Below are 57,671 nucleotides of genomic sequence, written 5' to 3'. Positions count from 1 at the left end.
GTAAATATTTAATTTCTCCAATACATAGTAAAGAACAGCATTTAACAATAGAAGCGATTCAAAAACTTCAAGTGTTTATTAACACTTATCCTAATTCTGAATATTTAGAGGAGGCAAGCAAAATTGTCCAAGAACTTGATGGGAAATTAGAACAAAAATCATACGATATAGCATATCAGTATTATAAAACAGTAGAATATACTAGAGATTATAATGCTGCAATTAAAGCTTTCGATAATTTTATATTTGATTTTCCAGGATCTAAACTTCGTGAATCAGCATTGTTTTACAGATTAGATGCAGCATATCATTTGGCCTTAAACAGTGTAGAGTATAAAAAGAAAGAGCGCTTAGAAACCGCTAAGACCTATTATCTTTCTTTTGTGAAAAAATATAATGAATCTGAGCATATTGAAGATACAGAAAATATGCTTGAAAATATTGAAGAAGAATTAAAAAAATACAGTACTAAAAGTTAATATACTATGGATTTAAAGAAAATTGACGCACCTGCAACAACAACAACATACAATAGAAATGAAATAGATGAAGCTACAGGAAATATCTATGAATCTATTTCTATTATTGCTAAAAGAGCAGAGCAAATTAATTCTGAAATAAAAAAAGAGTTAATTGAAAAACTTGAAGAATTTGCAACATACAATGATAGCTTAGAAGAAATCTTTGAAAACAAAGAACAAATTGAAGTTTCTAAATTCTATGAAAAGTTACCTAAGCCTCACGCTTTAGCAGTTAAAGAGTGGTTAGATAGTAAAATTTACCATAGAAATACCGAAGAAGACAACAATTTATAAAAAGCATTACATGTCTATACTAAGTGGCAAAAATATACTGTTAGGCATTAGTGCTGGTATTGCTGCTTATAAAACGGCATCTTTAGTAAGGTTATTTATAAAAGCTGGTGCTAACGTGAAAGTAATCATGACGCCTGCTTCTAAAGACTTTATTACACCTTTAACTTTATCTACACTTTCTAAAAACCCTGTACATTCAACGTTTACGAATGAAGACGATGATAATGAGGTATGGAATAATCATGTCGAATTAGGTCTTTGGGCAAACTATTTTATCATTGCTCCTGCCACAGCAAATACCATGTCTAAAATGGCTAATGGAACTTGCGATAACCTCCTTTTAGCGACTTACCTTTCAGCAAAATGCCCTGTTTATTTTGCTCCTGCAATGGATTTAGATATGTATAAACATCCATCAACCTTAGAGTCTTTTAATAAACTTAAATCCTTTGGTAATAAAATCATTCCAGCAACAAGTGGAGAACTCGCTAGTGGATTAGTTGGTGAAGGTCGATTAGCAGAACCGGAAGATATTATTGCCTTTATAGAAAACGATATTATAGATCAACTTCCTCTTCGTGGAAAAAAAGTACTTATCACTGCAGGTCCAACTTATGAAGCCATAGATCCAGTGCGTTTTATTGGTAACCATTCTTCTGGAAAAATGGGTTTTGAAATTGCTAAGGCTTCAGCAAATTTAGGCGCAGAAGTTATACTTGTTTCTGGGCCAACACACCAAAAAGTAAATCATAGTTTAATTCACGTTATTCCTGTTACAAGTGCTCAAGAGATGTATGATGCGACTCATCTACATTTTAAAGACGTAGATATTGCAATACTTTCTGCTGCAGTTGCAGATTATAAACCAAAATATGCTGCATCTCAGAAAATAAAAAAGAAAGAGACTACGTTAACATTAGAGTTAGAAAAAACAAAAGATATCTTAGCCTCATTGGGTGAAATTAAAACGAAACAATACCTTGTTGGATTTGCCTTAGAAACAAATAATGAGTTAGAAAATGCAAAAGCAAAACTAAAAAAGAAGAATTTAAACTTAATTGTCTTAAATTCGTTAAACGATAAAGGTGCAGGTTTTAAAAAAGAAACGAATAAAGTCACACTAATTGATGCTGAAGATAAAGTTACAGAATATGAACTGAAATCTAAGGCAGATGTCGCTAAAGATATTTTAAACGTAATTATAAAAGAAGTACATGCGTAAGATACTATTAGGATTTATAATGTGTATTAGTTTTACAGGATTCTCTCAAGAATTAAACTGTAATGTCGTCGTTAATGCACAATTAACAGGAAATGAAAATTTTCAGATTTTTAAAACCCTCGAAAATCAACTAAACGAGTTTGTAAATGAAACGAAATGGACCAACAAGCCATTTGGAAGACAGGAGCTTATAAACTGTAGTATGGTTATTAATATTACTGAACAAAATAACGAGTCTTTTAATGCTTCAATTCAAGTGCAATCTTCAAGACCAGTATTTGGATCAACATATACAACTCCTGTATATAATGTAAACGACAAAGATTTTTCTTTTCGATATTTAGAATACCAAAATATTATTTTTAATCCTAATCAATACGAATCTAACCTTGTATCTGTTATCGCATATCATGTATATATGATTTTAGGTTTAGATGCAGATTCTTTCGAAAATAAAGGTGGTGAAGCGTATTTTGAACAAGCACAAACAATTGTAAATTATTCTCAGCAAGAAAACTTTAAAGGATGGAAACTTGAAGATGGATTGCAAAGTCGATTTATATTAGTCGATAATATTCTATCTGAAACTTTTAAAGGCTTTAGAGATGTTATGTACAATTATCATAGAAGAGGCTTAGATCTTATGAGTGAGAATAATAAAAATGCTAAAAATGAAATTGCAAATGCTATAAACCAAATGTATGCAGTTCATAGGCAACGACCAAACTCATATTTATCACGTACTTTTTTTGATGCCAAAGCCGATGAAATTGAACAAATATTTTCTGGAGGACCTCAAGTAAATATTAACAACCTTTTAAATACATTAAATAAAGTTGCGCCAATGCACTCTAGTAAATGGCGAAACATTAAATTTTAGTATATTTTTATTTTAACCCTTAGTGAGCAATCACTTTATTTTAGGTAAATACCTTATATTAATATCATATGTTAAGTGCTTTATCCATAAAAAACTATGCATTAATTGACCAACTTCAAGTCAATTTTAATCAAGGGTTTGCCATTATTACTGGAGAAACAGGAGCAGGAAAATCTATTTTACTTGGTGGCTTATCATTAATTTTAGGAAAACGCGCAGATTTAAATAGCTTAAAAAATAAACAAACAAAATGTATTATTGAAGCTGTTTTTGATATCTCAAACTATAAATTAGAGCCTCTTTTTATTTCAGAAGATTTAGACTTTGAAAAGCAAACTATTATCAGAAGAGAGATATTACCTTCTGGAAAATCTAGAGCTTTTGTAAATGACACTCCAGTTAATCTAAATACCTTACAAACTTTAGGAAAACACCTAATCGATATTCATTCACAACATGAAACCATGCAGTTGGTTGATGATGAATTTCAATTTCAAATTATAGATGCATTAGCTAATAATGCGATGCATTTAGAGGAGTATCAAGTTCAACGTAGCCATTATAAAAAGCATCAAAAAGAATTGCAAGAGCTATTTAATATTCAATCAGAAGCTATAAAAGAACACGACTATAACACGTTTTTATTAAATGAATTAGAACAAGCACATTTAAAAGAAGACGAATTAGAAGCGTTAGAAGAAGAATATGAAACTTTAAATAATGTTGAAGATATAAAGGAAAAGCTTTCTGAATCTCATCATCTTTTGCAAGATGAAAATTCAGGGATTTTAGAAAGACTTACTCAATTAAAAAACAACTTGCAAAAACTCTCAAGTTATTCTAATAGTTACCAAGATTTATTTTTAAGAGTAAACAGTAGTCTTATTGAATTGGACGACGCATCATCAGAAATTGAATCATTACAAGAAAATCTTGAGGTTAACCCAAACAGATTGGAAGCTGTAAATACAAAACTGCAAACACTATATAATTTAAAGCAAAAGCATGCTGTCCAAGATATTTCAGAATTAATTGCAATTAAAAATCAGCTTTCAGAAAAAGTTTCAGTTTCAGAAAATATTGAAGAAACTATTCAGAGTAAACAAAAAGAAATAGCTCATATTGTTAATGCATTAGACCTTATATCTAAAACCATTCATCAAAACAGAATAAAAACTATTCCGAAATTAACAAAACAACTTGAAAGTATTTTACTTGATTTAGGAATGCCAAATGCACAATTCAAAATCGAAGTCACTTTAGGAAAAACATACTTAAGTAACGGTAAAGATGAATTAAATTTCTTGTTCTCTGCTAATAAAGGCGGACAGTTTAATATGCTTAAAAAAGCAGCTTCAGGAGGTGAGTTAGCAAGAATTATGTTAGCCATTAAATCTATTTTGGCTAAATATGTTCAGCTTCCAACCATAATGTTTGATGAAATAGACACTGGTGTATCAGGCGAAATTTCTAATAAAATGGCTCAAATCATGCAACAGATGAGTCAAAGCATGCAAGTGTTTGCCATCACTCATTTACCTCAAATTGCGGCCAAAGGACATACGCATTTTAAAGTTTTTAAAGAGGATGTAAATGAAATCACGACTACTAATTTAGTGCAACTGAATCATGATGAGCGCATTGTTGAAATCGCGCAAATGCTTGGAGGTATAAATATTTCAAATTCTGCAATTGCTCATGCAAAACAGTTGCTTAATTAATAGTATATTTGAATAATAATCAACGAAATAAACCAAAATAACATGTCATATAACTTATTAAAAGGGAAAAAAGGAATCATCTTTGGCGCATTAGACGAAAACTCTATTGCATGGAAAACAGCAGAACGTGTTCATGAAGAAGGAGGAAGTTTTGTCTTAACAAATGCACCTGTTGCACTAAGAATGGGACAAATTAATGCCTTAGCAGAAAAGACAGGTTCGCAAATTATTCCAGCTGATGCGACTTCAATAGAAGATCTAGAAAATCTTGTTGAAAAATCGATGGAGATTTTAGGAGGTAAATTAGATTTTGTGCTGCATTCTATAGGAATGTCTATAAATGTTAGAAAAGGAAACGCATATACCAACCAAAATTATGATTGGACTCAAAAAGGCACAGATATATCTGCAATGTCTTTTCATAAAGTGATGCAAACACTCTATAAAAAAGATGCAATGAATACATGGGGAAGTATCGTCGGACTTACTTACATGGCTGCTCAACGTGTATTTCCAGATTATAATGACATGGCAGATAATAAAGCTTATTTAGAAAGTATTGCTCGCAGTTTTGGCTATTTCTTTGGTAAAGATAAAACGGTTCGCGTGAATACCATTTCTCAATCACCAACTCCTACAACTGCTGGATCTGGAGTTAAAGGTTTTGATGGATTTATTGCTTATGCAGATAAAATGTCGCCATTAGGTAATGCCACAGCTTTAGATTGTGCCAATTATACTGTAGCAATGTTTAGCGACCTTACGAGAAAGGTCACGTTGCAAAACTTATTTCATGATGGCGGATTTAGTAATGTAGGTGTGAGTAATGAAGTCATGGAAACGTTTATGAATAATCAATAAATAGACATAATTTTATATAACATACTTAGAAAAGTATTTTAATAAGAATAAAAGCCCGTTAATAATTAACGGGCTTTTTATGATGTGAATATTGCCAGACATCTGATTAAGTGATATTTACTTGTAATTAATCGTGTTTTTTTTATAAATTCCCACTTATAAATAATGTTCTTATGATTAAAAACTACTTGTTTTCATTGTTCATGTTTGTTAGTTATGGAGTGCTTTATTCTCAGATTAATTTTGAAAATCAAGTAGAAGCTCTTGGTATTGGAGTAAATTCTGGCTTGTCCTTCTTTGGGAACGGCGTGTCATTTTACGACTATAATAATGATGGTTGGGATGATATATCTATTGCAACAGAACAAGGCACTAAAATTAGATTTTTTAAAAACGAGAATGGAACATTTGTAGAAGACAATAGTATAGATTTACCTATAAATACAGATGAACAAAAACAAATTAATTGGGTAGATATTGACAATGATGGCGATAAGGATTTATTTGTAACATCTAACAATAATGGTAATAAATTATATTTAAATACTGGAAATCTGGTCTTTCAAGATATCACTATTTCTTCTGGATTACCTTCGACTAATTTACAATCCTACGGAGCTTCTTGGGGCGATTATAATAACGATTCCTTTCTGGATATTTTTGTGTCTAATAGAGCTCAGCTTGATGATCAGCAAAATTTTCTTTTTAAAAATAATGGTGATGGCACATTTACAGATGTTACTCTACTAGCAGGCATAGACGATGGGAGTCATATGTCATTTTGTTCTGCATTTTTTGACTTTAATAATGATGGTTGGCAAGATTTATACATTTCAAGCGATAAATTCACAAATCAAAATTTTTTATATAAAAATAATGGTGATGGTACATTTACAGATATTAGTGCAACGTCTGGAACAGGAATTTTTATCGATGCCATGACAACAACTATTGGCGATTTTAACAATGATGGCTGGTTTGATATTTATGTAACTAATACTTATTCTGGAAATGTCTTTTTTAAAAATAATGGCGATGGAAGCACATTTACAGACATAACTTTGTCCACCGGAACAGGGTTTTATAGTATTGGTTGGGGAGCAGTTTTTTTAGATGCTGAAAATGATACGGATTTAGATTTATATGTCAGTGGTGAGTTTGATGGAAGTTTTAATGACTATTTATCAGCAGCTTTTTATGAAAATATAGGAAGTGAAATGTATAATATTTCTAATGATTCTGGATTTGCTGGTGATACAAGAGCTAGTTTTTCTAATGCAATAGGTGATGTTGATAATGATGGCTATCCAGAAATCGTTGTAAATAACTCGAGTTATGATGATTTGTTTCTGTGGAAAAACCAAAGCCCTCATACGAATAATTGGCTTAAAGTTAAATTAGAAGGTGTTCAGAGCAATAGAGATGGTATAGGAGCAACTATCGAAATATCTGTAGATGGTCATAAACAGTATCGATATACACATTGTGGTGAAGGCTATTTGGCTCAAAACTCCGGAACAGAATTTTTTGGTTTGGGCCTTGAAACAGAAATTGATTATATTAAAGTAACGTGGTTGAGTGGTATTGAAGATGTACTAAGTAATGTTAATAGTAATGAAACCATAACTATTGTTGAAGGTTCAACATTGTCTTTAGAAAATAATTCTTTTGAAAGCTTTAAATACTATCCTAATCCTGTTCAAAATAAATTGACCATAAAGGCACAGAGTAGGGTTGAGCATATTAGTATCTTTAATAGTATTGGTCAAAAAGTGAATAGTCTTTCACCAAACCTTATGATGACAGAAATAAATGTATCTCATCTTGAATCTGGAGTTTATTTAGTTAAAGTGATTATTGATTATAAAATAGAATATTTTAAAATGATTAAAAAATAACCTAATGAGCACTTATAATTTTGTTATTGTTTTTATTTACTAAGTTGAAAAAAATAAAAAATATCTAAGAAACCCCTTACGACTTCATGTGTTTTATCGGTAAAATAATACGTTTTGTCGATTATATCTTAATTATTAATATAAAGAGATGCTATAGATTTGAGTATCCATTAATTATCAATATTTTTATAGCTTAAACTTTAATTAATTTAACTAAAAATTTATTTAATAATGAAAAAAATTACTTTACTTTTTACTGCAATTGCTTTTGCATTTACTAATATTGTAAGTGCTCAAGATACTTGTGGAACTGCTACTCCTGTTTTGGAGGGTACAACAACTGGTACTACAATTACTACAGGAACTGGTAGTGCAGAAATGGCGCCTACTGGAGTTGATTCTGCTTGGTTTGTTTATACAGCTACATCTGACGGTTTATTAACTGTTGATGCTTGTGGAGGGGGTTCTGATACCGATTTAAGTATTGGAGAAGGGACTTGTGGATCTTTAAATATTCTTGGACAAAATGATGATTTTTGTGATTTGGGTACTGGAGATGCATATGCTTCTAGTGTAACAATACCTGTGGTTAATGGAAATGATTATTATATTGAATGGTCTAATGAATGGGAAGAAGGCCCTTTTGATTGGACGATAACGTTAGCGCCACCGTTAGCTAATGATGCATGTGTAGATGCTATTGCTTTAGCATGTGATGATGTTGTTGCTTTTGATACAAATACAGCAACTTTAGATAATGCAGTAACTTGTGGTACAGAATCTTTTTCTCCTAATGTATGGTACACATACCAAGGTAGTGGTAGTGCAGAAATAATTACTTTATCTACATGTAGTGATGCAGATTACGATACTAAATTATATGTGTACACTGGAGCATGTGGAGCTTTAGTTTGTGAAGCTACAAATGATGATTTTACAGGTTGTGCTGGCTTTACGTCTCAAGTAGAGTTTACATCTGATGGTTCTACAGTTTACTATATCGCCGTAAGTGGATATAGTGTTGCTCCAGGTGGAGATGGTAATGTGTCTTTTGGAACAGGAAATTTAACAATTACTTGTGAGCCTGCAGTAACGCCTCCATCAAATAATCTTTGTTCTGGTGCTATAGCATTAACTTATGGTGTTGCTGAAACTGGTGATAATACAAATGCAACTGCTGCAGTTGGAAATCCTTCTTGTGATGAATTTGGAGTGATTTCAGATTTATGGTACTCTTTTGAAGCAACAACTAGTGAAGCTACAATTTTAACAACTCTTGGTACTGCAGATAATGCATGGTTCGCTGTATACGATGCTTGTGGTGGTACTGAAATAGGATGTGCTTCTGGAGCGACCGTTGGTGGTGGAACAGGAAGTGACGGAACTCCTGGAGGAAAAGAGTTACAACTTTCTGGTTTAACAGGTGGAACAACTTACTATGTTCAAGTTTGGAACGATGGTGCCTCTGCTAGACGTGTTGAAGGAACTTTCGATATTACTGTTTTTGAAGGGTTATTATCGACTACAGATTTTGATAATGGATTAGCTTTTTCTTACTATCCAAACCCTGTAAATAATAACTTAGCATTGAACGCTCAAAAAGAGATTCAAAATGTAGTTGTTTATAACATGTTAGGGCAACAAGTTTTAAATTCGAAGCCTAATGCTGTTAATACAGATGTTAATATGTCAGAATTACAATCAGGTGCTTACTTTGTTAAAGTTACAATAGAAGGTATTACTGAAACTGTAAGAATCCTTAAGAACTAATTTAGTTTTTATTATACAATTAAAAAGCCACCTTTTAGGTGGCTTTTTTTATGGGTTTCATTTACATTTGTATTATGCAAATAGCGTTTTCATTCATAGTTCCTGTCTTTAATCGTCCACAAGAAATTGAGGAATTATTGCACAGCTTCACTCAGTTAAAAACTGAAGCCGATTTTGAAATTGTTATTGTGGAAGATGGCTCAACACAACCCTCAAAAGATATTGTAGATGCCTATAGCGACCAACTTAATATAGCCTATTTTTTCAAACCAAATTCTGGGCCAGGAGATTCTAGAAATTATGGTATGGAAAAAGCTAAAGGAAACTACTTTATAATTTTAGATAGTGATTGTATTTTGCCAAACCAGTATTTAAACGAAGTTGTCACTAGTCTTCAAGATGATTATGTTGATTGTTTTGGTGGTCCAGATGCTGCTCATGAATCATTCTCAAACCTTCAAAAAGCCATAAATTTTGCGATGACCTCTTTTATAACGACAGGTGGTATTCGTGGACATAAAAATAGTATTGATAGGTTTCAGCCTAGAAGTTTTAATATGGGAATGTCAAAAAAGGCATTTATTGAAAGTAAAGGTTTTGGTAGAATTCATCCTGGTGAGGACCCAGACTTGTCACTGCGATTATGGCAACTAGGATATAAAACGAAACTTATTCCAAAGGCATTTGTTTACCATAAAAGGCGAATTTCTTGGAGTAAATTTTATACGCAAGTGCATAAGTTTGGTTTAGTAAGACCCATTTTAAATGCATGGCATCCAAAATCTAAAAAAATCACGTATTGGTTTCCAACTTTTTTCTGTTTGGGATTATTAGCAGCCTTAGCACTTTTCTTTTTAAAGATTAAAGTATTTTTATGGTTGTATATTTCATACTTTGTTGTCGCCTTTGTTTTGGCTTTAATCAGTTCCAAAAACATAGTAGTGGCTTTTAGTTCTTTGTTAGCCATTGGTATTCAGTTTATAGCTTATGGTTACGGATTTCTTAAATCTACTATAATTATAAATTTATTAGAAAAAGATCCAGAAGATTATTTTCCTCAATTATTCTTTGATAAAAGATGATAAAAAACATAAAATCTCGAATACAGTCATTAATAAAAACTAGAAAAATAAATGTTTTTCTATTGTTCTTGGCTTTGTCATTTGGTATTTTATTATTAACAAAACTGTCTAAAAACTATACGAATACTTTTATTTTTGAACTTAATAAAATTAATATTCCTGAAGAAGAAGTGGTTATAAATAATGCGAATCATAAACTACAAATTACTATTAAAACGTATGGTTTTGAGTTACTAAAGTATCATTTTACTAAGCCCAAACTCAATATAGATTTTTCTAAGCAGATTGTTAAAACCGATTCGGTTTATATATGGACAAAAAGCAAAGCATTTGCAACCTTAAGCAATCAGTTTAATAAGAATATAGAGATTCTTAATATCGTTCCAGATAGTTTAGAGTTTGCTTACGATGTAAGTGCTGTGAAAATGGTTCCTATTACATTGTTATCTGATTTTAATTATAGTCCAGGATATAACCTTTCTGATCAAATTGATTTAAAGCCAGATTCTATTAAAGTGATAGGAGCACAAGCTTTACTCGATAAATTAACTGTGATTAAAACAGATACGCTAAGCTTAAATGATATTAAACAAGATATTTCAGAGCATGTTGATTTAAAAATCCCTAAAGCTTTTAGCGATTTAAAATTCGCTCAAAAAAAGATACATGTTTCAGCTAAAATTGAAAAACACACAGAAGGGACTTTGTCTATTCCTATTGAAATTATAAACGTTCCAAACCACTTGACCTTAAAATATTTTCCGAAGGCTGTAAATGTTTCATATTATACCAGCTTAGCAAATTTTAATACCATATCAGAAAATCAGTTTAAGGTGATTTGTGATTATAGCAAAATTGAAGAAGGTCAATCTTTTTTAGTACCACAAATTGTAGAAAAACCTACAAAAGTAAAACATGCTAGAATTAAGGAAGAACAAATAGAGTTTATTATAACAAAATGAAAGTAGTAGGGCTTACAGGAGGAATTGGTAGTGGTAAAACGACTGTTGCAAAACAGTTTGAAAAACTTGGCGTGCCAATTTATATAGCAGATGATGAAGCTAAAAAATTGATGAATACTTCTAAGGTTATTAAGCGCAAACTAAAAACATTGTTTGGTGAAGAAGCTTATGTAAATGATGTGCTTAATAGAGCTTATTTAGCTCAAGTGATTTTTAATGACAAAGCTTATTTACAACAAATGAATGCAATAGTGCATCCTAAAGTTGCTAAACATTTTCTTAGGTGGATGGCTAAGCAAAAATCACCTTATGTGATTAAAGAAGTCGCTATTTTATTTGAGAATGGAAGTTATAAGCAATGCGATTATGTAATCACAGTAACTGCTACAATAGAAAAACGAATAGAACGTTTGCTTCTTAGAGACCAAACTACTGTGTCTAAAATAGAGGCGATTATGAATAACCAATGGCCAGATGAGAAAAAAATTGTGCTATCAGATTTTGTTATTCATAATGATGAGATTCAAAACACAATACAACAAGTTCAGGCCACTCATAAGCAATTACTTATAGCTATTGGAGATTCTTGATTTTAACATTTGTGTTAATGTAAGGTTAAATCATACAACTGCTATATGTTAAAATGTTAATTTTGAATAGATGAGCAAGAAGTTATTCATCTTACTGATAATTTTAATGAGTTTATCTCTTATCGGAATTATTTCTGTACAAGCATATTACATTAAAAATTCAGTAGATAATGAAAAGGAACAGTTTACTTATAATGTAAAAAAAGCATTAAGTAATACATCAGAGAATATTGAAGATCGAGAACTAACAAGTTACTTTCGAAAGTATCAGCGTTTAGTCGATCAACAAAAACAAGCAGATTCTGTTGCCATAACAAATTTATTTATTGTTCAGCAAAATAGAGATACCAACGAAACTTTAGTTTATAAAAGTGGTATTCTTGAAGAAAATTACAATATTTCTCCGCTCTTTGACATAAGTTTAGATAGTATTAATATTAAAAGAATTTTAAGTAATTCTGAAACTAGAATCTATAACAATAGCAATACACTAGAAACAGATTTAAAATCAAAACCTGTTTATAGCTTATATAATTCTGGACGACTTACTGAAGCAGAAAAACTAAATTTCGAAGAGGTTTATAAAATAGAAACAAGTAGAATTCCTATTCGTAAAAGAGTTTCAAAGCGAGAAATTCAGCGATTACTTAAAAAAAAGCTGCGTGAAGCTGATATAAATATAGACTTCGAATTTGCAATATACGATCATGATTTAGCCACTAAAGTGCAGAGTGAAGAGTTTGAATTGCAAAAGGCATCTACTTTTGGTGTTCCTATTTTTGACAACGAAATTGGAGCAAACAATTATAGATTACTTGTTAACTTTCCTGAGCATAACAAGTTTATTTGGTCTTCCATAATTGGGATGATTGTTTTGTCGGTTTTATTCACATCAATTATCATTATCGCTTACTCTAGTGCACTATTGCAACTTTTTAGACAGCGTCAAATATCTGAAATTAAAACAGATTTCATCAATAACATGACGCATGAGTTTAAAACACCTATCGCCACAATAAACTTGGCTTTAGATGCTATAAGGAATCCAAAAATCATTGAAGATAAGGAAAAAGTAATTCGTTATCTTAATATGATTAAAGAAGAGAATAAACGCATGCATGCTCAAGTAGAAAATGTGTTAAGAATATCTAAACTTGAAAAAAACGAGTTAAACATTAGTAAGGAAAATGTTGAGTTGCACGACTTAATTGAAGATGCGATTACGCATGTAGAGTTAATAGTTGAAGACAAAAAAGGATTTATTAAAACAGATTTAAATGCCGAGAAATCTTCAGTTTTAGCAAACGACATGCACTTTACAAATGTTATAGTGAATATTCTGGATAATGCGATTAAGTATTCACCAGAAGCACCAGAAATAATAGTTTCAACAGAAAATGTAGGAGAAAATATTCTGTTGAAAATACAAGACCATGGAAGTGGAATGAGCAAGGCTGCTCAAAAACGTGTTTTCGAAAAATTTTATAGAGAACACACAGGAAATATACATAATGTAAAAGGTCATGGACTAGGTTTATCTTATGTAAAAAGAATAGTAGATGACCATCAAGGTTATGTATCTGTAGAAAGTGAAAAAGAAAAAGGAAGTACTTTTACGATTAGACTTCCATTAATATCATAATGCTATGAACGAACAACAAAAGAAAATTTTATTAGTTGAAGACGATCCAAACTTTGGAACAGTTTTAAAAGATTATTTAATGATGAATGATTACGAAGTTACTCATGCTAAAAATGGCATGGAAGGCTTTGAGAAATTCAAAAAAGATGATTTCGATTTATGTATTTTAGATGTCATGATGCCTTATAAAGATGGGTTTACTTTAGCTAAAGAAATACGTGAAAAAAACTCTGATGTTCCAATTATCTTCTTAACAGCTAAAGCAATGAAAGAAGATGTGCTTAAAGGCTATAAAGTTGGAGCTGACGACTATTTAAATAAACCTTTTGATAGTGAAGTGCTTTTAATGAAGATTAAAGCAATTATTCAAAGAAAGGCTACAGATACTGTGGCAGATAGTAAACAATTTGAATTTGAAATTGGTGGTTTCCATTTAAACTCAAAACTTCGTTTTTTAACGTACAATGGTGGAGAGCAAGTCAAATTATCTCCGAAAGAAAACGAATTGTTACGTTTGTTAGCTTTACATGAAAACGATTTAATGCCAAGAGAATTAGCATTAACAAAGATATGGAGAGACGATAATTATTTTACATCTAGAAGTATGGATGTATATATTGCGAAATTAAGAAAGTACTTAAAACTTGATGGCAATGTAGAAATACTCAATATTCATGGTGAAGGCTTTAGGCTAGTTGTAAATGCTGAGGCTTAAAACTTAAGAATTAGAAGTAAGTGTTAATAAAGAATCCAGTGTAAAAGCTGGATTTTTTTTTGTTTTAATATTTCTCAAAATCATCTATTGCATAAGCGTTATTATATGACGCTTCATTAATAGTATTGAATTCACTAGAGTCATAATCCATAATAAGTTTCCAGAGATTATCTTCTCGTTTTATGAGCACATGAAATTTACCATAATAACTTTTTTCGTCAACTGTACCATGATTTACTATCAACTTATAAATGCCACGTTCTGAAGCATATTCGTCGTTAGCTATACGTTCAAAAAATCGGAAAGAAATAGTTTGTTTGCCATTCTTGTTAGACCATCTGTTGTTATAGCCTTCAATATATTCAGAAAAGAGTTTAATGGTTTGGCCATCACCAGAAATTCGGATTAAATTTGGACTATGAATACTAGAAAATAAGGTGTAGTCAAAGGTTTCAAAAGCTTTAGTAAAGGTGTCCCAAACTTGAGTGTTTATTTCTTTTAGGTGCTTGTATTCTTGCGAAAAGCTAAAGTTTAAAGACATAAATAAGAAACCAATGACAAGGATTATTTTTTTCATTTTTAGGTGTATTAAATGTTTTTTAGCATCTCTTTAGTTATTTTCCAACGATTAACTTCTTGTTCAAAATTAATACTTCCTGGAATTGTTGTATGTGTTTTTTCAAACTTAAATCCAATACGCTTTAATGTTTTATTAGGAGCGTCATTAAATGCGTAAGGTTCACAATACAAAGTCTTTAGTTGTAAATTATGAAAGTAGAGTGGAAGTGATTTTTTTATAAATTCTGTTCCTAATCCTTTTTGTCTTTTATGATTATTCCATAAATGAATATGCATAAAAGCAGAATCGCCAACAATAATATTATTTGCATTTGTATGACCAATGGCTTCGTTTTGAAACTCCCAGATTAACGCATAAGATTTTTTAGTAGAAACAGCACTTGTAAGCGCTTCAGTAAGATCATCTTTGTTTGGCATTTTTTTTAAATCTACTCCCATATTTACTAAATGTTGGTCTGAAGACTTAATCCAATAATCTACTATTAATGGAATATCATCAAGAGTGGCTTCTCGTACTTGTATTTCATTTGTACTTAGCACTTATTCATCTGTTGATTTTTCAATAGAACTTGCATGATCTTTAATAATGTACCAAGAGTGATCTATTTTCTGTAATGCATAACTTACATACATTCTATTAAAATAAGGTTTCCCATCACGTTCAGGTTCTCTATAAACAATTTCTGTAATCGCAATACCATAATCTTGACCAATTTCTGTATTTAAAATTTTAGTTTCAAAAGACCATGAATTATCCATTGCAAACCAAGTTTCATGATACTTCATAAACTCTTCAACAGTATTCGTGATTTTTGTTTGAGGCAAAATAAGTTGCATGTTTCCTTTAGGAGAGAGTGTGCTTTTTAAGGTGACCAAATCTTTATTTGTTACAGCATCTAAATGCTTCTGCATGGTTTCTATAAAAAGACTTTCATTTTTTGTATTGTCTATAATTTCCGAAGTTTCATTCTTTTTGGTGTTACAAGAGGTTAAGATTAGAAAAGCCAAAATAGAAATAAGACTAAATTTAAGTGTTTTTAATAGCATCGCTTATTTTTTTAATTATTGTATCAATACGGGTTTGATAGTCAAACCATAACGTATTTTCATTTCTTTTAAACCAAGTGAGTTGGCGTTTCGCAAATCTGCGTGAATTCTTTTTAATTTCACTAATCGCAAAATCTAAAGTAGATTCACCATTAAAATAAGCAAATAATTCTTTATAACCAACAGTATTTAAGGCATTTAAGTCGCTGTAGTTAATCAAGCCTTTGACTTCGTTTAATAAACCATCTTTCATCATGATATCAACGCGCTCATTTATTCGGGAATAAATAACAGGTCGTTCTGCAGTTAAGCCAACGGTTAAAGTATTGAAAAACCGATTGTTTTTTTCTTTATTTAGAAATGAAGAATAGGGTTTGCCAGTGCCAATACAGACTTCTAATGCGCGAATAACTCGTTGAGGGTTGTCTATTGCAATGGTGTTATAAGTGGTTTTGTCTAATAATTTTAATTGCTCTTGTAATGATTCAATACCTTGTTTAAGAAGTTGGTTGTTAAGCTGTTCTCTAATACTTTTATCAACATCTGGAAAATAATCTAAGCCTTTAGTGATAGCATCAACATATAAACCAGAACCTCCAACCATGATCACGACATCATGATTTTCAAAGAGTTCTTCTAGTTTTTTTGTAGCTTCCTTTTCAAAAGTTCCAACACTGTATTCGTCTTCTATCGATTTATGATGAATAAAGTGATGCTTAGCTTGATTTAATTCTTCTAGGGTAGGAGCTGCAGTTCCGATTTGCATCTCTTTAAAAAATTGCCTAGAATCTGCGGAAATAATTTCAGTTTTAAAATGATTTGCAAGTTGGATACTTAACGCTGTTTTACCAATAGCTGTTGGACCAACAATAGAAATTAAAAACTTAGTCATGATGCAGTTGATAACCACATTTATAGCAAAATTCTGCACCATCTTTATGGTTTGAAGCGAGACAATTTGCACAAGATTGTGAGTTGGTATTCACTGTACTAGGATGAGGAGGTAAGGCTGAGGTTGTATGCTTGTCATGAGCACCATCATCTTTAGTATGCTTGGTATATTCAGCAGAAACAATTCCTGTTGGAACTGCAATAATACCATAACCCATAATCATAATCAAAGAAGCTATAATCTGGCCTAAAGGTGTTTGTGGTGTGATATCTCCAAAACCAACAGTTGTTAGTGTTACAATACACCAATACACGCTTTTAGGAATGTTATCAAATCCGTGATCTTTGCCTTCAACTAAATACATCACAGTACCTAAAATAATGGTAATAATTAGTACAGCTAGCATGAATACAGAAATTTTAGCTCGACTAGCTTTTAAAGCAGTTGCTAAATGATTTGATGCTGATAAAAACCGAACCAATTTTAAAATTCTAAAGATTCGTAATAGTCTTATAGCTCTAAATGCCACAAGCGCATGTGTTCCTACAAATATTAACGAAAGGTATTTTGGAATTGTTGAGAGTAAATCTATGATACCATAAAAGCTAGTAACGTATTTAATTGGCTGTTTAACAGAAATAATACGTAAGATATATTCAATAGAAAACAAAATGGTAATAACCCATTCTGAAACATTAAAAAACATATGGTATTTTTCATCTAACGACTCAATACTCTCGAGCATAACTAATAGTATACTAGCCAAAATAGCGACAAGTAGTATAATATCGAATAATTTTCCAGCAGGTGTATCAGCTTCATAAATTATTTCATGAACTTTGGCTCTCCAGTTACTATGTGGTTTTTTTTCAGGCATTTATCAAATGTAAGAAAAGATAACTATTTCTTTTCAATACTATTTCTTTTTTAATACAATGATTGAGTTGATCTGTGTATCGACAATAGAACTCATGAATTTTTTCAAGCTTTCATAGTATTCTGATTCATATAAAGCATTATTGAAACTAATTTTAAGATATAAGGTTAATATATTGCCATTAACTTTTGTGTTAAGCATTCCTACACCAGTATTGTTTGGAAGTCTAATATTGAGGTCTTTTGGGATATCTTCAACGGTATATTTATCACCTAGATCTAATTCAAATGAGTATAAATATGCATCTTTATAACCAAAATCTATTGGATAGGTACGTTCTTGAAGTTTAAAAGGGTTTTTGGTGAAAAATTTAAAAACAAAAGGGTCTAAGTATATATGATCTGCAATTACTTCAGCATCTATAAATTCAATATTAAACTGCTCTAAAAACTCATTGTCATCTTTACCCTTACTTGTGACTTCATGTTCTGATATGGCAATAGATTCGTAGTTGTTTTGTATGCGCTTTACATATTCAACAGGATTAGGATAATAATTTTTCTTTTTATACAAGGCATTAATTCCAGTGTTTTTTAATTTTACTTCACCTTCAATTTTTTCATCTTCAGTAATTTTTAATTTCACTTGATATTGAATAGATGTCATTATATTTGCTTCAATGTCTGTCCATGAACTTCCTGCTTTAAAATCCAGAAGACGACCATATTGATTAAGACATCTAAATGGAAGTTCTCCAAAGCTTAAATAACGATCTGTGGCATCTAATAAATAAGTTTTATTATTTATAGTGGCTTGAACTATTAAATAATTAAAATCGGAAATCACAGGATACACAGTTGTTGGTAGTCCATTATTTCTTGTCGAAATTAAAATTGGTTTGACATTAATATCATTTTCGTCTAAAATGTTATGAAGTAGAATATTAATTTCTGCAGCACTTCCTGATTTGTTTTTTAGAAGGTCTTTTGTTGAAGACTCTCCAAATAAATCATATTTTTCATTCCAAGTATAAGTGTCTTGGACATAATTATATAAAGCTTCAGCTTTTTTTAAGACATCAGTTTCATTAATTATCTCTTGGCCAATTAAGTTTTTAGAGCCTACACTTTTAGATAACTGTCGTCCTATACTTTTATCTAGTTTAAGTTCTTTGTCTGTTGTTTTCCAGGTTTTTGTGATATTATCTGTAGAGCCATCAAAGCCTTTAAATATTTTTAATTCGTATTCAATTCTAGCTAAATAATTATCCTTAGTAGTCATGAAGTCTTCTTCTATAAATGCAGGAACATCTTTCATGATATAAACAGAATCAAAGCAGTCAGCATAAGCACCATTACCTCCAGACAGGCATTTAGGTGTACGCTTAGATTCATTAGTAGCTAGTTTTTTTCCACCAACGAGTTTTATATTATATTCATAATTTGCAGGAATACTAGCCTTGTATTCACTATAAAGTTTAGGAATGTCATCTTGAAAGGCCCAACCTCTATATTTATATTTAAAAGGAGATTCTAAAGTATAGCTATAAGTAATTACCGAGCCTTCCTTCACTTTTGGCATGGTAAACTTTATAAGTGTATAGTTCGCATTATACTTTTCTTCGAAAACAGAATTAGCTTTCAATTTTATATGTTCTACTTCACCATTATCTAAATTATGTGTAGCAGCAATTAAGTTTTTAAACTTTTCTTTGTTTTTACCACTGTTATATAAATACACTGTAATAGTGGCTTTATCAAAACCTTCTCTGTTTAATATTTTAAGTTTGTGCTTATACTCTGTGATAAGATTAAAGCTATTCTTATCGATATAACTGTTCCCAGATTCATAAATCATTAATGCATTAGCTGTAGAGTCTTTCTTGAATTCGTTAATTTCTAAATCGTTTGCAGTAACCGTAAAATTCTCTGCATTGAATTTTGATTGAGAAAAAAGATTTAGTGTGATGCATAAAAATACAAGGGTTAGTGTCTGTTTCATAAGTTGCCTATTTTGTCAAAATGAATCATCTTAAGTTTTTTATTACGCCTAAGATAACTTTTTATAATATGTTGTGTATCTCTATTGTTCTCCATTGGTGTAATAATAGATTCTAAAACTTCTAAATTATTAATTTGATAATTAAGGTTATAAAATCCAATTCCTTTAAAAATACCGTTTTGGATTAGTATTGCAGAGCGTTCATCAATATCTCGACCTTTATCAATAATAACCATAGTTTGGTTCTTAAATGAATTTTTGTCAATTAACTGCTGAACTCTTGAATTATAATCTTCTGGATTTTCTTCTTTGATACATGCACCTTCACAGGTTTTAATCGTATAATTGAAGCAATTGGATTTTGTAGGATATAATCCAGTTAGTTTTTGACATAGCTTGTAATTATCAACACTAGTAAACATAAAACTTTTAGCACTTTGCCGATTACTAAAGGTTGTTATTGGGCTTTTTCTACCATCTACTTTATCAATCTTTAAATTGATATATCCATCTTCATCTATAAAATGATATAAGGCATGAGTAAAAATGGTTCGTCTTAAAGCACGATTAAAAATGGGTTTATTTTGTTTAATCGCTTCACTTTCTTTTAATAAAGCCACAAGTTCGCTACCACAAGATTCGTAAGTAACTGTAGCGACTTGTAATTGTATTTTTTTGGACTTGTGAGTTGTGCTAGTAAAATGTTGATTGACACGCTTTTTTATATTCTTGCTTTTTCCTATATAAATGATTTCACCATCGGCTTTATGCATATAATATACTCCAGTTATTGAAGGTAAACTTTCAATAATATCTAGGTGTTTTGGCTCTAGCTGATACTTAGGTTCTTGTCTTATCGCTTCTTGAATGATGTTCTTTTTCAAATCTTTATCCAAGAGCATTTGAAACAATTTCACTGTAGCAAAGGCATCACCAGAGGCTCTATGTCTGTCTGCAATAGGAATGCCTAAAGCTCTTGTGAGTTTTCCTAAACTATAAGACTCCTGGTCAGGAATAAGGTCTTTTGATAGTTCGACTGTACATAATGTTTTACGTTTAAATTCAAAGCCTAAACGCTTGAATTCTGTGCGTAAAATACGATAGTCAAATTTGGCATTATGTGCAACAAGAATCGTATCTTCAGTAATTTCAACAATACGTTTTGCTACCTCATAAAACTTTGGAGCATTTCGAAGCATATTACTATTTATTCCAGTAAGATTAACTACAAAAGGTTGTATTTCACGTTCAGGATTGACTAAACTTATAAATTGGTCGATGACTTTATGTCCATCATATCTATAAATAGCGATTTCTGTAATACCTTCTTCATTATACTTTCCGCCAGTGGTTTCTATGTCTACTATTGTATAAATAAGCTTTTGTTTAATTTGAGTAATTACGTGTACCAAAGATACGACTTCCAACACGAATCATGGTGCTTCCAGATTCAATAGCGATATTATAATCACCACTCATTCCCATAGATATGGTATGTAAATGAGGGTGTTGTTTTTTAAGTGTATCAAAAGTTGATTTTAATGAGTTGAATTCGTTTTTAATTTGATTCTCATCGTCTGTGAATGTTGACATTCCCATAAGACCAACAATATTGACGTGTTTTAAAAGCGACGTGTCTTCAGAATTTAAAATAGTTGTGGCTTCATTGGGTGACATTCCAAATTTAGAATCTTCTGAAGCAATCTTGATTTGTAATAAGCAATCAATAACACGATTATGTTTTGCAGCTTGTTTATTAATTTCTTTAAGCACTTTAAAATTTTCAACACCATGAATTAGGCTCACAAAAGAAGCCATGTATTTCACTTTATTGCGTTGTACATGACCAATCATATGCCATTTTATATCTTTTGGCATGTGTTCATATTTCTCCACCATATCTTGAATTTTGTTTTCGCCAAAAATGCGCTGACCTGCATTATAGGCTTCCATGATATCAGAGATAGGTTTCGTTTTTGAGACTGCAACTAAAGTGACATGTTGAGGGAGTTGTGATTGAATATGTTCAAGATTAGATTTTATCGACATTTTCAAAATTCGTATATGGTTACACCACTGCGTAACTTTGGTTCTATATAGGTGCTTTTTGGAGGCATTTTTAAGCCATCATCTGCAATTTGTTTCATTTCTTGAATAGTTACAGGAACCATACCAAAGCCTACTGCAAATTCGCCACTATCTACGCTGCTTTTTAAATTTACAGTATCCTTTTTTCCGTTAAGGTACATAATACGATTATCGTTACGTAGATCATTTATACCTAGAATGGGTTGTAAAACAGTTTTATATAATAATTGAGCGTCTAATGCATCTAATGAATTTTCAAAAGTATAGTTGGTTTTCCGTAAGTATAACGAATAAAAATCACCGTCTAAATACATGCTAAAATGATGCTTTTTACTTGGTTTATAAGGGATTTTCCCTCTGTTTTCAATTCGGAAAGCAGCATCTAATTGTATTAAAAACTCTTCTTTAGATAAACCATTTAAATCTTTTATAAGTCTATTAAATTCATGAATACGTAATTCTGATTCTGGAATAAAAAAACTCATAAAATAATTATAAGGCTCAGAACCTTTATGGTTTGGATTGTTTTGCTTTAAATCTTGACTCAATAAACATGATGAAGATGAGCGATGATGACCATCTGCAATATAAATAGTCTTCATTTTTTCAAATTCCTGCTGAATGGTTTTAATAATAGAATCGTCTTCAACTTTCCATAAATAATGTGTATCTCTATAGGTTGTTGTAAATTCAAATTCTGCACGTTCTTTTTCTATGGTTTTAATAATAGACGCTATTGTGTTATTATCAGGATAGGTAAGGAGCACAGGTTCTGCATTAAAACCAACAGTTTTTAAATAAGCTTTAAAAATATTTTCACGATATTCAATTGTATCTTCATGCTTTTTTATGACATCTTTTTCGTAATCTTCTGCACTTGCAGCAGCAACAATACCATGAAAGACTTGTTGTTCTCTATCTACAATTTTATAAATATAAAACGATGGTGTTTCGTCTTGTACAAAAACACAGTCCTCCTTAAATTCTGAGTATCTATTTTTGACTAAGGCATATCGTTCTTCTCCTGTAATTTCACGTGCATATTTATATCCAGGATTCACAATGTGTAAAAACGAAAACGGATTATAATCTAAGCGCGCCTCACGTTCAGCTTGTGTGTAAGTTTGGTAGGAGCGAGAAGCCACTAGACTGACTTTATCTCGTGTTGGACGTACTGCTTTAAATGGAATTATTTTCGCCATAATTAAGTCATAAGGAATTAGTAAAAAGACAATAGTTTTTTTCTCTATTGCCTAAAAACTAATACCTATTTTGAAAACTGCCTAGCTACTTTTTCTGCTTTTCTGCTTTCGGAATAATCATAAAACCCTTCGCCAGATTTCACACCGAGTTTCCCAGCATTTACCATATTTACTAATAAAGGACAAGGTGCGTATTTTGGGTTTTTAAATCCATCATACATCACATTTAAAATGGACAAACAAATATCTAATCCAATAAAGTCTGCCAATTGTAGAGGTCCCATAGGATGCGCCATTCCAAGTTTCATAACGGTATCAATTTCCTCAACTCCAGCGACACCATTATAAAGGGTTTCAATGGCTTCGTTAAGCATAGGCATTAATATGCGATTAGCCACAAATCCAGGATAGTCATTCACTTCGGTAGGAATTTTACCCAGTGTTTTACTCATTTCCATAATGGTTTGAGTCACTTCATCACTCGTGTTATAACCACGAATAATTTCCACTAATTTCATAATAGGTACAGGATTCATAAAGTGCATACCTATTACCATTTCTGGACGAGAAGTAACTGCAGCTATTTGCGTAATAGAGATAGAAGAGGTGTTTGTTGCTAGAATAGTATCGTCTGGACAAGCTTCGTCAAGTTGTTTAAAAATTTTGAGTTTTAAATCTACATTCTCGGTTGCAGCTTCTACCACTAAACCAGCATACTCAACACCTTCAGTAATACTTGTAAATGTTGTGATATTTTCTAAAGTTTGAAGTTTATCGTCTTCAGTAATTTTTTCTTTAGCAACCATTCGATCCAAATTCTTGGTAATGGTTTCAATGCCTCTTTTAAGCGAAGCTTCACTAATATCAATAAGTTGGACTTTAAATCCTGATTGTGCAAATGTATGAGCAATACCATTTCCCATGGTTCCCGCTCCAATAACTGCTACGTTTTTCATATGTTGTATTCTGTATTTTATTAAAATTGATTAATTATCATAGTAGCTACTCGTAGTGCTTCTGTACCATCATGAAGAGTCACAATAGGTGTTGTGTTATTGTTTATGGCCTCAGCAAAAGTTTCTAATTCATCTAAAATGGCATTGTTGCTTGTTATTTCTGGGTTGGCAAAATAGATTTGCTTTTTAATGCCTTCAGCATTTTGTAAAATCATGTCAAAATCTCCTGGATTTTCAGGAGCATCTTTCATTTTTACAACTTCACATTTCTTTTCTAAAAAGTCAACAGAGATATAAGCATCACGTTGAAAGAAACGTGTTTTACGCATGTTTTTTAATGAAATTCTACTGGCTGTTAAATTGGCGACACAACCATTTTCAAATTCAATTCGCGCATTGGCAATATCTGGAGTTTCACTAATAACCGAAACTCCGCTTGCACTAATCTGTTTAACTTTAGATTGAACAACACTTAAAATAATATCGATATCGTGAATCATTAAATCTAGCACTACAGGAACATCTGTACCTCGAGGGTTAAATTCAGCTAAACGATGTGTTTCAATAAACATAGGTTGATCTAACATCTCTTTAATACCAATAAAAGCGGGATTAAAACGCTCTACATGACCAACTTGTCCTTTTACGCCATGCTCTGCAACTAAAGCTCTAAGGATTTCTGCTTCTTCAACAGTGTTGGTAATTGGTTTTTCTATAAAAATATGTTTGCCTTTAGCAATAGCTTGTTTGGCACAGTCAAAATGCGATAATGTTGGTGTTACAATATCAACAACATCAACAGCATCAATAAGTTTTTCTATGGAATCAAAATAAGTATAGCCAAATTCAGCTTCTACTTTTTTAGCATTTTCTACATCAGCATCGTAGAAACCAATAAGGTTATATTTTTCAGATTGATGAAGTAATCTAAGATGAATTTTCCCAAGATGACCAGCACCTAGAACACCTGCTTTTAGCATAGTTTTACGTTTTCAACAAAAATAGTTTTTTTGAAGCAGAAAAAAGAAAAAAGAAAATAGAAAATAGTGTTTGTTCTTACTTATGATTCTTTTATTTTTAAATTTTTAAATCACATATATATTTTTTGAAAGATACTTTTAAACATCAAGGCTTAAGGCAAAAACTAGTAGATACTCTCATTAAAAAAGGCATAAAAGATGAACGAGTTATAGCTGCTATCAGAAAAATTCCTAGACATTTGTTTATGGATTCAGGGTTTTTAGACCATGCATATCAAGATAAAGCCTTTCCTATTGGTGCAGATCAAACCATTTCTCAACCCTATACAGTTGCTTTTCAATCTGAGTTGCTAAAAGTGAATACAGACGATAAAATTCTAGAAATTGGCACAGGAAGTGGTTACCAAACTGCTGTGTTGTGTGAGCTTGGAGCAAAGGTGTATAGTATTGAAAGGCAAAAGGAGCTATTTAAAAAAACGAGTAAGTTTTTACCAAAATTAGGCTATCGCGCTAAAAAACTCATTTTTGGGGATGGTTATATTGGTTTAAAAGAGGAAGCACCTTTTCAGAGTATTATTGTTACTGCTGGCGCACCTTTTGTTCCTAAACCTTTGTTAACACAGCTTGCTGTAGGTGGACGTTTAGTGATTCCTGTTGGAGATGAGGTGCAAATTATGACGCTTTATATAAGAACTTCAGAAAAAGAATTTCAAAAGCAAGAATTTGGGGAGTTTAGATTTGTACCTTTATTAGAAGATAAAAATTAAATTATGAAAAGAATTACTTTATTAATTATTCTAGTCTCTCAACTTGGGTTTTCGCAAAACTTTACTGAATATGGCACTGGAAATGTTGTAGGTATTGATGTTACTCCAGATTTCGGCATCTGTTTAATGGGAGGAGCAACTGAGCACGATGAAGCCATGCGCTGGTTTTTACGAAAAGCTAATGGAGGCGATATTTTAGTTTTACGTGCTTCAGGAAGTGATGGTTATAACGATTATTTTTATTCCGAATTAGGCGTTGCTGTAAATTCTGTGACTACGTTTGTTATCAATAATGAAGCTGGAGCATTAGATCCTTATGTGTTAAATAAGGTTGCCAATGCAGAAGCAATATGGTTTGCTGGAGGTGACCAATATAATTATGTGTCTTATTTTAAAGACAATGCAATGGAAGACGCTATAAATCATTTTGTTAATGTAAAACAAGGTGTTATTGGTGGTACAAGTGCAGGAATGGCAATTTTAGGAAGCGCTTATTTTTCAGCCCAAAATGGAACAGTAACCAATGCTCAAGCATTATCTAATCCTTATCATTCTAGAATGACATTAGGGTATAATGATTTTTTAGACATTCCGTATTTAGAACATATAACCACAGATTCGCATTATGATGATCCTGATAGAAAAGGAAGGCATAGCACTTTTTTAGCACGTTATATTCAAGATAATGGCCTGCGTGCTTTTGGTATTGCATGCAATGAATATACTGCGGTTTGTGTTGATTCTGATGGAAAAGGTTATGTGTATGGCGATTATCCAAACTATGAAGAACATGCTTATTTCTTACAAGCGAATTGTGTTGAAGATTTTGAGCCTGAAAACTGTACGAATGGAAGCCCTTTAAATTGGAATAGAAGTGGAGAAGCTATAAAAGTGTGTAAGGTTCCTGGGACGAATACTGGAGAAAATTATTTTGATTTATCTGATTGGATGACTGAAAGTGGAGGCGAATGGTTTAATTGGTCTATTGATAATGGCAGCTTTAATACTTCTATAACTGTTAATCCTGAATGTGATTTGCTATCTGTTTCTGATTTTGATGAGGCTTCAGTTTCGGTGTTTCCAAATCCTTTTATAGATACCATTCACATTGCTTCTGATGCTTTGGTCGAAGGAGTAATACTTTATGATGTTACAGGAAAATCGATACAAATCACTAATACTATTGAAGGAATTGATACGTCATTATTTGCTTCAGGGGTTTATTTTTTAAAGTTGAAAATCGATAATAAAACACAAACATTCAAACTAGTAAAAAAATAGTCATTTTTTCTTCTTTAAATTTTTAAACACATAAACTATAGGGAATAGCGTTATTGTCGCAATAATGGCTAAAACGATATATTGTGTAATTCCACTAAGACTGCTTGACTTCTTTAATGCAATGTTTATAATTTGATACTCAAGAAGGGTGAAAATTATGACTATACCAAGATTAGTATAACGTAATATTCTAGTGGCATCAGTATAGTATTTCTTTGCGTTATCAATAGTTATTTTCTGTGGGTAGTTAAAAATGTGAGGCGACTTATTTAGAAAATACAAACCTATAGCAGTCGCTATTCCTATAGCATGTAATGCCCAAATGCTATCTTTGGAGCCAAAACCATTTACTTCACCTGAAGTGTTAAAATGCATTGGGATTTGTTCAGGAAGGCTTTTGTAAAAATAAAGAGTGTAAATTATTGAAAAGACTAATAAACCTAAAGAGGTGTACTCAACGATATTATCTCCAGTCGTTTTTTTTAGCTTTATTTTTGGTCTGTCTTCGTAAAACATAATTAATGTTTCGGCAAATAATTTTGAGGAATAGGATGCTCTTTGGTTTCTTGAAACCAATAAATATTAACAACCCACCAGCGTTTACCATCGTTTAATAACTGTATGCTATTAATACCACGCATAAATGGTTTGTCATCTGATTCGCTATAATAGGATTCATAAGTACTAAAAACTTGAGTTATATTACCAAAAGTGTCAACTTCTCTATGAATTTCTTTTTCAAAAAAACCATTTTCAATTAACCATGTTCCTGAAGATTCAATATAATCTTCAGGCGAGATATAATTTAGTCCATAGACGCCTTCTTTGTTTTTTCCAGTTGGAATTAATTTTGCATCTGGTTTAAACAAAAACCTAAAAAGGTCCCAGTTACGAGCTTCACCTTTTTCACCAGAAATGACAGCATAAAGCGTTTCTATAGTAAGATTTAGGGTTTTAACTTTGTCGTCATAATTATGAACTTGTTCTTGAGCGCTAATCGATATGAACATTAAAAATAGGAGCGAAGTGGCGAGTCGTTTTTTCATCATCAAGTTTTTATAAAGTTAGTTAATTTAGAAGCTTAATCCCAAAAATAATTGCATCATTAACAAAACCGCTTTGGTATGAACGCACATAATCTAAACGTAAAAACCTGAAAGTTCCCCAGCCTAAATTGTCTAGTCCAATTGAATATTCCTGATAGGGTTTGCGATCTTGAGTAGATAAATTGTGAGCACCAACAACTAAATTAAAATTGAGTTTATTCAATAAAGGAATCTTTCCTAGAATATACCCTCTAAAATCATGTTCAGCATGAAACTCACTATATGATTTATTAGTACTAAAAGCGTAATAAGGTAAATTATTAAACACATTGGTGTAGCTATCTGCTGTTCCTACATTTATTTGGTTGCCATTAAAATGTTTATAGTCGGTAAATGCAATGTTATCTGAATCGAAGAAAGTACCTCCTTTTAAATTGTATTGAAAATAGCCTTTGTTTCCTAAGCTTAGTCCTTGTGATAATCGTGCAGAAACTTCATTAAAGTTATAATCGCTAACAGATGAAGCAAATCCTTTTTCATAACCTAAGTAGAGGGTTGGAAACTTTCGGTTAGGAATGTTCCATTTACTGTCAGGATAGCTAAAATATTTTTGTCCGAAATTAATTTGAGCTCCAAGAATAAATTTTAGCATATGATGTGTTTCAAAAGGAGCAATACCATAAGCAGTTTCGTCTAAAGGATTATTACTAGTGTAGGCTCTATCGGCTTTTGGATACCATACTTGGTCTGTCGTGTTAAATAAAGGTTGTCTTCTTTCATAAGCCATTGAGGCATTCATTCGCAATCCATTCACCACTTCTTGAGAATAGCCAATTTGTGCAAAGCTCTTTTCATAAATTTTCAAGTAGTTTCGTTCAGAAAATAAGCTAAATCCAGAATTTTCAGCTTTAGAAATGGGATCATTAGCATTGAACTGTTGTGTTTTTACACCACCAGAAAGGGTTAAAAAAGGACGTTTGATATCATTAAACTTATACCTAAACGATAAAGTACTACGAAAGCGTTCATCACTAAAACCATATTCTATATCTGCATTAATTCTGTAATAACGATTAAAGTCATCTATATTTTTTGAATAGTAAAAATTCATTCCAGTATTAAAGCCTTGAACAGTGTTGAATCCAATTTTTTCTAAAGGACTTCCATAGCCAATATTCCAGTCGTTATAAGAGTTTTGGTAGTTATAACCTAAGAGGTTCCCAAGGGTGAATTTATTGGAAACCACATCTGTAGAGTCTAAATATTTTTTTGATTTTCTAACCGTTTGAACACTATCTTTTTTTACGTAATCTGTAGCTTCTTCTTCGGTAAGTAAAACAGGGCGTTTAGTGTCCCAAAATATAGCGTCTTTTTTATTGGCTTCTTTTTCAAACGTTAAAATTTCATTGGTAAACGCATCTTTTGAAAATTCTGGAGTAAAATCATACTCACTATAAACAGCATGAAAGCGTCCATTGCCAGTAATGCCTATAAAGCCATATTCAAAATCGATGCTTTGCGACATTAAAGACCATAATTTATCCTGTTCTGAATAAGAAAAACTTTGTTTGATACTAATTAATTCGGTTGCAGGAATTTGAGCTTGTTCTCCTGTAATGTCAAGTTCTAAAGCATAAAAAGACCAGTCGTCTTCAACAATATAAACCGTTCCAGAAAAAATCCTGTCGTGTTCACGTTTTGGAATCACTTTAATTTGATTGATGAGATTACCATTATCGTCATAGAAAATCCCTTCTAATTTAAAGCGATAATAATTAAAGGCATAATTGGCAATAGGCGACACAATTTGATTGCCTAATTCGATAGTATTTTGATAAAAGTTGAAATCGGCACTCACAGCAGTATTAAAACTAAAACCACTATCATTTCCGCTTATTTTTGAAGCAATTATGTGTTCAGATAATTGATCTGGATACGAATATTTTATTTTCGAAATGGTTTCAGAAAGGTAAATCATACCACTTCTTGTTGAGTCTAAATTACCATCTAAATCACCAACTTCTTGTCCGAAAATTTTTTCAGGCACATTTTCAATTTTTATAAAACCACGAGAATAAAAATCGGCTGTATAATTTTTAATCTTACCAAGATTTTTCTCTCGATTTGCGATGGCTTTCCTCATAATAATATCTGCTGGATTTTCTTCAGCATTGACAGTAACTTCGTCTAATGAAATTTTATTTTCTTCTAATGAAGCATCTAGAGTAAAAGGGAATTTAGAGATCTCAGCAGTCTTTTTTAAAGTTTTAAAACCTAAGTATTTAAAAGTGACTGTATATGTGCCTGGTTGAGTGATGTTTAATTCGTATCGACCATTGTCATTGCTCGTCGTTCCTGTATATGTGCCTTCAATATAAATATTAACAAAAGCTAGAGGTTCACTTTTTGTAGATGTTACTGTGCCAATAATTTGTGCATAAGAAAACAATGAAGAGATTAGAAATACAGTGAGAAGTAATTTATGCTTCATGAATGATGGTTTAGTTTTTTCAAACTTAACTAATCTGTGTTCTGAAAATTGTTATAGTAATCATAAACTTAATTAAAATTTTTCTTAATTCGATCTAGATTACGCTTATTATCTCTGTCTTTTATGGTGTCGCGTTTATCGAAAAGTTTTTTTCCCTTCGCTAAAGCAATGTCTAATTTGGCAAGTCCTTTTTCATTAAGAAATAAACGTAAAGGCACAATGGTCAGCCCTTTAGTATTGACGTCTTTAGCCAACTTTTTTAGCTCACGTTTATTGAGGAGTAACTTACGTTCTGCTTTAGGTTTGTGGTTATAATAGTTGCCATATACATATTCTTGAATAGTCATGTTAATAACAAACAATTCGTTTTGCTCATTAAATTCACAAAAGCTTTCAGAAATAGAGGCTTTACTATCTCTAATGGATTTAATTTCAGTACCAGTTAAAACAATTCCAGCCGTATATTTATCGAGAATTTCATACTCGAATTTAGCTTTTTTGTTTTTAATATTTACTGAGTTTTTCATCGCTGTCAAAACTACATAATTTTATTAAGCCATAAAATGTTATGAATTGATTAATTTTACGACCAGTTTATAAACTTAATTCTCATGCAAAACTTAAAATATATAGTGGTATCCTGCCTATTTGTAATAGCATGTAAGACAGAAACTCAATTAACAGCCGAAAAAATTATTGACAAAACCATAGAAGTTTCTGGAGGTGAAAACTATTTAAAGGCTAATATAGAATTTGATTTTAGAGGTAAACACTATCGTTCTCATCGAGCAGGAGGTAGCTTTCAATATGAAAGACAGTTTACGGATTCAATTGGAAACATAAAAGATGTTTTAAATAACGATGGATTTCAGCGTTATGTGAATAATAATTCTGTCGTAGTAATAGATTCTATGATACCAAAATATTCTGCATCTGTAAATTCGGTGCATTATTTTGCTCTATTGCCTTATGGATTAAATGATGCTGCTGTAAACAAAAGTAGTTTGGGTAAGGTCACTATCAAAGATAAATTTTATCATAAAATAAAAGTAACTTTTGACCAAGAAGGTGGAGGAGAAGATTTTGAAGATGTATTTGTGTATTGGATAGATACAGAAACCTTTAAAGTAGATTACTTGGCCTATTCTTATATTGAAACTGATGGTGTTGGGATGCGATTTAGAGAAGCTTACAACGAGCGTATCATTAACGGATTGCGTTTTGTAGATTATAAAAATTACAAACCAATAGATGAAGCTTTGAAATTGAATGCTTTAGATAAAGCATTTGAGTCTAATCAACTTAAATTATTATCAAAAATTGAATTAAAAAATATTCAAGTTAATTGATTAGCAAAACCTGATCTGAAATACTCTTATTAATAATCGTTACAATATATAAATTGCCATTATTGTCATCTTCTATATCGACATACTTTTTTTCTCCAATAACATCATTTACAAAATGAGGTATTGTATTACTATGCCCAACGATAAGTACAGTTTTACCTTTTGTTTCCTTTAAGAAATTTTTCAAATCAATATGCTTAGGACGATATAAAGACAGCTCTAAATTGTTTTTTGTTGCAGTTGGTAGCGCTGTTTCTCGGGTTCTGTGATAATCTGTAGAATACACAGCATCAAAATGAATAGAGCTCAACACAGCACTCCAATGTTCAGCTCTTGCTTTACCAATTTCAGTTAAATGAGGATTTTTTTCTGAAGCATTACTTCTGTCTTTCTCGGCATGACGAATAAAATAATAAGTCGATGTTTCTGAAGATGTTTCAGTTTGAGCTGATATTGGGTTTAAAATTAAAACACTAAGTATAAAAAAGTATAAATATTTCATAGTGCTAAGTTAAGCTAATTCCAGAGCAATTTCAATCATATCTTTAAAAGTGGTTTCACGTTCTTTACTTGTTGTTTTTTCTCCAGTAACTAACGAGTCAGAAATGGTTAGTATGGTTAAGGCTTTAGCCTTATGCTTTGCAGCAACAGTATATAATCCAGCGGTTTCCATTTCAACACAAAGAACTCCGAATTTCGACCATTTTTTATAGGATTCAAAATCGTCGGCATAAAATTCATCTGAAGTAAATACATTGCCAGCTTTAATAGGAATGTCTTTTGATTTGGCAACTTCTACCGCCTTTTGAAAGAGTTCAAAATCAGCAGTAGGAGCATAGTCCGCACCACCAAAACGAAGTTCGTTGACACCAGAATTAGAAGATGCAGCCATAGCAAAAACAACATCTCTTATTTTTACATGTTCTTGGTAAGAGCCTGAACTTCCAACACGAATAAGGTTTTTTACACTAAACTGAGTAATTAATTCGTGCGCATAAATAGAAATGCTAGGAACTCCCATTCCTGTTCCCATAACTGAAATAGGTTTTCCATTATGTGTTCCAGTATAGCCTAGCATGCCTCGAACTTCATTAAAACATTTTGGGTTCTCAAGAAATGTTTCTGCAATCCATTTGGCTCTTAAAGGATCTCCTGGTAATAAAATTGTTTCTGCAATATCGCCTTTTTTGGCGCCTATATGTATGCTCATAATATTAGTAATTGTTTTCTTCGGAAAGTGATCCAGTCACAATAGCAATTCCGTTAGATGTTCCTATTCTTTCTACACCAAGGTTAATATAGTCTATAGCTGTTTTTGTATCACGAATCCCTCCAGAAGCTTTTATTTTTGTGCCACAAGTTGTAATTACACTTTTCATAAGTCTGACATCATGAAAAGTGGCGCCTCCAGTTCCAAATCCTGTTGAGGTTTTAATAAAATTTGCACCTGAGTTAATTGCTAATTCACTCGCTTTTATGATTTCTAATTCTTCGAGGTAGCAGGTCTCTAAAATCACTTTAAGCGTTTTGTTTGGCATCACTTTTTTTACAGCTTCAATGTCTTTCCAAACTGCGTCAAAATCTTTACTTTTTAATAAGCCAATATTGATGACCATATCAATTTCATCAGCACCATCTTTTATGGCTTGTTTGGTTTCTTCTACTTTAGCTTTGGTGCTCATAGCACCAAGAGGAAACCCAACAACACTACAAACCTTAATAGTTGTATCTTTTAATTCAGCTTTAGCAAGAGATACAAAGCATGAGTTTACACAAACTGAAAAGAATTGATGGTCTTTAGCTTCTTGACATAATTGTATAATGTCTGTTTTAGTTGCAGTTGATTTTAATAGTGTGTGGTCTATGTATGTATTTAACTTCATAAAACAAAATTAAAGGTTTTATAAAGATAAATAAATGACTTTTATCAGTAACTTAAACAAAAGTTTTTCTGCTGCTTTTTTTTATTTGTTTGATACGTTCTTCAAAAGTTTTTGCATCTATAGGAGAATGAACAGATTGAAAGAGCTTCATCAGCTCATCAGTATGTTGTTCACGCGATAGCTTTAGTAAGTTAAAATGTGTGAAACCAGACCAGATAACTGCTTTTAGTTGACTCTTATTTGCATTATACATTCTCATTTCTACATATAGATCTGATGTTGTATAATTTATTAACTGAGATTCAATAATTACAGTTTCCATTAATAATGCAGGTCTAATATATGTAATTTGATTACTACTAGACACCCAACTTTTGCCTATAGTGTTAGCCATTTTATAGATGTCAATGTCATATTTTGACACGAGCTCATCTTCACGATGATTCATAAAATAATTTATATAGCTTCCATTATTTAAGTGATTAAATGGATCACAATCTTGAAATCTAATTTTTGCTTTGCTTTCTAATAATTTTGGTAAGTTTTTCATATTGTTTATTTTATACCTATTGGTATATTTTTATGTAAATTTTTTTAAGCTTTCATTTCTAAGTTAATGATTTGATCAATCTGATTCATACTATCTTTTAAATAGAAATCATCATTCATGGTATAAGTCATAAAAATGGCGCCTTGTATAAGTGTATCTATGCGTTTCGCATAAATCATGGCATTGATATCAGATGAAATTTCGCCAACTTGTATACCATCTTCTATTATAGTTGCTAATTGACCTTGGATTTTTTCGATTACTGAACGCACCTTTTTTAATAACAAAGGGTTTTGATTATTTGCATCAACACCTATATTTAAAATTGGACAACCTCCTAGCTGTTTACTGAATTCGTAATAGTTTCTATAAAAGTCAGCAATTAAATGTAATTTTTGAATAGGTGAATCACTTAATGCTAAATGATTAGCAATTCGTACCATCATATTTTTTACGTTAAATTTAAAGGCAGCAATCGATAACTCTTCTTTATTCTTAAAGTTACCATATATAGCACCTTTTGTTAGTCTTGTAGCTTCAGTGATGTCTCTCATACTAGTCGCTGCATAGCCATTTTTGTTAAAAATTGGTGCAACGGTTTCCAAAATATGATGCTTTGTAAGTTCAGCTTTTGAAATCATAAATGCAAATATATAAAAAATATACCGATTGGTATAATATTTTTCAAAAAAAACAGCGCTTCACTTTTAGAAGATCCACACTGTTTTCAACTAACTAACCAACTTAACTATTTAAACGTGTCACATTATGATTTATTTCGTGATGTGACATTTTTTTTACAACTCTTCAGAGACCAAATTATTTTGATTTCTAAATACTAATTTTCCATCGAATGCATCTAAAAGAATGATGCTATCTGTAGTCACTGTTCCAGCCAGTATTTCTTTACTTAAAGCATTTAGCACTTCTTTTTGAATGACTCTTTTTACTGGACGTGCACCATATTCAGGATTATAACCTTTGTCAGCTAAATACGTTATGGCTTCATTAGTGGCGTCAAATGTAATGCCCTGTTGAGCAACCATTTTTGTAACCGATTTTAATTGTAAACCAACAATATCAATAATATTATCTTTACTCAAAGGCGTAAACATAATGGTGTCATCAATTCGATTTAAAAACTCTGGTCTAACACTTTGTTTTAGTAAGGCTAATACATCAACTTTTGCAGCTTCAATAGCAGAATCTATATCTTTAGTTGCATCGAAGCGTTCTTGAATAATATGACTTCCCATGTTAGAGGTCATGATAATAATGGTGTTTTTAAAATCTGCAATACGTCCTTTATTATCAGTTAAGCGACCTTCGTCTAGTACTTGCAACAAGATGTTAAACGTGTCTGGGTGAGCTTTTTCAATTTCATCTAAAAGCACTACAGAATAAGGCTTTCTACGTACAGCTTCAGTAAGTTGTCCGCCTTCATCATATCCAACATAACCAGGAGGTGCACCTACTAAACGACTAACAGCATGACGCTCTTGATACTCACTCATATCGATACGTGTCATCGCATTTTCATCATCAAAAAGATATTCAGCTAGCGCTTTTGCTAACTCGGTTTTACCAACTCCTGTTGTTCCTAAAAAAAGGAAGGTTCCAATTGGTTTTTGAGGGTTTTGTAAACCTGCTCTTGATCGTCGCACTGCATCACTAACAGCAACTATTGCTTCTTCTTGTCCGACCACACGTTTGTGTAATTCGTTTTCAAGCTTCAAGAGTTTTTCGCGCTCACTTTGTATCATCTTAGTTACAGGAATACCTGTCCATTTGGCAACTACTTCAGCAATATCTTCATAAGTGACTTCTTCTTTAATCAAAGAACTTTCACTCTGATTTTTTAGCAATTCATTTTGGAATTTTTCAAGTTGTTCTTGAGCATCTTTAATCTTTCCATAGCGAATTTCAGCTACTTTACCATAATCACCTTCACGCTCAGCACGTTCTGCTTCTAATTTGTAGTCTTCAATATTTAATTTAGTATTCTGAATATTATCAACGACTTCTTTTTCGCTTTTCCATTTCGCATTAATTTCATTGCGCTCTTCTTTTAAATTCGCTAAATCTGAACGAAGACTTTTTAGTTTGCTTTCGTCTTTTTCACGTTTGATGGCTTCTATTTCAATTTCTAGCTGCATGACTTTTCTATCTAAAACATCTAATTCTTCTGGTTTAGAATTAATTTCCATGCGTAATTTTGAAGCTGCCTCATCCATTAAATCAATAGCTTTGTCTGGTAAAAAGCGATTGGTGATATACCTTTCGGAAAGTTCTACAGCACCAATAATAGCTTCGTCTTTAATACGAACTTTATGATGCGTTTCGTACTTTTCCTTAATCCCTCTTAAAATTGAAATTGCACTTTCTGTGTCAGGTTCATTAACCATTACTTTTTGAAAACGGCGTTCTAAAGCTTTATCTTTTTCAAAATATTTTTGGTATTCATCTAAAGTCGTCGCTCCAATAGCACGTAATTCACCACGTGCTAATGCAGGTTTTAAAATATTAGCTGCATCCATCGCGCCTTGACCACCTCCAGCACCAACGAGAGTGTGGATTTCGTCAATGAATAGCACAATATCGCCTTCACTTGTAGTCACTTCTTTAATCACAGCTTTTAGACGCTCTTCAAACTCACCTTTAAATTTTGCGCCAGCAATAAGCGCTCCCATATCTAGAGCAAAAATTTGTTTGTCCTTTAGGTTTTCTGGAATATCTCCATCGATAATTCTATGTGCTAAACCTTCTGCTATAGCTGTTTTTCCTGTTCCAGGTTCTCCAACTAAAATAGGGTTGTTCTTTGTTCTACGCGATAATATTTGAAGAATTCTTCTAATTTCTTCATCACGACCTATTACAGGATCTAGTTTTCCGTCTTTGGCTAACTGATTTAAATTTTTCGCATACTTATTTAGTGCATTATAAGTCTCTTCTTGACTTTGAGACGTTACGTTTTCCCCTTTGCGTAATTCTTCAATAGCAGCCTCAAGGCCTTTTTCGGTAACACCTTGATCTTTTAAAATTTGTGAAATTTTACTTTTTGATTTAAAAATAGCTAGGATTAAATGTTCTATAGACACAAAATCATCGTTCATTTTTTTAGCAATTATAGACGCTTCATTTAATGTTTTTCCAGCTTCACGAGATAGCATAATGTCGCCACCAGAAACTTTAGGGAAATTTTCTAATTCTTTGTCTAATATTTGCTGAAGCAGAGCGATGTTAACATTCAATTTTTTTAAAAGGAATGGTGTAACATTCTCATCTACACTGAAAAGAGCTTTAAATAAATGCTCATTTTCTATCTGTTGATGGCCATAACTTTGTGCATTTTGTTGTGCTTGTTGTATGGCTTCTTGAGATTTTATTGTATAATTGTTAAAGTTCATATTGTTATATTTTTCTTTTTTCTTAAAAGGGTAAGTCAACAATCTTACCAATTTATTTTTTAGGACAAAATGTCTATTATAGCTAGGATTAACGTGACTTTTCGTCAGAGTGTAAGTTTTAAATTTTGCTTCGACTTAAATTAAAATTGAATAGTAATGGGTTTATTAAATAAGATATTTGGAGGTTCTAATGAGCCAAAAGAAAAAAAAATACTGCCTTGGATTCCTTTAAATGATCTTCAGCAAATACAGCATATTATTGAAAAATCTAAGACCAAGCCGCAAGCTATTTTTAAGCACTCTACGCGTTGTGGAATAAGTAGAATGGTTATGAACCAGTTTATAGATTCATATAATCTTACTGAAAACGACTTAGACTTATATTATTTAGATTTACTAAGTTTTCGAGATGTGTCTAATGAAGTTGGAGTTCAGTTTATGGTCATGCATGAATCCCCTCAATTAATTGTCATAAAAAATGAAAGCGTTGTTAATCATGCTTCTCATGGTGCTATTAATAATGTAGATTTAAGTACATATATAAATTAAATCATCACAGCATATCCAAAATAACTCAGTAATAAACCAATAGAGAGTAGTGTTAATCTATTCAAGTTTTTTAGATTTTTAAACGAAATGATAAGTGCAATAGCTATAACTAGCATGCATCCTACAAAATTTAACCATAAAAATGGGAGGTTAATCATTTCATACTCGTTTAATAAGAATAGACCAATCACTATAACTTGTGTAATTAAAGCAGCTATAAATACCGCATTGGCTTTAACCACTTTAAAGAAAAAGGCTAATAAAAAGATGCCAAGCACATTGCCATAGAATATTGAGCCAATAATATTTACAAGTTGAATTAAATTTTCTGCTAGATTAGCAACACAAGCCACACCAATTGCTACAATTCCCCAAGCGAGTGTAAACCATCTAGACACTTTCACCATTTCTGTTTCTGATTTTTCTGGAGTATTTCTTTTGTATAAATCTATAGTTGTGGTACTGGCTAATGCATTTAACTCACTAGATGTGCTTGACATGGCAGCACTTAAAATGACAGCGAGTAGTAGTCCTATTAATCCTCTAGGAAGGTTATTCAAAATAAAATGAATAAAGACATAGTCTTTATCGTTGCTTTCTACTTTAACTTGTTCTGCTTCCGAAGCCTTATCGATTAAGATTTTAGCTTCACTTCTAAGGGTGTTGTAATCTGTATTAGCTACTTTAATTTTGTCTTTAAGGGTTTCACTTTCTGAGCTATTATAAGCATTAATTAATGCTTGTTTCTCTTGAAATATCTCGCTTTGTTTTAGTTGAAGAGCTTTGTATTCTTCAGCATAATCAGACTTTAAGACCAATTCGGTTGCTGTTGGATTAAAATTAACAGGAGCTTGATTAAATTGATAAAACACAAAAACCATCACACCAACTAGTAGAATGAAAAACTGCATTGGCACTTTTAATAACCCATTAAAGATTAAGCCTAATTGCATTTCTTTTAACGATTTTCCAGATAAATAGCGTTGCACCTGACTTTGGTCTGTGCCAAAATAGGAGAGCATTAAGAAGGTGCCACCAATAATTCCAGACCAAAAAGTATAACGATTATTTAAGTCGAACGAGAAATCTAAGACTTCCATTTTTCCACTAGCACCAGCAATATTTAACGCTTTTGAAATGGTAATGTCGGCAGGAAGCTTGTTAATAATTAGTACAAAAGCTATAATCATTCCTGTGAAAATTACAACCATTTGATGCTTTTGTGTCACATTTACAGCACGTGTTCCTCCAGAAACCGTATATATAATAACCATAATACCAATAATGATATTAAGGAGCAGTAGATTCCATCCTAAGACTGCAGATAAAATAATGGCAGGCGCAAAAATGGTAATTCCAGCGGCTAGACCACGTTGAATTAAAAATAAAATAGCAGTTAGTGTTCGTGTTTTTAAATCGAATCTATTTTCTAAAAACTCATAAGCTGTATAGACTTTAAGTCTATGGTATAAAGGAATAAACACCATACAAATGACCACCATAGCAATAGGTAAACCAAAGTAAAATTGGACAAAACCCATGCCGTCATTAAAGGCTTGTCCAGGAGTCGAAAGAAAAGTAATCGCACTGGCTTGAGTTGCCATAACAGACAAACCAATAGTCCACCATTTTGAAGTATTTCCACCTTTTAAATAATCTTTGACATTCTTACTTCCTCTAGTTTGATAAGTGCCATAAGCCACAATTGTAAGTAATGTGCCTATTAGGACACTCCAATCTAGTACACTTAAATTATTCATCATTAAAATGCTTTAGTTATAAAGTAGAATGCGATAATATAGATTGCATTGGCAATTAGTACTAAGGTGTACATGTTATTCCATTTGTAGTTTTTCATATTGTGGTCTAGTTCTTTAAATTGTTTTCGGATTTAATAGTGTCTTTTCCAATGCTTAACATGTTGGCAAATAGTCGGTAAGCACCAGAAACACCTGCAGGAAATTCTCTAAAAAAACTTAATCCTGTATATATATAATACCCTTTGCCATGTTTAGCGACAAGGAGACTTCCTTTTTTTGACGACTCTCCTTTATCATGCATAGATAGAAGAGGTGTAAACTCTTTAGACCATTCATTAGGAAAGTATAAGCCACGTTCTTGCGTCCAGCCTTCAAAATCATTTTCGGTAATTTTATTTGGAAAATTAAGCAACTCATGTTTTGGTTCTAGTATAGATACTTTCGCATTTTCATCGGTGACACGATCTCTAGACAGTTTTAAGGTATAAGGTGCTAAGTTATCGACTTTAAGTCTACGATTGGTATTGTATTGAACAATCATATTTCCACCTTGCGCCACATAATCAAAAAGAATTTGTTGCTTAAATTTTAAGGCTTCAACAGTATTATAAGCACGAATACCAACAACGATAGCATCAAATTTAGCTAAGGTTTCTGGGTTGATATCTTCTGGTTTAATGATGACTACATTATAACCAATTTGCTGTAAACTTTCAGGCACCACGTCACCTGCACCTTCAATATAACCAATGTTTTCACCTCGCTTTTTAATGTCTAAACGGACAATTTTACTTTCACTTGGTAATAAAATTGTTTGAAACGGAATGTGATCATATTCAATTTCTATAAGTTCTTTAGAATAAATTTTATCGCTAACATGAGCCTTTGGAGTTATTAAGCCTTCACTTTGATTTTTAGGAGGAATAGCGGTAAATATTAAAGTCTGTTCTTGACCTTTATGTTGTATGCTGAACTTTTGTTGTTCAGGATAGATGCTCCAATCTTTAGGATGAGCAATATTAACAAAACCTTCTAATTGATCTCGTCCAGCTTTTACAGTGACAGGGATTTCCTTCTGGTTATCATTTTCAAAAATAATGACCTTTTCCGCGATTTTTACAGAAGCTTCAGGAATAATTTCAAAGGGTTTATACACTTCGCCTTTAACAGGATCGTTGGTTTTATATATAATGGGTTTGGTATATGAAATTGAAGTACCTTCAATGTTTAGTCTAAAAGTTACATTTAAATGACGAGGCGTTTCTGGTTTGCCAATTAAACTTTTATCATCAACTTGATACATACCCAAAGTTCCTTTTTTTGTCAGCCAATAAGGTGTTGTTGATAATATAGAACCATTTAGTTCAATAGTTTCTTCAAAATTAAATGAAGTATTTTCTGAAAGCGGTATATTTTTCTGAATCGTTAAATGATTAGGCGTTTTAAGACTAACTAATTCCATGCTTAAGGCACTTCTATTTATAGCTTCAATATTTAATTTAATAGAAGCGTTAGGTGTGGAGTGATTAGTTTCAGCTGCAGCTTCCAAGTACAAACCAGCACAGGCGTAAATAATGTTTTTAAGGTCTTCGGATTTAATTAGTTTCCAATGTGAATCTTCTAAATTTTGAATTAATGAATAGGCCTTAACGAGTTCTGGAATTGAAGATGAAGGATTTTTGAAATCAAAGTTTTTTTCGACTTGATATAAAATGTCGCCAATTTGTTTACCTCCTTTAATTCTGTTCCACGAGGTGTCTATGCCTTCAAATATATTTGACTTGTCTGTTGGCATATTACCTTTTATGAGTTCTATGTATTCCATTTGAGAACCACGCGTTCCTGTGTTTCCAAAACCTTGCGATTTATGCTGACTTCGACTTAACGACGCAATTTCAGTATTACTCAAGCCACTTGATGAATAATATTCGCCAATATCAAAATTCAGGAGTTTGCTTTTATCTGCTTTTTCAAATTTTTCTTGACTGCCATAAAACCACCAAGACGTATTAAAAAATAAACGTTGTGGTTGCCATGTACTCGTTGTTTGAAGCTGAAGAGGATAAGAATTAGCATCGTTTGTAAGGTCGAAAGCTTCAATGCTTAGCATCGCAGAACTTGTGTGATGTCCATGTGTGCTTCCTGGACTTCTATGATCAAAACGATTAATAATAACATCAGGTTTAAATTGTCTGATGGCTAAAACTACATCGCTTAGCACTTCCTCTTTATTCCATATTTCAAGAGTCTCATCTGGATGTTTTGAGTAGCCAAAATCGTTGGCTCTTGTAAAGCGTTGTTCGCCACCATCAATACGTCTAGCTGCAAGTAATTCTTGTGTACGAATAACACCAAGTAATTCTCTAATTTCTGGTCCGATAAGGTTTTGTCCACCATCGCCACGAGTTAAAGATAAATAAGCCGTTCTTGCTTTAACATGATTAGACAAGTAGGATATTAAGCGCGTATTTTCATCATCTGGATGAGCAGCGACATATAAAACAGAACCTAGGAAGTTTAGTTTTTTAATAGATTCATAAATTTCAGAAGCATTAGGTTTTTTGGGTTGTTGAGCGTAAAAAGTATTAGCAGCAAAAAAGAAAACAAGAAAGTAGAGTATAGGTTTCTTCATAGTTATAGTTAGTTTCTAACCAAATATAAAAAAGAAAACCAGCGTAATAACTGGTTTTAATCTTTATTTAACGTAATGGTGTTTATAACCATTTTTTTCTTTTAAAGTATACAAGCATACCTATAAATAATGCAATCATTACTAGCCAAAGAATATGGTAGCTGTACTTGTAATGTAATTCAGGAATATTGTCAAAGTTCATTCCGTAAATTCCAGCTATAAAGGTTAATGGTATAAAAATAGTAGCAATAATTGTAAGAACTTTCATGACTTCATTCATCTTATTACTAATGGTTGTCATATACATGTCCATTAAACTCCAAATCATTTCTCGATAAATGTCGATTGTATCAGAAACTTGCACGACATGATCATAAATATCTCTAAAGAAATGCATGGTTTTTTCTTCGATAAGATCAGTATCACTTTTATCAATTCGGTTTATAATTTCACGAATAGGATATACAGCGCGTCTTATTTTTAAAATTTCACGTTTAAGATCTTGGATTTGATGTGTTAATTCATCTTTAGTTTGACCATTAAAAAGATTGTCTTCTAAATCTTCAATTTTATTGCCCATGGTTTCAGCAATCATAAAGTAATTGTCAACAATAGCATCAATTAAAGCGTATAGTAAGTAATCGGCATCTTCGGTTCGAATTCGTCCTTTAGCAGTTCGAATACGATCTCTTAAGCTATCAAAAACATCACCTTCAGCTTCCTGAAAAGTTAAGACATAATTACTGCCTAAGACAAGACTGACCTGTTCAGAGATTAAGAGTTCATTATCGTCATAATACATCATTTTTAATACGACGAATAAATAGTCATCGTACTCATCAATTTTTGGTCTTTGTGATGTGTTTACAATGTCTTCAAGAATTAAAGGGTGAAGATTATAGTGTTTTCCAACTTTTTCAATTTCAGAAATATTATTAAGGCCATTAAAATTAATCCATGTTTTAGAGTTAGAAGACTTATAAGTAAAAGCTTCTTCAACGGTTTTTAACTCTAATTCTGTGCAAGAATCAGGAGTATAATCGAAAGACTCAATAAAAAGTGGATTGGTTTCTTTACTGCCTGTATAAACTAAAGCACCAGGAATTTGGCCAATATGTTTTTTATATTTAGTAGTTCTAACTTTCTTTTTCCCCATGAACTAAATATACAAATAATTATAATGCGTCACTATCATCATCTATAGCATCTTTTTCAACTAAAGTGACTGCCTTTTGTAAAATAAGATTATTAGGATAGGTGACTAAATCGCCATTATCCATACGTAGATGTAGTTGAAATGCTCTGATGTCTTCAATGATGGCTTCTACTGGGAAGTCTTTATCATGGATTTGAATTTTATCTCCAACTTTATATGGAAAAGAAAAGAACATGATAATTCCAGAAGTGATGTTACTTAGTATAGACCAGATTGCAAATAAAGCGATGCCAATAACAGCAAAAACAGATGAAAACACTAAAGCTAGCTCTTTAAACTCTGCGCCAAAAACAAAGGCTTCAATTAATAATGCGATGAGAACTAAAGTAACTGTCACATATCTGTTTATAAGTTGAATGCGTGCCTCGTTGATGCCAGATTTTCTTCCAATTTTTCTTACCGCAGTTTTTATGATATAACGCAAAATGAATAAAAAGCCAAGAACTATTAATGTGTTAATAAGTTCATTGTGATAGGTGTTTAGAAGATCTTCCATATTTTTTATAAAGTACAAAGGTAATTCAGTTTTTATTCTTAAAAAAACAAAAAGACGTGCTTAGTTTATGAGTTTACAATCTCTAAAAGTGTTTGATATACTAGGTGAATAGGCAAGCCCATAACATTGTAGTAAGAGCCTTCTATTTTGGTGACTCCAACATAGCCAATCCAGTCTTGAATGCCATAAGAACCAGCTTTATCATAGGGTTGAAAATGTTCTAGGTAATAATTAATTTCTTTATCTGTTAATTCTTTAAAGGTTACTTTAGTGACAGCACTCACAGTTTTTTGAGACCTTGTAGTCGTAAAACAAACCGAAGTAATAACTTCGTGAGTTTCGCCACTTAATGTTTTTAAGATTTTAAACGCTTCTGATTGATCTCTTGGTTTTCCTAGTGCTTTTTCATGGTGCCAAACAATAGTATCGCTAGTGACTAAAATATCACGATCTTTTAAGCCCTCTTTAAAAGGAAGAGATTTAAGTTGTGCTAGGTAATCGCTTATTTCGAAATGGCGTAAACGATTTGGATATTCTTCGATAACAGGTTTTAACTGTATTTCAAATTCTAAGCCTAAATCCTTAAAAAACTGTTGACGCCTTGGAGATGCTGAGGCTAAAATTAAATTGTAATTTTTTAGTTTTTCTTTCAGCATTATAAATCAGATTTATTTAGAATATTAATCCTTTTGATTGAAGGTGCTTTGGCATATTTATAGAGTAATATTGTAGAAAACAGAAGGTTTAACCCAAGAAATAAAACACCAAATCCTAGTAATTGTTTTGCGTTGCTATTAAACGTTTTAAACTCAAAAAGTTCTGAAGCCAAAGCTAAAAAAAGGTAAAAATTTATTAATATTAAGATGATGCCTATAGTCATTCCTAAGATTTTATTTTTTGTGATTATCAATAATCCTAAGATAATTAATAGAGTAATAGCGTACCAATTAATAGCGATTGACGTTAAGCTCCAATAATATATTATGGCAATAAATAAATAGGCTTCAGAAATATGTTGTTTTAATGTATTCATTTATTTTAATATTAGAGGATACATTAATAACGATAACATACCAAAAAACATTACATATTTTAAAATTAAGCTAATATGCTTATAGTCTTTTTTAGTTTCAGCATTAAATATTTTGATTGATATATAAATAAGAGGTGCTATGATAAAGGCCAAAAAATAAATAACAACGAGTTCTTGTTTATATAAAAAGGTGAGAATGTAATAAACAACAGCAAAAATTGGAACCAACGAAATTATAAAAACGAGTTGTCTAGCACGTTCTCTTCCAACAGCAATAGGTAAGGTGTTCATTTGAGCATTATAATCCCCATCGATATCTTCTAAATCTTTTACCATTTCACGGATTAAGTTAATTATAAAAGCAAAAAGCGCATAATCAAAAACAATTTTAAAAAAAGTTACTTGCGCTTCTTTATTTGTTGAGGTTATGGCTGGAATTAAATCAAATATACCAACAATAATCAGGCTTAATGCAACAAGAATTGAAATTACAATATTGCCAATTAATGGGGTTTGTTTTAAATAAGATGCATAGATATAAAGTAATGCTGAAATAATTACGAATAAGGCAAAGAACGGACTTTTCCCTACGACATGTGATAGGTAAAAGCCGAGTCCAACACCAATAATATTGAAGGCGAAAAATAGATTGTAGGCGGTTTTTTCTGAAATAGATTTTCCAACAATTACCTTTTCGGGTTTATTGACTAAATCGGTAGTAACATCATATATGTCATTAATAATATTTCCAGCAGCAGCTAAACAAAGTGTAGCTAAAACTAGAAGGAAAAAGCCTAAATCGTTTAAGGTTATAGTGACATCAAATGGTTTAAAAAGGGCATACTTTATAAGTAATTGCATTAAAGCAATCATGACTAAGTTTTTCCATCGAATGAGTTTTAATAGATTCAGCATTTAAGAATAATTAAGATTAATCATACTTTGCGTCAAAACTTCCATTCCATTTTCCTTGTACTTTAAGCACTTGTTCTATAACATCACGAACAGCGCCTTTTCCTCCATTTTTATGAGAGACATACTTAGAAATAGCTTTAATTTCAGGGACAGCATCTTGAGGACAACAAGGTAAGCCTACTAATTTCATTACAGGAAAATCAGGTATATCGTCGCCCATATACAATACATTTTCTGTTTTTAAGTTGTGTTTACTTAGGTAGTCATTGAGCTGGTCTATTTTATTGTGTGCTCCTAAATAGATATCTGTAAGCCCTAAACCTTCTAAACGTTTTCTCACACCTTCATTACTTCCTCCAGAAATAATACACACATGATAGCCTTTATCAACAGAGGTTTTAAGTGCATAGCCATCTTTAATGTTCATGCGTCTCAACATTTCTCCAGAGGTGGTTACGGTAACTGTTCCATCAGTTAGCACACCATCAACATCAAAAATAAATGTGGTAATCTGATTGAGGTATTCTTTATAGCTTTTTTCTTCCATTTAATTGTTTTTATTGGAGTTATTTACTCGTCTTATTAGTGAGCCATGCGTTTTTTGAATTGACTTTGTGAGTAATTCATAAATGGCCTTATGGTGTTGGTCTTCTAGCGCTTTTATATGTTTTTTTAGCGTCTTTTTATCATTTCGCTTTGCTGGACCAGTTTGAGCCATAAATGGGGAAAGGTCATCTAACTTGCGAGCAGTTTCTTTAATAAGCGGTTTTAAAAGGTCGAACTCTGCGCCTTGAGACTCTGTGATTTCGTGCGCTATTCTATAGATTTGATTTGTGAAATTATTCACGAAAACTGCAGCCACATGTAACGCAGCGCGTTGGTCGGAATTAACCTTATGAGGCTGACTTCCAATAGCTTTTGCTAACTTTTTTAAAATAGGACGATCCTCTTTATTATTTAAAGCTTCAATACATAAAGGCACTTGTGAGAAATCAACATCTGCATCTTTGCTAAACGTTTGTAATGGATAAAAAACACCGCGTTTATGTTTTTTATCAATATCATACATACTTACACTTCCTGAGGTGTGAACCACTAATCTATTTTCAAAAGGCAGTTGTGATGAAATGTCTGAAACCGCATCATCGCTCACTGCTAAAATATAGAGATCTGCATCTTGAAGTTTAGTGAGGTCGTCTGTGATATTCACTAAGTTTTTGTATGACTCAAGAGGTTTTAAATTTCGACTATACCACTGATTAACAGAAACTTCAATAGCCTTGTTGAAAGCTTTAAATAAATGAGTTGCGACATTTCCTGCGCCAAGTAATACTACTGAAATCATAATGCTAAAATACTAAGAATTACCAATTATGAATTATGAATTGTTAATTTTTAATTTCACTTTGAAAATAAAGCTTAATTTTGATTTGATGACAAAAAAGGATATAAATACTAGAGCAGATATTTTTTTATTGGTTTCTACTTTTTATGATAAAGTTCGGGCTGATAAAACCATAGGCTATTTTTTTAATGATACCATCGATGATTGGGAAACTCATCTAGATCGCCTAACTAGTTTTTGGGAAACAAGCCTTTTTATGACAAGACGACTCGAAAAAAAATATTACGGGAATCCGCTAGATGCTCATGTGAAAGTAGATAAGAAGTTTAAACATTCTATTGAAAATTTGCATTTTGGGGTTTGGCTCAATTTATGGTTTCAAACTATTGACGAACTTTTTGTTGGTGATATAGCAGAAAATGCCAAACGTAGAGCTCGTAAAATGGGAACTTTTATGTATATGAAAATCTACGAAGCTAGACAAAACAAGTAAATCTTAATACACTTCATTTTTTAACACAATATTTGATTTGTTTTCATATTTAAACAAACAAAAATCCTTAAATTTGCACGACCTAAAAAAGGCTTATTATTATGTTAGATAAACTTGCCAAAATTCTTTTCTCTACTCGACTAACAGCAATCTTATTTATTTTATTCGCAACAGCTATGGCTGTTGGTACCTTTATGGATGCTGGAATGGATACATCACCAACACCTTACACCAGAAATTTAATTTATAATACCTTATGGTTTGAAGCTATAATGGGCTTTTTTGTAATTAATTTTGTGGGAAATATTTTTAGATTCCGATTGTATAAAAAAGAAAAGTGGGCAACCTTAGTACTACATTTAGCCTTCATTTTTATTCTTTTAGGCGCATTTATTACGCGATATGCTAGTTTTGAAGGTATGATGGCCATTCGTGAAGGTGCCACTGAAAATAAATTCTTATCACAAAAAACATACATCACGGCATACATTGATGGCGATTATAAAATTGATGGTGTGCCTCAGCGTTTGCCTTTAGAACACGAAGTGGATTTTTCAAGACGTTTAAACAACTCTTATAAAGTAAATACGAAATACCACGAGCAACCTGTTACCATAGAGCTAGAACGATTTGTTGCTGGAGCAGAAGAAGATATTGTTCCTGATGAAACAGGAGAAGAGTACCTCAAAATTGTTGAAGCAGGTGGTTCTGGACCTCATAACCATTTTTTGAAATCTGGTCAAGTTCAAAGTATTCATAATGTATTAATTGCTTTAGATAAGCCTACAGATGGCGCTATCAATATTACTAGAGATGGTCATATGCTTAATATAGAATCGCCTTTTGAAGGTGAATATATGACGATGGCTACTGGTAGCACAGGAAAATTAGTTAAAGATAGTATTCAACAACTTCACTTGCGCTCGCGTTATGTAATTGGTAATATGCAAATGGTATTTCCTAAGCCTGTCGTTAGAGGACATTTTGATATTGTACAAAAGCCACAAATCCTTAAAGGTGATGAAGATGGTATCGTTTTAAAAGTCACTACTAATGGTGAAACTGAAACTGTAGGATTGTTAGGCGGTCAATATAAAAACAATGCTTTTAAACAAATTAAAGTAGGAGGGCTAGATTTTGCTTTTCGCTATGGTGCAAAAGTACTAGAATTACCTTTTGAAATAAAATTGAATGATTTTATTGCAGAGCGTTATCCAGGCACCGAAAAAAGTTATTCATCTTATGCGAGTGAAGTTACGGTTATGGATAAAACGGCTGAAGATTTTGATTATAGAATTTTTATGAATAACATTCTAGATTATAAAGGGTATAAATTCTTTCAGTCTAATTTTGATCTTGATGAAAAAGGAACGATTCTTTCTGTAAATCATGATTTTTGGGGTACTTGGATTACTTATTTTGGATATTTTATGTTGTTCTTCGGAATGATTGCTGTCCTCTTTTCTAAAGGAGCTCGATTTGAAGATTTACGCCGACACTTGAAGAAAATAAAAGCCAAGAAGGCACAACTTACAACACTAATATTCTTGTGTTTTGGATTGCAAATGTTTTCTCAAGAAGAACAACATCAACAACCTACGCCAGAACAGATCGACTCTATTTTACTGGCAAATGCTACACCAAAAGAACACGCAGATAAGTTTGGGCGATTGGTTATTCAAGATTTAAGTGGTAGAATGATGCCAATGAATACCTATGCTTCAGAGCTTGTTAGAAAAATACATCACAAAGACACCTATGCAGGCCTGAGTCCAAACCAAATATTACTATCAATAAGTGAAAGCCCTTTGTTATGGTATAATGTGCCTATTATTTATTTAACACCTCAGAAGACAGATTCACTTAAAACGATTTTAGGAATACCAAAAACAGCCAAGTATGCAACCGTTGTCGATTTTTTCGACAAGAACTTATCATATAAACTGAGTCCATATTTAGAAGATGCCTATAAGACTAAATCGCCCAATGGTTACCAAAAAGAGCTTAAGTTAGCAGATCAGCGTGTAAATGTTTTATCTAATGCGATTGAAGGTTTAACCCTAAAAATATTCCCTGTTCCAGACGATTATAATAATAAGTGGATTTCTCCTTTAGAGTATCGAAAAGATAATTATAAGACCAAGATTTCCGATTCGCTTTATGGTAACTTTATTAACTCAGGATTTTCAGCGTATTTATTTACGCTCGATAAAGCAAAGCAAACTGGAGATTTCTCTGAAGCTGAAAAATTGCTTGAATCTTTTAAAAAGACTCAAGATAAGTATGGTAGTGCAGTAATGCTTTCCGAAACTAAAATTGATGCAGAGATTAAATATAATAAGTATAATATCTTTAAAAAGCTTTATAGATATTATCTGCTTGCAGGCTTTTTAATGTTTGTATTTCTAATAATGCAAATACTAAATAGTAAAAGAAGTTGGATTAATCTCGCTGTTACTATTTGTAAATGGTTAATAGTTGTATTATTTATTGCTCATACTATTGGACTTATAGTGCGTTGGTATATTTCTGGTCATGCACCTTGGAGTGATACCTATGAAACCATGTTATATGTCGCTTGGTCATCTATGTTATTTGGATTAATTTTCGGAAGAAAAAGTGATTTAACAATTGCTTCAACAGCTTTTGTTGCATCTATTATATTATTTTTTGCGCACCAAAACTGGCTAGATCCAGCGATTGCTAATTTACAACCTGTTTTAAATAGTTATTGGTTGATGATTCACGTTTCAATTATTGTAGCGAGTTATGGTCCATTTACATTAGGTATGATCTTAGGTGTAGTTTCGCTAATTTTAATGATATTCACCACTGAAGAGAATAAGCAAAAAATGTTGCTTAATGTTAAAGAGATTACCATTATTAATGAGATGGCTTTAACGGTTGGATTAGTGATGCTAACTATTGGAAACTTTCTAGGTGGTATGTGGGCTAATGAAAGTTGGGGACGTTATTGGGGCTGGGATCCTAAAGAAACTTGGGCTTTAATAAGTATTATGATTTATGCATTCGTTATTCACATGCGATTAGTACCAGGATTACGAGGACGCTTCGGATTTAACCTCATGTCAATAATTGCTTTTGCAAGTATTATGATGACCTATTTTGGGGTGAATTTTTATCTGGCTGGCTTACATTCTTACGCTAGTGGAGATCAGATTATGAGTGTTCAAATAATTGGAATATCTTGTGCTATAGTTGCGATTTTAGGATTCTTTGGTTATCGCAAATACATTAAATATTATAAGAAATAGTAGAAGCGTATAATTACGCTTCTACGTTTTTATTTATTTGATTTTCTTAGTTTGCATTGGCGACTATCATTGGATAGTATGGCGTACCATTCATGTAATATTTTGTTGTTGTAGGAACTTGACTGCCATCAATTTGAGTAAGGTTAACATTGATCGTCTCAGATGGTAATATTTTAACATTTATTGAACCATCTTCATTCGTTGGAATAGTGACATTGTTGTTAAGTTCACTTATAGAATTAGCATGTGCTTCAGGAATAATACTTACATCTTTTAATGTAGCGAATGTTAAATTAATCGCAATGATAGTTAATACGATTTTTAAATAAATATCAGATTTCATAATTTTTGTTTTATGGTTATAGGTCTGAGCGAATCACTTTAAATTCACCATTAGTTATTTCTATATAATTATCGTTAGAATTATAGAACCTCCCTGAAAAAGTCCCTTTCATATATGTTGTAGTCACTTCAGAAAAAAGAATTTTTGCGTTAGCAACAGCAGCTGGATATAAGTTCGTTAAATCATCTTCATTAAAAGTCCCAAAGGAAGTACCTCCAGTATCTAAATAAGTGAATAATAAAACCTCAGGTTGGGTTGTAGTTGCCGACATATAATTTGAATAGGTCGTATTTATTTGAATTTCACTTGGGTTTCTAATGGATAATAGAAGACTTTCGTCATTCCCAATTTCATGCCTACCTGCGGCAATTGATGCAATATTGTTTCCGGAGTCAATGAGGTTAAAATTCCCATAAGCATTATCAATATGGTTGTCTCCATTAAATAAAAATTCAATAAGAGTTCCATTGACTTCGTAGCGTATATAATAATCGATGTCGCCAGATGATCCTCCATCACCATTGTCTGAAGAACAGCTGTTTAAAGTTGTGAATAATAAAAGTAATAAAGCGGCGTACTTAAAGGCATGTTTAGTTTTCATGATTATAAGGTGTTGATTAATAGCTTAATAAAAATAATTTATTTTTTTTAAAATTCCTACTTTAATTTTTGCTAGATGTTTTTTATTGAAACCAATATATTTGTGCTCTAATAAATAGATGATATGAAATTATTTCAAGAGTTTAAAGAGTTTGCTGTAAAAGGGAATATGATGGATATGGCTATAGGTATAATTATTGGAGCTTCTTTCAATAAAGTGATAGATGTTTTAGTGAAAAAAGTAATGATGCCTCCTTTGTCATTAATGACAGATGGATTAAATTTTCAAGACAAAAGGTATATACTTAGGGAAGCAGTAGTTAATACAGAAGGAATTCATACAACCCAAGAAGTGGCTATAGAATATGGTACTTTGTTTGAAGTTACTTTAGATTTTCTTATTGTTGGTTTAACGGTATTCATTGTTGTTAAAGCAATGAATCGTTTACGTAATAAAGCTCAAGATACAAATGACACCACAGTAACTACACCAAAAGATATTGAGCTTTTAACAAAGCTCACAGACCTAATGGAAGAACAAAATAAATTATTAAATAAAACTAAAAGTTAAGACAATTTAATAGGCTCTTTGTCCAAATTTAAATCATCTAGCATGTCTTGCGTGAATTTATAATGACCACGACGTGTAATAACCTTAAATCGGTCATCACGCATTCTAGTAAGTACGTCTAAAAATCGCCATTTTGACTTTAGAAGTGTTGGTTCTTCGCTTTTTAAACCAATTTCAAAATAGTGCTTTCTACCAGCTTTTTCAGCAATAATATCTGGTGTGATTGTAATGTCACTTCCTTTTTTAAGATATGACTTTGGTGTCACGTATCCTTCAACATCAGCTTGAATATTATCAAAGCCTTTGTTCTCTAAATACGTTATACTTTCCTTTAAAAATTCGAAATTTTCTTTTTTATCTGCAGTTATCATAACCCGAAAGATACAAAAAATATTTTAAAATCAAAGCTAATTATTTGTCAAAGAGCAAGTTATAGTTTAGGTTTTTTGCACTAACAGTCTTCAATACAGAGGTTTACTTATTTGCTTTTTTTATAACGAGCACTTTTGTATCTTCATAAAATGAAATATTTACCACATATTATTGTCTGTTTGCTAGTCATGAACTGCAATTCAAAGCCAAAAAATGAAAAGACTAATGCTATTGAAACGAAAGAACAACCTGAACAACTTATGAAAAAACTAACAATACATCAATTTCAAGTGATTGACCTTTATGGGAAGACTTTTGATTTCTCGAATTTAAAAGGAAAAAAAATTATGGTTGTTAATACTGCTAGCGAATGTGGTCTAACGCCTCAATATAAAAACTTACAAGAATTATACGATAATTATAAAGACGAAGATTTTACAATTGTAGGCTTTCCAGCTAATAATTTTGGTGCTCAAGAGCCAGGAAGCAATACTGATATTGCAGAGTTTTGCACGAAGAATTATGGTGTAACTTTTCCTATGATGTCTAAGGTTTCTGTTAAAGGTAATGACATGCATGAAGTCTATCAGTTCTTAACTCAACAAGAAAAAAATGGGTTGGAAGACAACGAAGTAACTTGGAATTTTCAAAAGTATCTTTTAGATGAAAACGGACATTTGGTTCGTGTAGTTCAGCCTAAAGTATTACCTATTGATGAAAGTATTATTAATTGGATAGAAGGGAAGTAATCGTTCTATAACTGTAAGAATTAAAACGCACCAACTTCTAGTACTTCGCCTGCTTCTAAATTTAATTTAATATCTCCTATACGTACACGAACTAACCTTAAAGTTGGAAAACCAACAGCTGCTGTCATTTTACGAACTTGTCTGTATTTGCCTTCTGTAAGTGTAATAGAAATCCATGATAATGGTCCATGACGAGCGTCGCGAACTTTTCGCTTTGCAAGAGGCAAATGCTCAACAGATTCAATTAATTGAGCATTGCAAGGTTTCGTCCTGTATGTCGTACCATTAATTCCAATATCCACACCTGTCTGTAATTGTTGCAGAGCTTCAGAAGTCATTATTCCATCAACTTGGGCATAATATTCTTTTTCAATTTTAGAGCTTCTAATATATTCGCTAACTTTTCCATCAGTCGTTAAAAATAAAAGCCCTTCCGAGTTTTCATCTAATCGACCAATTGCCATCGTGCCTTCTGGAAAATTATAAAGTGCTCCAAGAAGGTTTTTATTTTTTCGTTTGTTCTGGTTATTAATCAGCTGACTTAAATAATTATAAGGTTTATGAAGAATGAAATGTTGATGAGAATTGAGCGTCATAATGTAATAATATACAAGATATTCATTAAAAAAAAATAATTGCAAAGCTTAAAATAAAAACTCACCTTTGCTTTATGATTGCTTAAACAAACAGTTCGGCTTGTCGGAATTCTTTTCGACCTTTTTTATGTTAGGTACTTATTTGCCTAGCTATGTCTTATTTTTTATTTACAAAACTATGCAATCAAATACAATCTCATTCAAACAATTACTTAAACATTTTAAAACTGCAGTTAGCGGTAAAGACTTAGATTTTACTACAGGAAGTATTCGTAAAGCTGTTTTCATGTTGTCTATTCCTATGATTCTGGAAATGCTTATGGAATCAATTTTCGCACTAGTCGATATTATCTATGTTTCTCAAGTTAGTGTTAATGCTGTTGCTACCATTGGTTTAACAGAATCTGTAGTCACTTTAGTTTATGCCATTGCTATTGGCTTATGTATGGCAGCAACTGCTGTTGTGGCCAGACGTGTTGGCGAAAAGGATTTAAAAGGCGCAAGTCAAGCAGCTGTACAAGTTATTTTTCTTGGTGTTTCTGTGTCTGTAATTATTTCTATTCTTGGAATTATTTATCCAAAAGAACTGTTAGGTCTTATGGGAGCAGAACCAGATTTAATAGCTGAAGGTTATGGATATACTCAGGTTTTACTTGGAGGAAACATCACTATTATGCTTCTCTTTTTAATCAATGCTATTTTTCGTGGTGCTGGAAATGCCTCTATTGCCATGTGGACACTCATTTTATCAAATGGCCTCAATATTATCCTTGACCCTATGTTTATTTTTGGTTTCGGACCTATTCCTGCATATGGTGTAGAAGGTGCTGCTATTGCGACAACGATAGGACGTGGAACCGCAGTACTTTTTCAATTGGCCATTTTGTTTTTTGGATATAGTAAGATAAAAATCACAGTAAAAGATTTAGTGCTTCGCGTTAGTGTAATGTTTAATTTGATTAAAGTGTCTTTAGGTGGTATTGGGCAGTTTTTAATTGGAACATCAAGTTGGGTGTTTTTAATGCGGATTATGTCTGAGTTTGGTAGTGAAGTATTAGCAGGTTACACGATTGCAATTCGTGTGATGATGTTTACCTTGCTTCCTGCTTGGGGAATGAGTAATGCTGCAGCAACTTTAGTCGGACAAAATTTAGGTGCAAAAAATCCAGATCGTGCTGAAGCTTCGGTTTGGAAAACAGGAAAATATGCTGCTATTTTTATGGGCATTGTGTCTGTTGTTTATTTACTTTTTGCCACACAAATTTTAACTCTATTCACTAACGAAACAGAAGTTATTAAAAACGGAGCTTTGTGTTTACGAGTCTTAGCAGCTGGCTACATTTTCTACGCTTATGGTATGGTCGTTATTAACTCTTTTAATGGTGCTGGTGATACAAAAACACCAACATATATTAATTTTGTCTGCTTTTGGCTCATTCAATTGCCTTTTGCTTATGTGATGGCAATTACTTTAGATTTTGGACCAGTTGGTGTTTTTACAGCCATAACCTTAGCAGAAGTCTTAATTGCTGTGGTTGGAATTATTTGGTTTAAAAAAGGAAAGTGGAAATTAGTAGAAGTTTAGTTTTAATGACTCTTAATGATGCCAAAACCTAAAGGACAAAAAAATACAAAGAATAAAGCCAAGCATTCAAAATTGATGGCACAAAAAGCGAATAAGAAAAAAGCAGAGGCTACTTTACGTAAAAACCGATTGAAAGAAATAATCAAGCGTTCTAGAAATACAAATGATTAGTTTTGCTAACAAAATTCTTTTAATCGATTTAAATTAGTCATAATTAATTCGGTCTCTTATCGTGCCATCTTGCCTATGAATAATCACATCGGCATTATGTTTTTTGGCTATGCTTTTGGCTTTTCTAATGGCTGTGTCTTGACGTTTGTGTTTAGATGTAATACGTTTGTTGCCTTCGCGACGTACAGCCCAACCGTAATCGTGTGGTACCACGTGTTGATGCCAAGTTCTCTTTTTGCTTCGTGAGCTTTCAAAAAAAGCTTCAAAGAGCTCAATTAAGACTTTAATCCAAGATTTTGATGTGCTATTTTTCGACATGCTGTAATGAGATAATAGTCGAAGATAGTATTTTTTTGAAACACTTATATTGATAACATTTTTCCATAACTTTATATCATATAAAATCATGTCATTTATGAAAAAGTCAAATTTAGGTGTTAATACGATTTGTACTCATATTGGTGAAATTCCAGATGAACAATTTAAAGGTGCAGTATCACCTATATATTTATCTTCATCTTATGAGTTTATGGATGTAGATGTGAAACGTTATCCACGTTATTTTAATACGCCAAATCAGGACTATTTAGCTAAAAAAATTGCAGCCTTAGAACATGCTGAAGCTGCACAAATTTTTGGTTCTGGAATGGCAGCTATTAGTACTGTTATGCTTGCTTTTTTAAAGTCAGGCGATCATGTAGTTGTACAAAACGATATTTATGGTGGCACTCGAAACTTAATTGAAAAACATTTTAAGGATTATAATATCGAATATAGTTTTACCAAAGATCTGGAGCTCGGTTCTTTTAAGGCTTGCATTCAAGCCAATACTAAACTTATTTATATTGAAACGCCTTCTAATCCGTTATTGAAATTAGTCGATATTGAAGCTGTTGCAACTCTAGCCAAATCGAAGGAGATTACTTCTGTTATTGATAATACTTTTGCAACTCCAATTATTCAAAAGCCAATTGATTTTGGTATTGATATTGTCCTGCATTCTGCGACCAAATACTTTGGAGGACATTCAGATATTTGTGCAGGTGCTGTAGCAACGAGTCAAGCACATATCAATACGATTTGGCAAACTAGTATTGCTTTAGGTGGTAGTTTAAGCGATTTTACCGTTTGGATGTTAGAACGTAGTATGAAAACATTGGCTATTCGAGTTAAAGCTCAGCAACGTAATGCTAAAAAGTTAGCTCGTTTTTTAGATCAGCATGAAGCTGTTGCTAAAGTGTATTATCCTGGTTTAAAAAGTCACCCTAATCACGCGATTGCTAAAAAACAAATGAAGGGTTATGGTGCGATGTTGTCTTTTGAATTGAAAGATTATATTAATGCTTCTGCCTTTTTAAAAGCGTTAAAATTAATTAAACCTTCAATGAGTTTAGCAGGTATCGAAAGCACCATGCT

58 protein-coding genes (2 of these 58 cut by a window edge) are annotated in these 57,671 nt (G+C 32.0%); 23 read left to right on the top strand and 35 right to left on the bottom strand.

What is annotated here, in order from left to right; translation table 11 throughout:
• From ACFS5M_RS09425 to ACFS5M_RS09365, 13 genes are all read left to right on the top strand, one after another.
• A protein-coding gene (locus ACFS5M_RS09425) for an outer membrane protein assembly factor BamD (protein ID WP_183488173.1) crosses the window boundary here: on the top strand, positions 1-479 show its 3' portion. 334 nt of this gene lie to the left of the window's left edge; 479 of the gene's 813 nt are visible here — the last part of the coding sequence; the start codon falls outside the window, past its left edge; the stop codon is at positions 477-479.
• Between the two features lie 6 nt (positions 480-485).
• Positions 486-815: a DNA-directed RNA polymerase subunit omega gene (locus tag ACFS5M_RS09420; RefSeq protein ID WP_183488172.1), complete on the top strand. Its 330-nt coding sequence runs from the start codon at positions 486-488 to the stop codon at positions 813-815.
• 10 nt (positions 816-825) lie between these two features.
• Positions 826-2,037: a bifunctional phosphopantothenoylcysteine decarboxylase/phosphopantothenate--cysteine ligase CoaBC gene (coaBC, locus tag ACFS5M_RS09415; RefSeq protein ID WP_183488171.1), complete on the top strand. Its 1,212-nt coding sequence runs from the start codon at positions 826-828 to the stop codon at positions 2,035-2,037.
• Positions 2,030-2,917 carry a type IX secretion system protein PorD gene (porD, locus tag ACFS5M_RS09410; protein ID WP_183488170.1) on the top strand — a complete coding sequence of 296 codons (888 nt, stop codon included), beginning with the start codon at positions 2,030-2,032 and terminating at the stop codon, positions 2,915-2,917. The genes coaBC and porD overlap by 8 nt, the downstream gene beginning before the upstream one ends.
• A 68-nt stretch (positions 2,918-2,985) precedes the next feature.
• Entirely contained in the window at positions 2,986-4,638 is a 1,653-nt protein-coding gene (gene recN, locus ACFS5M_RS09405) for a DNA repair protein RecN (protein ID WP_183488169.1), read from the top strand.
• A 42-nt stretch (positions 4,639-4,680) separates the two neighbouring features.
• Positions 4,681-5,499 carry an enoyl-ACP reductase FabI gene (locus ACFS5M_RS09400; protein ID WP_183488168.1) on the top strand — a complete coding sequence of 273 codons (819 nt, stop codon included), beginning with the start codon at positions 4,681-4,683 and terminating at the stop codon, positions 5,497-5,499.
• Between the two features lie 173 nt (positions 5,500-5,672).
• Positions 5,673-7,397 carry an FG-GAP-like repeat-containing protein gene (locus ACFS5M_RS09395; RefSeq protein ID WP_183488167.1) on the top strand — a complete coding sequence of 575 codons (1,725 nt, stop codon included), beginning with the start codon at positions 5,673-5,675 and terminating at the stop codon, positions 7,395-7,397.
• 231 nt (positions 7,398-7,628) lie between these two features.
• On the top strand, positions 7,629-9,167 hold the full coding sequence (locus ACFS5M_RS09390) for a T9SS type A sorting domain-containing protein (protein ID WP_183488166.1): 1,539 nt from the start codon (positions 7,629-7,631) through the stop codon (positions 9,165-9,167).
• Between the two features lie 74 nt (positions 9,168-9,241).
• Positions 9,242-10,249: a glycosyltransferase gene (locus ACFS5M_RS09385; protein WP_183488165.1), complete on the top strand. Its 1,008-nt coding sequence runs from the start codon at positions 9,242-9,244 to the stop codon at positions 10,247-10,249.
• Positions 10,246-11,211, top strand: coding sequence for a CdaR family protein (locus tag ACFS5M_RS09380; RefSeq protein ID WP_183488163.1), 966 nt, complete (start codon positions 10,246-10,248; stop codon positions 11,209-11,211). The genes ACFS5M_RS09385 and ACFS5M_RS09380 overlap by 4 nt, the downstream gene beginning before the upstream one ends.
• Positions 11,208-11,801, top strand: a complete 594-nt coding sequence (gene coaE / locus ACFS5M_RS09375; protein ID WP_183488162.1) for a dephospho-CoA kinase — start codon at positions 11,208-11,210, stop codon at positions 11,799-11,801. Before ACFS5M_RS09380 ends, coaE begins: the two co-directional genes overlap by 4 nt.
• Positions 11,802-11,871: 70 nt before the next feature.
• Positions 11,872-13,443: a sensor histidine kinase gene (locus tag ACFS5M_RS09370; RefSeq protein WP_183488160.1), complete on the top strand. Its 1,572-nt coding sequence runs from the start codon at positions 11,872-11,874 to the stop codon at positions 13,441-13,443.
• Between the two features lie 4 nt (positions 13,444-13,447).
• The gene (locus ACFS5M_RS09365; RefSeq protein WP_183488158.1) at positions 13,448-14,158 is read left to right on the top strand and encodes a response regulator transcription factor; all 711 of its coding nucleotides are present in this window, start codon (positions 13,448-13,450) and stop codon (positions 14,156-14,158) included.
• Between the two features lie 64 nt (positions 14,159-14,222).
• Here the strand turns inward: ACFS5M_RS09365 and ACFS5M_RS09360 are convergent, their stop codons facing one another.
• The 11 genes from ACFS5M_RS09360 to ACFS5M_RS09310 all read right to left on the bottom strand — a co-directional run bounded on the left by ACFS5M_RS09360 (position 14,223) and on the right by ACFS5M_RS09310 (position 24,780).
• Complete coding sequence (locus tag ACFS5M_RS09360; RefSeq protein WP_183488156.1) at positions 14,223-14,735, bottom strand: nuclear transport factor 2 family protein; 513 nt, start codon at positions 14,733-14,735, stop codon at positions 14,223-14,225.
• A gap of 11 nt (positions 14,736-14,746) precedes the next feature.
• A complete protein-coding gene (locus ACFS5M_RS09355; RefSeq protein WP_183488154.1) occupies positions 14,747-15,277 on the bottom strand; it encodes a GNAT family N-acetyltransferase in 531 nt (176 codons plus the stop codon).
• On the bottom strand, positions 15,278-15,784 hold the full coding sequence (locus ACFS5M_RS09350) for a YybH family protein (RefSeq protein ID WP_183488153.1): 507 nt from the start codon (positions 15,782-15,784) through the stop codon (positions 15,278-15,280).
• Complete coding sequence (miaA, locus tag ACFS5M_RS09345; protein ID WP_183488151.1) at positions 15,765-16,676, bottom strand: tRNA (adenosine(37)-N6)-dimethylallyltransferase MiaA; 912 nt, start codon at positions 16,674-16,676, stop codon at positions 15,765-15,767. Before miaA ends, ACFS5M_RS09350 begins: the two co-directional genes overlap by 20 nt.
• Positions 16,669-17,553 (bottom strand): ion transporter, encoded by an 885-nt coding sequence (locus ACFS5M_RS09340; RefSeq protein ID WP_183488150.1) that lies wholly within the window; start codon positions 17,551-17,553, stop codon positions 16,669-16,671. The genes miaA and ACFS5M_RS09340 overlap by 8 nt, the downstream gene beginning before the upstream one ends.
• A 39-nt stretch (positions 17,554-17,592) precedes the next feature.
• A complete protein-coding gene (locus ACFS5M_RS09335; protein WP_183488148.1) occupies positions 17,593-19,554 on the bottom strand; it encodes a DUF3857 domain-containing protein in 1,962 nt (653 codons plus the stop codon).
• The gene (locus ACFS5M_RS09330; RefSeq protein WP_183488286.1) at positions 19,551-20,930 is read right to left on the bottom strand and encodes an exonuclease domain-containing protein; all 1,380 of its coding nucleotides are present in this window, start codon (positions 20,928-20,930) and stop codon (positions 19,551-19,553) included. The genes ACFS5M_RS09335 and ACFS5M_RS09330 overlap by 4 nt, the downstream gene beginning before the upstream one ends.
• A gap of 10 nt (positions 20,931-20,940) precedes the next feature.
• Complete coding sequence (locus tag ACFS5M_RS09325) at positions 20,941-21,603, bottom strand: YggS family pyridoxal phosphate-dependent enzyme (RefSeq protein ID WP_183488146.1); 663 nt, start codon at positions 21,601-21,603, stop codon at positions 20,941-20,943.
• A 2-nt stretch (positions 21,604-21,605) separates the two neighbouring features.
• Positions 21,606-22,844 carry a DUF1015 domain-containing protein gene (locus ACFS5M_RS09320; RefSeq protein WP_183488144.1) on the bottom strand — a complete coding sequence of 413 codons (1,239 nt, stop codon included), beginning with the start codon at positions 22,842-22,844 and terminating at the stop codon, positions 21,606-21,608.
• A gap of 65 nt (positions 22,845-22,909) precedes the next feature.
• Complete coding sequence (locus ACFS5M_RS09315; protein ID WP_183488142.1) at positions 22,910-23,800, bottom strand: 3-hydroxyacyl-CoA dehydrogenase family protein; 891 nt, start codon at positions 23,798-23,800, stop codon at positions 22,910-22,912.
• A gap of 20 nt (positions 23,801-23,820) precedes the next feature.
• Positions 23,821-24,780, bottom strand: a complete 960-nt coding sequence (locus tag ACFS5M_RS09310) for a Gfo/Idh/MocA family protein (protein WP_183488140.1) — start codon at positions 24,778-24,780, stop codon at positions 23,821-23,823.
• 125 nt (positions 24,781-24,905) lie between these two features.
• On the opposite strand from ACFS5M_RS09310, the gene ACFS5M_RS09305 reads away from it, so the two are divergent.
• Together ACFS5M_RS09305 and ACFS5M_RS09300 are read left to right on the top strand one after the other, a co-directional pair.
• Complete coding sequence (locus tag ACFS5M_RS09305; RefSeq protein ID WP_183488138.1) at positions 24,906-25,547, top strand: protein-L-isoaspartate(D-aspartate) O-methyltransferase; 642 nt, start codon at positions 24,906-24,908, stop codon at positions 25,545-25,547.
• A 3-nt stretch (positions 25,548-25,550) separates the two neighbouring features.
• Positions 25,551-26,828 (top strand): T9SS type A sorting domain-containing protein, encoded by a 1,278-nt coding sequence (locus ACFS5M_RS09300; RefSeq protein ID WP_183488136.1) that lies wholly within the window; start codon positions 25,551-25,553, stop codon positions 26,826-26,828.
• On the opposite strand, the gene ACFS5M_RS09295 is transcribed toward ACFS5M_RS09300, so the two are convergent.
• The 4 genes from ACFS5M_RS09295 to smpB all read right to left on the bottom strand — a co-directional run bounded on the left by ACFS5M_RS09295 (position 26,829) and on the right by smpB (position 30,892).
• Positions 26,829-27,344 carry a DUF1648 domain-containing protein gene (locus ACFS5M_RS09295; protein ID WP_183488134.1) on the bottom strand — a complete coding sequence of 172 codons (516 nt, stop codon included), beginning with the start codon at positions 27,342-27,344 and terminating at the stop codon, positions 26,829-26,831.
• 2 nt (positions 27,345-27,346) lie between these two features.
• Complete coding sequence (locus tag ACFS5M_RS09290; protein WP_183488132.1) at positions 27,347-27,874, bottom strand: hypothetical protein; 528 nt, start codon at positions 27,872-27,874, stop codon at positions 27,347-27,349.
• A gap of 22 nt (positions 27,875-27,896) precedes the next feature.
• Entirely contained in the window at positions 27,897-30,365 is a 2,469-nt protein-coding gene (locus ACFS5M_RS09285; RefSeq protein WP_183488130.1) for a DUF5686 and carboxypeptidase regulatory-like domain-containing protein, read from the bottom strand.
• Positions 30,366-30,433: 68 nt separating this feature from the next.
• Positions 30,434-30,892 carry an SsrA-binding protein SmpB gene (smpB, locus tag ACFS5M_RS09280; protein ID WP_183488128.1) on the bottom strand — a complete coding sequence of 153 codons (459 nt, stop codon included), beginning with the start codon at positions 30,890-30,892 and terminating at the stop codon, positions 30,434-30,436.
• An 84-nt stretch (positions 30,893-30,976) separates the two neighbouring features.
• Here smpB and ACFS5M_RS09275 point away from each other — a divergent pair, with 84 nt between their 5' ends.
• Positions 30,977-31,714 carry a DUF6503 family protein gene (locus ACFS5M_RS09275; protein WP_183488126.1) on the top strand — a complete coding sequence of 246 codons (738 nt, stop codon included), beginning with the start codon at positions 30,977-30,979 and terminating at the stop codon, positions 31,712-31,714.
• Here ACFS5M_RS09275 and ACFS5M_RS09270 read toward each other — a convergent pair.
• From ACFS5M_RS09270 to clpB, 6 genes are all read right to left on the bottom strand, one after another.
• Positions 31,707-32,216 (bottom strand): SixA phosphatase family protein, encoded by a 510-nt coding sequence (locus ACFS5M_RS09270; RefSeq protein WP_183488124.1) that lies wholly within the window; start codon positions 32,214-32,216, stop codon positions 31,707-31,709. The two genes, ACFS5M_RS09275 and ACFS5M_RS09270, sit on opposite strands and share 8 nt — an antisense overlap.
• 9 nt (positions 32,217-32,225) lie before the next feature.
• Positions 32,226-32,924 (bottom strand): purine-nucleoside phosphorylase, encoded by a 699-nt coding sequence (gene deoD, locus ACFS5M_RS09265; protein ID WP_183488122.1) that lies wholly within the window; start codon positions 32,922-32,924, stop codon positions 32,226-32,228.
• A 4-nt stretch (positions 32,925-32,928) separates the two neighbouring features.
• The gene (gene deoC / locus ACFS5M_RS09260; protein WP_183488120.1) at positions 32,929-33,597 is read right to left on the bottom strand and encodes a deoxyribose-phosphate aldolase; all 669 of its coding nucleotides are present in this window, start codon (positions 33,595-33,597) and stop codon (positions 32,929-32,931) included.
• Positions 33,598-33,649: 52 nt separating this feature from the next.
• Positions 33,650-34,147: an acyl-CoA thioesterase gene (locus ACFS5M_RS09255; protein ID WP_183488118.1), complete on the bottom strand. Its 498-nt coding sequence runs from the start codon at positions 34,145-34,147 to the stop codon at positions 33,650-33,652.
• A 44-nt stretch (positions 34,148-34,191) separates the two neighbouring features.
• A complete protein-coding gene (locus ACFS5M_RS09250) occupies positions 34,192-34,788 on the bottom strand; it encodes a TetR/AcrR family transcriptional regulator (protein ID WP_183488117.1) in 597 nt (198 codons plus the stop codon).
• Positions 34,789-34,944: 156 nt separating this feature from the next.
• Complete coding sequence (gene clpB, locus ACFS5M_RS09245) at positions 34,945-37,554, bottom strand: ATP-dependent chaperone ClpB (RefSeq protein ID WP_183488116.1); 2,610 nt, start codon at positions 37,552-37,554, stop codon at positions 34,945-34,947.
• A 156-nt stretch (positions 37,555-37,710) separates the two neighbouring features.
• On the opposite strand from clpB, the gene ytxJ reads away from it, so the two are divergent.
• The gene (gene ytxJ / locus ACFS5M_RS09240) at positions 37,711-38,103 is read left to right on the top strand and encodes a bacillithiol system redox-active protein YtxJ (protein ID WP_183488115.1); all 393 of its coding nucleotides are present in this window, start codon (positions 37,711-37,713) and stop codon (positions 38,101-38,103) included.
• On the opposite strand, the gene ACFS5M_RS09235 is transcribed toward ytxJ, so the two are convergent.
• The 9 genes from ACFS5M_RS09235 to ACFS5M_RS09195 form a co-directional block, all read right to left on the bottom strand.
• Positions 38,100-39,863 (bottom strand): sodium:solute symporter, encoded by a 1,764-nt coding sequence (locus ACFS5M_RS09235; protein ID WP_183488285.1) that lies wholly within the window; start codon positions 39,861-39,863, stop codon positions 38,100-38,102. The two genes, ytxJ and ACFS5M_RS09235, sit on opposite strands and share 4 nt — an antisense overlap.
• A gap of 106 nt (positions 39,864-39,969) precedes the next feature.
• Positions 39,970-42,495 (bottom strand): PIG-L family deacetylase, encoded by a 2,526-nt coding sequence (locus ACFS5M_RS09230; RefSeq protein ID WP_183488114.1) that lies wholly within the window; start codon positions 42,493-42,495, stop codon positions 39,970-39,972.
• Positions 42,496-42,577: 82 nt separating this feature from the next.
• The gene (gene corA / locus ACFS5M_RS09225) at positions 42,578-43,651 is read right to left on the bottom strand and encodes a magnesium/cobalt transporter CorA (RefSeq protein ID WP_183488113.1); all 1,074 of its coding nucleotides are present in this window, start codon (positions 43,649-43,651) and stop codon (positions 42,578-42,580) included.
• A 19-nt stretch (positions 43,652-43,670) separates the two neighbouring features.
• Positions 43,671-44,207: a mechanosensitive ion channel domain-containing protein gene (locus ACFS5M_RS09220; protein ID WP_183488112.1), complete on the bottom strand. Its 537-nt coding sequence runs from the start codon at positions 44,205-44,207 to the stop codon at positions 43,671-43,673.
• 65 nt (positions 44,208-44,272) lie between these two features.
• The gene (locus tag ACFS5M_RS09215) at positions 44,273-44,863 is read right to left on the bottom strand and encodes a Maf-like protein (RefSeq protein ID WP_183488111.1); all 591 of its coding nucleotides are present in this window, start codon (positions 44,861-44,863) and stop codon (positions 44,273-44,275) included.
• Positions 44,863-45,240 carry a hypothetical protein gene (locus tag ACFS5M_RS09210; RefSeq protein WP_183488110.1) on the bottom strand — a complete coding sequence of 126 codons (378 nt, stop codon included), beginning with the start codon at positions 45,238-45,240 and terminating at the stop codon, positions 44,863-44,865. The genes ACFS5M_RS09215 and ACFS5M_RS09210 overlap by 1 nt, the downstream gene beginning before the upstream one ends.
• Positions 45,241-46,155 carry a geranylgeranylglycerol-phosphate geranylgeranyltransferase gene (locus ACFS5M_RS09205; RefSeq protein WP_183488108.1) on the bottom strand — a complete coding sequence of 305 codons (915 nt, stop codon included), beginning with the start codon at positions 46,153-46,155 and terminating at the stop codon, positions 45,241-45,243. It abuts the gene before it with no gap.
• Between the two features lie 16 nt (positions 46,156-46,171).
• Positions 46,172-46,702: a KdsC family phosphatase gene (locus ACFS5M_RS09200; protein ID WP_183488106.1), complete on the bottom strand. Its 531-nt coding sequence runs from the start codon at positions 46,700-46,702 to the stop codon at positions 46,172-46,174.
• A complete protein-coding gene (locus tag ACFS5M_RS09195) occupies positions 46,703-47,500 on the bottom strand; it encodes a Rossmann-like and DUF2520 domain-containing protein (RefSeq protein WP_183488104.1) in 798 nt (265 codons plus the stop codon).
• An 88-nt stretch (positions 47,501-47,588) separates the two neighbouring features.
• Between ACFS5M_RS09195 and ACFS5M_RS09190 the strand changes: the two genes are divergently transcribed.
• Both ACFS5M_RS09190 and ccsA read left to right on the top strand, forming a co-directional pair.
• Positions 47,589-47,993: a group III truncated hemoglobin gene (locus ACFS5M_RS09190; protein WP_183488102.1), complete on the top strand. Its 405-nt coding sequence runs from the start codon at positions 47,589-47,591 to the stop codon at positions 47,991-47,993.
• Between the two features lie 101 nt (positions 47,994-48,094).
• Positions 48,095-51,268: a cytochrome c biogenesis protein gene (ccsA, locus tag ACFS5M_RS09185; protein ID WP_183488099.1), complete on the top strand. Its 3,174-nt coding sequence runs from the start codon at positions 48,095-48,097 to the stop codon at positions 51,266-51,268.
• 46 nt (positions 51,269-51,314) lie between these two features.
• Here ccsA and ACFS5M_RS09180 read toward each other — a convergent pair whose 3' ends face one another.
• A complete protein-coding gene (locus tag ACFS5M_RS09180; protein ID WP_183488091.1) occupies positions 51,315-51,611 on the bottom strand; it encodes a hypothetical protein in 297 nt (98 codons plus the stop codon).
• A gap of 16 nt (positions 51,612-51,627) precedes the next feature.
• Positions 51,628-52,212: a hypothetical protein gene (locus ACFS5M_RS09175; RefSeq protein ID WP_183488089.1), complete on the bottom strand. Its 585-nt coding sequence runs from the start codon at positions 52,210-52,212 to the stop codon at positions 51,628-51,630.
• A gap of 123 nt (positions 52,213-52,335) precedes the next feature.
• Between ACFS5M_RS09175 and mscL the strand changes: the two genes are divergently transcribed.
• Positions 52,336-52,782 (top strand): large conductance mechanosensitive channel protein MscL, encoded by a 447-nt coding sequence (mscL, locus tag ACFS5M_RS09170; protein WP_183488087.1) that lies wholly within the window; start codon positions 52,336-52,338, stop codon positions 52,780-52,782.
• On the opposite strand, the gene ACFS5M_RS09165 is transcribed toward mscL, so the two are convergent.
• Positions 52,779-53,153 (bottom strand): hypothetical protein, encoded by a 375-nt coding sequence (locus tag ACFS5M_RS09165; protein WP_183488085.1) that lies wholly within the window; start codon positions 53,151-53,153, stop codon positions 52,779-52,781. The two genes, mscL and ACFS5M_RS09165, sit on opposite strands and share 4 nt — an antisense overlap.
• Before the next feature lie 150 nt (positions 53,154-53,303).
• Here ACFS5M_RS09165 and ACFS5M_RS09160 point away from each other — a divergent pair, with 150 nt between their 5' ends.
• Positions 53,304-53,903 (top strand): glutathione peroxidase, encoded by a 600-nt coding sequence (locus ACFS5M_RS09160; protein WP_183488083.1) that lies wholly within the window; start codon positions 53,304-53,306, stop codon positions 53,901-53,903.
• Positions 53,904-53,923: 20 nt separating this feature from the next.
• Here ACFS5M_RS09160 and ACFS5M_RS09155 read toward each other — a convergent pair whose 3' ends face one another.
• Positions 53,924-54,499 (bottom strand): pseudouridine synthase, encoded by a 576-nt coding sequence (locus tag ACFS5M_RS09155; protein WP_183488080.1) that lies wholly within the window; start codon positions 54,497-54,499, stop codon positions 53,924-53,926.
• Between the two features lie 178 nt (positions 54,500-54,677).
• On the opposite strand from ACFS5M_RS09155, the gene ACFS5M_RS09150 reads away from it, so the two are divergent.
• Positions 54,678-56,084, top strand: a complete 1,407-nt coding sequence (locus tag ACFS5M_RS09150; RefSeq protein WP_183488078.1) for an MATE family efflux transporter — start codon at positions 54,678-54,680, stop codon at positions 56,082-56,084.
• A gap of 204 nt (positions 56,085-56,288) precedes the next feature.
• Here ACFS5M_RS09150 and ACFS5M_RS09145 read toward each other — a convergent pair whose 3' ends face one another.
• Positions 56,289-56,573 (bottom strand): DUF2188 domain-containing protein, encoded by a 285-nt coding sequence (locus tag ACFS5M_RS09145; protein WP_183488076.1) that lies wholly within the window; start codon positions 56,571-56,573, stop codon positions 56,289-56,291.
• Between the two features lie 97 nt (positions 56,574-56,670).
• On the opposite strand from ACFS5M_RS09145, the gene ACFS5M_RS09140 reads away from it, so the two are divergent.
• A protein-coding gene (locus tag ACFS5M_RS09140; protein ID WP_183488074.1) for a trans-sulfuration enzyme family protein crosses the window boundary here: on the top strand, positions 56,671-57,671 show its 5' portion. It continues 178 nt past the right edge of the window; only the first 1,001 of its 1,179 coding nucleotides appear in the window; it begins with the start codon at positions 56,671-56,673; its stop codon lies beyond the right edge, outside the window.

It is taken from the genome of Lacinutrix iliipiscaria (assembly GCF_042686125.1).
Taxonomy (GTDB): domain Bacteria; phylum Bacteroidota; class Bacteroidia; order Flavobacteriales; family Flavobacteriaceae; genus Oceanihabitans; species Oceanihabitans iliipiscarium.
Note: the sequence above shows the minus strand (reverse complement) of the source record. Positions and strands in the feature narration are given on the sequence as shown.

What these genes read in the sequence shown, in the direction of transcription:
- coaBC (WP_183488171.1), top strand. Translation starts at nt 826, where the DNA reads ATGTCTATACTAAGTGGCAAAAATATACTGTTAGGCATTAGTGCTGGT.
- recN (WP_183488169.1), top strand. Translation starts at nt 2,986, where the DNA reads ATGTTAAGTGCTTTATCCATAAAAAACTATGCATTAATTGACCAACTT.
- ACFS5M_RS09230 (WP_183488114.1), bottom strand. Translation starts at nt 42,495, where the DNA reads ATGAAGAAACCTATACTCTACTTTCTTGTTTTCTTTTTTGCTGCTAAT.
- ACFS5M_RS09165 (WP_183488085.1), bottom strand. Translation starts at nt 53,153, where the DNA reads ATGATAACTGCAGATAAAAAAGAAAATTTCGAATTTTTAAAGGAAAGT.
- ACFS5M_RS09255 (WP_183488118.1), bottom strand. Translation starts at nt 34,147, where the DNA reads ATGAAAAACTTACCAAAATTATTAGAAAGCAAAGCAAAAATTAGATTT.
- ACFS5M_RS09285 (WP_183488130.1), bottom strand. Translation starts at nt 30,365, where the DNA reads ATGAAGCATAAATTACTTCTCACTGTATTTCTAATCTCTTCATTGTTT.
- smpB (WP_183488128.1), bottom strand. Translation starts at nt 30,892, where the DNA reads ATGAAAAACTCAGTAAATATTAAAAACAAAAAAGCTAAATTCGAGTAT.
- ytxJ (WP_183488115.1), top strand. Translation starts at nt 37,711, where the DNA reads ATGGGTTTATTAAATAAGATATTTGGAGGTTCTAATGAGCCAAAAGAA.
- ACFS5M_RS09365 (WP_183488158.1), top strand. Translation starts at nt 13,448, where the DNA reads ATGAACGAACAACAAAAGAAAATTTTATTAGTTGAAGACGATCCAAAC.
- ACFS5M_RS09235 (WP_183488285.1), bottom strand. Translation starts at nt 39,863, where the DNA reads ATGAATAATTTAAGTGTACTAGATTGGAGTGTCCTAATAGGCACATTA.
- ACFS5M_RS09400 (WP_183488168.1), top strand. Translation starts at nt 4,681, where the DNA reads ATGTCATATAACTTATTAAAAGGGAAAAAAGGAATCATCTTTGGCGCA.
- coaE (WP_183488162.1), top strand. Translation starts at nt 11,208, where the DNA reads ATGAAAGTAGTAGGGCTTACAGGAGGAATTGGTAGTGGTAAAACGACT.
- ACFS5M_RS09385 (WP_183488165.1), top strand. Translation starts at nt 9,242, where the DNA reads ATGCAAATAGCGTTTTCATTCATAGTTCCTGTCTTTAATCGTCCACAA.
- corA (WP_183488113.1), bottom strand. Translation starts at nt 43,651, where the DNA reads ATGGGGAAAAAGAAAGTTAGAACTACTAAATATAAAAAACATATTGGC.
- ACFS5M_RS09190 (WP_183488102.1), top strand. Translation starts at nt 47,589, where the DNA reads ATGACAAAAAAGGATATAAATACTAGAGCAGATATTTTTTTATTGGTT.
- ACFS5M_RS09160 (WP_183488083.1), top strand. Translation starts at nt 53,304, where the DNA reads ATGAAATATTTACCACATATTATTGTCTGTTTGCTAGTCATGAACTGC.
- miaA (WP_183488151.1), bottom strand. Translation starts at nt 16,676, where the DNA reads ATGACTAAGTTTTTAATTTCTATTGTTGGTCCAACAGCTATTGGTAAA.
- ACFS5M_RS09370 (WP_183488160.1), top strand. Translation starts at nt 11,872, where the DNA reads ATGAGCAAGAAGTTATTCATCTTACTGATAATTTTAATGAGTTTATCT.
- ACFS5M_RS09420 (WP_183488172.1), top strand. Translation starts at nt 486, where the DNA reads ATGGATTTAAAGAAAATTGACGCACCTGCAACAACAACAACATACAAT.
- ACFS5M_RS09215 (WP_183488111.1), bottom strand. Translation starts at nt 44,863, where the DNA reads ATGCTGAAAGAAAAACTAAAAAATTACAATTTAATTTTAGCCTCAGCA.
- ACFS5M_RS09275 (WP_183488126.1), top strand. Translation starts at nt 30,977, where the DNA reads ATGCAAAACTTAAAATATATAGTGGTATCCTGCCTATTTGTAATAGCA.
- ACFS5M_RS09175 (WP_183488089.1), bottom strand. Translation starts at nt 52,212, where the DNA reads ATGAAAACTAAACATGCCTTTAAGTACGCCGCTTTATTACTTTTATTA.
- clpB (WP_183488116.1), bottom strand. Translation starts at nt 37,554, where the DNA reads ATGAACTTTAACAATTATACAATAAAATCTCAAGAAGCCATACAACAA.
- ACFS5M_RS09200 (WP_183488106.1), bottom strand. Translation starts at nt 46,702, where the DNA reads ATGGAAGAAAAAAGCTATAAAGAATACCTCAATCAGATTACCACATTT.
- ACFS5M_RS09180 (WP_183488091.1), bottom strand. Translation starts at nt 51,611, where the DNA reads ATGAAATCTGATATTTATTTAAAAATCGTATTAACTATCATTGCGATT.
- ACFS5M_RS09195 (WP_183488104.1), bottom strand. Translation starts at nt 47,500, where the DNA reads ATGATTTCAGTAGTATTACTTGGCGCAGGAAATGTCGCAACTCATTTA.
- ACFS5M_RS09320 (WP_183488144.1), bottom strand. Translation starts at nt 22,844, where the DNA reads ATGGCGAAAATAATTCCATTTAAAGCAGTACGTCCAACACGAGATAAA.
- ACFS5M_RS09390 (WP_183488166.1), top strand. Translation starts at nt 7,629, where the DNA reads ATGAAAAAAATTACTTTACTTTTTACTGCAATTGCTTTTGCATTTACT.
- porD (WP_183488170.1), top strand. Translation starts at nt 2,030, where the DNA reads ATGCGTAAGATACTATTAGGATTTATAATGTGTATTAGTTTTACAGGA.
- ACFS5M_RS09395 (WP_183488167.1), top strand. Translation starts at nt 5,673, where the DNA reads ATGATTAAAAACTACTTGTTTTCATTGTTCATGTTTGTTAGTTATGGA.
- ACFS5M_RS09340 (WP_183488150.1), bottom strand. Translation starts at nt 17,553, where the DNA reads ATGCCTGAAAAAAAACCACATAGTAACTGGAGAGCCAAAGTTCATGAA.
- ACFS5M_RS09145 (WP_183488076.1), bottom strand. Translation starts at nt 56,573, where the DNA reads ATGTCGAAAAATAGCACATCAAAATCTTGGATTAAAGTCTTAATTGAG.
- ACFS5M_RS09310 (WP_183488140.1), bottom strand. Translation starts at nt 24,780, where the DNA reads ATGCTAAAAGCAGGTGTTCTAGGTGCTGGTCATCTTGGGAAAATTCAT.
- ACFS5M_RS09360 (WP_183488156.1), bottom strand. Translation starts at nt 14,735, where the DNA reads ATGAAAAAAATAATCCTTGTCATTGGTTTCTTATTTATGTCTTTAAAC.
- ACFS5M_RS09295 (WP_183488134.1), bottom strand. Translation starts at nt 27,344, where the DNA reads ATGTTTTACGAAGACAGACCAAAAATAAAGCTAAAAAAAACGACTGGA.
- deoD (WP_183488122.1), bottom strand. Translation starts at nt 32,924, where the DNA reads ATGAGCATACATATAGGCGCCAAAAAAGGCGATATTGCAGAAACAATT.
- mscL (WP_183488087.1), top strand. Translation starts at nt 52,336, where the DNA reads ATGAAATTATTTCAAGAGTTTAAAGAGTTTGCTGTAAAAGGGAATATG.
- ACFS5M_RS09350 (WP_183488153.1), bottom strand. Translation starts at nt 15,784, where the DNA reads ATGCTATTAAAAACACTTAAATTTAGTCTTATTTCTATTTTGGCTTTT.
- ACFS5M_RS09325 (WP_183488146.1), bottom strand. Translation starts at nt 21,603, where the DNA reads ATGTCGATAAAATCTAATCTTGAACATATTCAATCACAACTCCCTCAA.
- ACFS5M_RS09270 (WP_183488124.1), bottom strand. Translation starts at nt 32,216, where the DNA reads ATGAAATATTTATACTTTTTTATACTTAGTGTTTTAATTTTAAACCCA.
- ACFS5M_RS09380 (WP_183488163.1), top strand. Translation starts at nt 10,246, where the DNA reads ATGATAAAAAACATAAAATCTCGAATACAGTCATTAATAAAAACTAGA.
- deoC (WP_183488120.1), bottom strand. Translation starts at nt 33,597, where the DNA reads ATGAAGTTAAATACATACATAGACCACACACTATTAAAATCAACTGCA.
- ACFS5M_RS09205 (WP_183488108.1), bottom strand. Translation starts at nt 46,155, where the DNA reads ATGCTGAATCTATTAAAACTCATTCGATGGAAAAACTTAGTCATGATT.
- ACFS5M_RS09300 (WP_183488136.1), top strand. Translation starts at nt 25,551, where the DNA reads ATGAAAAGAATTACTTTATTAATTATTCTAGTCTCTCAACTTGGGTTT.
- ACFS5M_RS09220 (WP_183488112.1), bottom strand. Translation starts at nt 44,207, where the DNA reads ATGGAAGATCTTCTAAACACCTATCACAATGAACTTATTAACACATTA.
- ACFS5M_RS09335 (WP_183488148.1), bottom strand. Translation starts at nt 19,554, where the DNA reads ATGAAACAGACACTAACCCTTGTATTTTTATGCATCACACTAAATCTT.
- ACFS5M_RS09155 (WP_183488080.1), bottom strand. Translation starts at nt 54,499, where the DNA reads ATGACGCTCAATTCTCATCAACATTTCATTCTTCATAAACCTTATAAT.
- ACFS5M_RS09290 (WP_183488132.1), bottom strand. Translation starts at nt 27,874, where the DNA reads ATGAAAAAACGACTCGCCACTTCGCTCCTATTTTTAATGTTCATATCG.
- ACFS5M_RS09315 (WP_183488142.1), bottom strand. Translation starts at nt 23,800, where the DNA reads ATGAAAAACGTAGCAGTTATTGGAGCGGGAACCATGGGAAATGGTATT.
- ACFS5M_RS09250 (WP_183488117.1), bottom strand. Translation starts at nt 34,788, where the DNA reads ATGATTTCAAAAGCTGAACTTACAAAGCATCATATTTTGGAAACCGTT.
- ccsA (WP_183488099.1), top strand. Translation starts at nt 48,095, where the DNA reads ATGTTAGATAAACTTGCCAAAATTCTTTTCTCTACTCGACTAACAGCA.
- ACFS5M_RS09150 (WP_183488078.1), top strand. Translation starts at nt 54,678, where the DNA reads ATGCAATCAAATACAATCTCATTCAAACAATTACTTAAACATTTTAAA.
- ACFS5M_RS09210 (WP_183488110.1), bottom strand. Translation starts at nt 45,240, where the DNA reads ATGAATACATTAAAACAACATATTTCTGAAGCCTATTTATTTATTGCC.